Here is a 57671-nt window from a genome sequence, read left to right on the forward strand (position 1 = left end):
CGCGCTGATAAGGCCCGAAAGCTCGCTATCGGCGAATTCCAGCAGATCAGACCGCAGCCGATCAATATCGACCCGACAGGCCTTCAGCACAGCCAAGGCATCCTGATCCTCTGTCAGAGACAGCAGAAGATGTTCAAGAGTGGCATATTCATGCCTGCGCTCCGACGCATATGCGAGCGCACGGTGCAGGCTTTCCTCAAGATTGCGCGATAGCATATGTCACTCCTTCTCTAAGGTACACTGCAGCGGATGCTGATTCTGGCGGGCCAGGTCCATGACCTGATTAACTTTGGTTTCTGCGATTTCGTAGGTAAAGACACCACATACCCCAACACCCTTGCGGTGAACCTGAAGCATGATTTCGGTGGCTTCTTCACGTCCCTTTTCAAAAAACCGTTCCAGTACGTGAACGACGAACTCCATGGGTGTGTAGTCGTCATTCAGCAACAGCACCTTGTACATGGACGGCTTTTTCGTCTTGGGCCGTGTCTTTGTTACGATCCCCGTGTTCGGCAGATCAGTGCCGTCATTATCCTGTTCAGTCATCGTCTACTTACCGGAACCCTTATTTCCTGCATGAACTCCATGATAGGTCATTGCCAAACTCTTTCAAAGTCCGCTAGGCGGTGATCACTACGAATTTATTGTGCATCCGTGTTTCGGTTGTTGTCCATCTTCGATTCATTTAGGCCGCGAATAACGCACTGCAAGATCAGCCAGCAAACTTCCTTGTGATTTCGCCCCGGTCGCACAAAATTTGTGACAAGGCCGGAAAAGGAAACGAAAAAGCGGACATGACTGAATGCCATGCCCGCCCGGTATTCCAAACGCTATGGGTGATCCATATCACCCGCTGCATCATTTTGTGGTGACATTTGTCGCCTTGCTGATCGCATTCAATCCATCGGAAATAGCACTGAACATCAGTTCCTGCATTTTTTCGCCTTCGGCCATACTGTTGGCATAGCAACGATTGATGATCCGGGTATGCAGCTCCTGCAAGTCAGCAAGACTCTCGACCTTGGTCAATTCATCAAGATCATCCTGTGATGCCTCGAATTCCTTTTGCATCCAGCTTGAAAGCTCGGTTCCGATGCCGCCGGTCTTCTCAAACATTGCCATCGTCGACTGCCAGACTTCCTCGAAGCTTTTCTTCTGAGTATCAAGGAGTTCCTCATACTGAGCGGCAACACGCGATCCCGCGCCAGAGAACACATCTGCCTGACCAGTCATGGTCTCAAAGATTTTGCCAAAAGCTTCATTGGCAGCGGCGACGCTTTCTTCAAACGCCTCATTCCCGGCGGTTACCATTGCTTCGACCTCCGGGGTTTTCCAAAGCTCAAAATATGGTTCCATGGCCGTTCCATCCATAAACAATGCGCCAAAACCGAATACATCAGACTGCTTGGTCTCTGCTGCTGGTTTTGTCTCGGCCGTTTTCGCAGTAGCAGGTTTCGGCTGGGTCGGCGCAGAAGCGGATTTTTCTGGCGCTGCAGGCTGAGACGCTGCTGTTTTGGCTTCGGGTTTTGCCGGTGCCGGCGTAGCCGTAGTTGTTGGTGCCGCAGCAGATTTCGATGCCGCGCTTGCCGATACAGCAGCAGCCTTTTTCGGGGCAGCCTTCTTAGCAGGCGCCTTTGCGGCTGTGGTCTTTTTCAGGGCGGAAGATGCGGCCGACTTGCTGGTTGCCGCGGTTTTACTTTTCGTGCTCACGGTATTGGCCTTTTCGTTTTTGGTGGAGGTTGAGGGCGCTGTCGATTTGGTCGTTGCTGGCTTTGCAGCGGACGCCGGTCGCGCGGCCCCGGATTTTGCAACAGGAGACTTTTGGGTCGGATTTGCCGGACTGGTCTGGTTGGGTGCCGGTGATGACGCCTGTATTTTGGAAACCGACTCTGGGTTCGTGGCCGACGTCTGGCCTGTCTGATTGTCTGACTGACCATCATTTTTGGTCTCAGCCTGCACAACAGGCGCCTCAGTCGATGCCGTTTTAGACGTGCGCGCTTCGTCGGCAACCGTGGAAGGCGCACTACTTGTTTTACTCACGGTCGACTCAGTCTTGGTGACCGACTTTTCAGTTTCAGCCTGTGCGGTCTTTGAAAGCTCGGCCGTGACGTCTTCTGCAGACGCTTTCTGTGCGGCGGCCTCGATTTCCGAAGACGTCATGACCCTGCGCTTGGCGGGCGTTGATTCCGATACCGAAGGTGTAGGAGCAGATTTGGACGAAGACCTGGAAACCGGTTTCTTTGCCGATTTCCTTGACACTTTCTTCTTGGAAACAGCCATTGACTCGACCTCCTGATCGCCGGGACAAGGCCCGGATCAATGTTGCAATGCAACATAACCCTAGATGGAAATGCCCGGCCCCGTCAAGCACAGTTTAGTGACACTTCTGGTATGATTTCTCCATTTTCGGCGGCAGAAAACATAAGGTTTCCGCGATAGACAAACAAAAAACAATCTGATCAATGCATTAACAAGCAACTTTGTCGCATTGCAGCAAAATTTCCCGTGGGCGACAGCAATCAAGACCGACTGCTGTCGCCTTGTCAAAGGTCGGCGCGTTGGTTAGCGCAGCATGTTTCCGCGAACGGTACGATAGAAATCACGGGAGTCGTCATTCTGCACATAGTGCAACTTGGCGGCCCCTTGCGATCGTGCATTCTCAGCTGCTGGCGGTTCTGGCAACTCACGCTCGATCGAGGACAGGTTTGCCAGCACCTCGGGGAATTCAAGTGAACGCAGATCGTCGACGCCCGATGCCCATGCGCCGAGTGTCACACCACCAGATGAGCACCCAATCGCAACCCAGTAATAGTCATCAGAATAAAGACGAAGACCATCCCGGCTCTGCGTCCCGAAGCCTTCCGCTTGCAATGCGTCGGTAATCGCCAGATAAGACTCCCGGTCAATGCGATCAACCGCCTCTTCACCACCAAAAGCCCCGAGCGGCGCATTGAGCTCCACATTAATGTTTTTGACTTCGAGCGGTCCAAAGACACGGGATGTCAGATTGAACTCCTCGAAACCTGGATACGGGGTTAGCTCGAATACACGGACTTCCCTGTAGTATTCGGCATTATAGATGATGCGAATCTGACCTTCCGCATCCCCTGCGGCGCAGGACTGACGCAGGTCATCGGCATTCAGATACGAGAACCATGATGCCTTGCGCACCAGTGGATTGCTAACGTCGCTGGTCTGGGTAAAGGTACATCCCGCAAGACCAGCCACAAGGGCCACCACCCCTACTGCGCGCGCTAACCGGACATAGGTTTTACGTGTATCGGTGTGAACTGGAACCCTGCTTTCAGACATTCGATCCTCGATTTTTTCCTGATCTGACGGTATAAACAGTAGTTTGGCGCACAAAAATGGCCATCTCAAGGCCTTGCTGATAACTGCCGAAATTTGATCGCCTTAAACATTTGTTTAAGGCTCGGATGCGACATTGAGCTTATTTAGTTCTTGGGGAAACCTGAAAGCCGAGCCCGATATAATGCGTTTAATGACCCTTGCCGGGCCAAATGCAATGGCCAAAGCTCAGTCTGTGGCACGCATACTTTGCGTACGCAGTGTTGTTCCTTTGCTTTTGTGTTTGGCCGTTGCCATCACGTTTACCGTTTTGTCTCCGTCTGCTTCACAGGCGCGGACCTATACGGCAATGATCATCGATGGCGACACCGGTGAAACGCTCCACGAGTACCGGCCAGACCACAAGGTTTATCCAGCGTCTCTGACCAAAATAATGACCCTTTATATGGTGTTTGACGCACTGGAACGCGGGAAGGTTTCGCTTTCGACTCGCATGAAGGTTTCCAAACGCGCCTGGGGGCAGGCCCCGTCCAAGCTTGGGCTTCAACCCGGTGAAACCATTTCGGTCAAGGACGCGATTCTTGCGCTTGTTACCAAATCCGCCAACGACATCGCAGTAGTCGTTGCCGAACATCTTGGCGGTACGGAAATCAAGTTTGCCCAGATGATGACCTCAGAAGCGCGCCGCCTTGGCATGTCGCGCACGACATTCCGCAACGCATCTGGCCTGCCAAACCGCGGCCAGATGACCACCGCACGTGATATGATCAAACTGGCTGTGGCGCTGCGTAAAAACTACGGCAGCTACTATCATTATTTTGCCACCCAAAAATTCCGGTTTGGCAATCGGACATATGGCAACCACAACAATCTTCTGGCGTCCTATTACGGTACTGACGGGATCAAGACCGGCTATATCAACGCGTCTGGCTTTAACCTTGTTGCATCTGTTAATCGCAACGGAAAACGCCTGATCGGGGTGGTGTTTGGTGGTCGCACAGCGCGCACCCGTGACGCCCAGATGAAGAAGCTTCTTGACCAAGCCTATATCAAGCTGACCAAGAACGGCGAGATTGTTGTCCCGCGCCCGCGTATCAGCCCGGAAGACAAGATCCTGCCCGCGGATGCCCAGTTGCTGATTGCCAAGCGCAGCACGCTTCGCGAAGCAGAACAGCCGGGCCGCATTGACACACAAACCGTTGTAACCCGTCTGAAGCCGGAAACCGGTGCAGGATGGGGCATTCAGGTTGGCGCCTTTAGTGACCAGCGCCGCGCACAAGAAGCTGTTCTTGCTGCTGCCCGCACTGCCCCTGATGTCTTGCGCCTGACCCGTGCCGCGGTCGAACAGCAATCCAGCGGCACCGGCATTGTTTATCGCGCCCGTCTGCTTGGCTTTGACGGCGAGAACGAGGCGCGCGCCGCCTGCGCTGCCCTCAAGCGCGAGAACCTGGCCTGCATCCCGGTCAATGCCGGTGACGCTGGCTAAGACCAGCCAAAAAACAAAGCATACAAAAGCCCGTCAGAGCGATCTGACGGGCTTTTGAAGTTCTGGTAATTGTCTCACCGGTGGCTTAGTGCCCACCGCCTGGTGCAAAGAAATCATCCGAGGACAGGCCGCTTTTAACCAGCTGATCGGTCACCTGCCCCTTGAGCCGCTCTAGTCCGGCGTCATCGGCGGCCTCACAGCGTGCCACAATGGCGGGTTGGGTGTTTGATGCGCGAAGAAGCCACCAGCCGTCTGTGGTGCTGACACGCACGCCATCAATGCCGCTCACTTCCGCACCGGCCTCTGCCAATCGGGCGCGAACTTCCTCGATCAGCGCGAATTTCCGGTCATCCGGGCAGTCGATCCGGGTTTCTGGCGTATTGACAGCAACTGGCATGGCGTCGCGCCATTCGGCCAGGCTTTTGCCGCTTTGAACCAGAATGCGATAAAGGCGCACAGCAGCGTAGGTTGCATCGTCATAGCCGTAGTAACGTTCGGCAAAGAAGATATGGCCGCTCATTTCACCGGCTATCGGTGCCTTTTCCTCGATCATTTTGGTCTTGATCAGGGAATGACCCGTCTTCCACATGATGGCCTTGCCGCCGATCCGGTTGACCTCATCAAACAGGGTTTGGCTGGCTTTCACATCAGCAATGATCGCAGCACCCGGTTTGCGTTGCAGAACGTCCGCCGCATAGATCTGAAGCAGCTGATCGCCCCAAAGGACATTACCATTGCCATCAATCACGCCAATCCGGTCGCCGTCCCCGTCAAAGGCAACACCCCAATCGGCGTTGTGCTTGGCGACAGCAGCTTTAAGGTCGACAAGGTTGGCTTCGACCGTCGGATCAGGGTGGTGGTTCGGGAAGTTGCCATCAATGTCATCAAACAGCAGATGGTGCGTGCCGGGCAGTTTCACCGTCAGTTTGCGCACAACATCGCCGGCCGCCCCGTTTCCGCAGTCCCAGACAATCGTCATCGGCTTGGGCACATCGCAATCAAGCTCTGCCAAAAGGCGTTCAACAAAGCGATCTTCGATGTCGATATCACTTGCCGTGCCCTGCCCGGTTTCAAAATCGCCGGCAGCGGCAATTTTGCCCAGTTCCTGGATGGCATCGCCAAACACGGACTTGCCCGCATTGAGCATTTTAAAGCCGTTATAGTTCGACGGGTTGTGTGACCCTGTGACCATGATGCCTGCATCTGTCTTTTCATCATAGACCGTGAAATACAGCATCGGGGTCGGCCCGCGACCAATGCGCACCACGTCACAGCCCGTCGAAAGGATACCCTCGGCCAGTGCAGCAGCCAGATCTGGCGAACTAAGGCGACCATCACGGCCCAGCGCGACGCGTTTCCCACCGGATCTGCGCACCATGGTGCCAAATGCCTTGCCGAGCGCATTGGCATCAGTGGGGTGCAGGGTTTCACCAACAACACCGCGCACGTCATATTCGCGCAACACAGAGCTATCAAATTGATGTCCGGCAGAATTCGTCATGATTTGGATTAGCCTCCGATAGATGCACGCCCGACACATGAGTAGCTGAAACCGTGTTCAGCCATTTCGCTCGGGTCATAAACGTTACGCAGATCAACGACGATCGGGTGTTTGAGCGCATCCTTGATGCGATCCAGGTCCATACCGCGGAATTCGTTCCACTCGGTCAGGACAACCATCGCATCCGCACCCTCGATCGTATCATAGGCGTTCTCGCAATACGAAATGCCATCCAGAAGCTTCTTGGCTTCTCCCATGGCTTCGGGGTCATAGCCCTTTACACTTGCCCCAGCCGCGATCAGGGCAGGCACAATATCAAGGCTTGGTGCATCGCGCATGTCATCGGTGTTGGGCTTAAAGGCAAGCCCCAGAATACCGATAGTCTTGCCTGCGACAGAACCGCCACAGGCTGAAATCACGCGATCTGCCATCGCTTTTTTGCGCTTGGCGTTAACATCGACAACCGTCTCGATGATGCGCAGCGGGCTGTCATATTCCTGTGCGGTGCGCACAAGTGCCAAGGTATCTTTCGGGAAGCAGGACCCACCATAACCCGGGCCGGGATGCAGGAATTTCTTGCCAATGCGGCCGTCAAGGCCAATGCCGCGCGCAACGTCATGCACGTCCGCCCCGACCTTCTCACACAGATCGGCGATTTCGTTGATGAAGGTGATTTTGGCGGCAAGGAAAGTGTTGGCCGCATATTTGATCATTTCCGATGTTTCACGCGTGGTGAATACAATCGGCGTTTCGATCAGATAGAGCGGACGATACAGGTCCGACATCACCTCGCGGGCACGTTCGTCGCTGGTACCGATCACAACCCGGTCCGGGCGCATGAAATCGCCAATTGCCGACCCTTCGCGCAGGAATTCCGGGTTAGACACCACGGCAAATTCCGCATCCGGGCGTTTTTCGCGGATAATACGCTCTACCTCGCGCCCCGTACCGACTGGAACGGTCGATTTGGTCACAATAACGGTGAAGCCGTCCATGGCTTCGGCGATTTCCTCGGCCGCGGCGTAAACGTAACTTAGATCGGCATGGCCATCGCCGCGACGCGTTGGCGTGCCAACGGCAATAAAGACTGCATCGGCATCCTTAACCCCTTCCTTGAGGCTGGTGGTAAAGGTCAGACGACCTGCCTTGACATTATTTTCGACCAGAACATCCAGCCCAGGCTCGTAGATTGGCATGATACCGTCTTCAAGACGGGCGATTTTTTCTACATCCTTGTCGACACAAACAACGTCCGTCCCGAACTCGGAAAAGCAGGCACCGGAAACAAGCCCAACATATCCGGTCCCGATCATAGCTACGCGCATGGAGGTTCAATCCTGGTAAGTAAATTCCGACCGCAACAGATCATTGGCCATTCCGGTCGGTTATTGTTGACATAAGTGGTTATTGCGCTGCTTCGCCTTCGGCGAACTCGTGAATAAGCTTGCGGACATCGTCACGCATATCTTCACGGGCAAGTGCAAATGACATGGTGGCTTTCAGGAAGCCGATCTTGTTACCGCAATCAAAGCGACGTCCTTCGAAATTGTAACCATAGAACGGTACATGCCCGATCATTGCGGCCAGCGCATCCGTCAGCTGGATTTCATTACCTGCGCCGCGCGGAATGTTTTCAAGCACCTCGAAGATGCCCGGATCAAGGATGTAGCGACCAATGGCAGAGAGGGTCGACGGGGCTTCTTCGGGTTTGGGTTTTTCAACCATGCCGCAGGCGCTGACAAGGCGGCCATTAGTGCCTTCGATCTCAAGAACACCATAACGGTGAACTTCCTCGCGCGGGACATCCATCACGGCGACCATATTGCCACCCGTGCGGCCGTAACTATCAACCATCTGCTTCATGCAGGGGACTTTGGACTGGATAAGGTCATCAGCCAGCAGCACGACAAACGGCTCGTCACCAACCAGGGATTTAGCACAGAGAACCGCATGACCAAGGCCCAGCGGGTTACCCTGACGGGTATAGGTCACACGACCATGTTCCGGGATCATTTCAAGCGCCTTGGACAGCGCGTCTTCCTTGCCGCGCTCGGTCAGGATGGCTTCAAGTTCAGCGGAGCGGTCAAAATGGTCCTCAATCGCGGTTTTTCCGCGACCGGTGACAAAAATGAATTCTTCGATGCCTGCAGCAATGGCTTCTTCGACGGCGTATTGAATAAGCGGCTTATCAACGACCGGCAGCATTTCTTTTGGCATGGCCTTGGTGGCCGGCAAAAAGCGGGTTCCCATACCTGCGACCGGAAAAACTGCCTTCTTGATTCTTTTTGACATTCAATACTTTCCTTTTTCAACCGCAGCGTGCCATTCCGTATCAGAATTGCCTGCATATATGCTTCTGCCACATTTCCAGAACACGGATCAAGCAAGCGCACGTATTATTAACGCTAATCTTTACATAGCCGTAACAAAAGGCTTCGCGCGGCATTGATCTTTGACGCCAGATAGTCTGATCCACCGTGGTCCGGGTGAACTGCCTTGATCTGTTTTTTATAAGCCCGATTGATCTCTTCGCGGGTTGCTTCCTGTCCCACGCCAAGAATTTTGCGAGCTTCGTCGGCCGTCATGCCAGATGCGCTTGAACTCCTTTCGCCATTTCGGCTTTGCTCATTGTTATCGCGGTCGTTTCCTCCGTCATGCGCACCATTTTCGCCGTGATCTTTCTGGCGCCAGCCCTGCCATCCGGCACAATCCGGACGACGGTCAAGATAGGCTTCCAGAACAGCCCGGCTTTGATCGGTTGCACTGCAACAGTCAACATAAAGCGACTGCAGGTCGTCAAGTCCCAAGCTGTCGAGATCGGCCCCCGCATAGGGTCCACTGACAACACCACCCCGCATTTGTCCGGTTTCAAGATCAAGCACCATATGCAGAAATTCGGTTCGAATTTCCGAACTTGATCCCGCCCCGGCCGTATTGTTGCCAAAACTTCCCGGCTGGGCGTGCTTGCGCGATGATGCGAAAATCCTGCGCAAAATCGGCCACAGGAACCCAAGCTTCATCACCCGAACCAAAAATGGAACAGCGGCGGCCAAGGCGGCGCCCATCGCGGCAATCTTGCCGGTGAGCAACAACCAACCGGCAAGCAGGATCAACACCAAGATGATCAGAAATAAGACAATTTTGCGGATTTCTTTGGGCTCGGCCTCAGTCATCCAGCGGATGAAAAAGCCAACCCCGACAAACGCTGCGATGCCGATCAACAACCACTGCATCAACGCGGCTTTCGCAACTGGTGACCAAGTCTTAGAACGTCATCGGACTTGGTCTTTTGCTGATAAATCGAAAGCCCCGACTGCCCGCCGACAGCATAACTTGCCACCGCCCCCAGCAAGTCTCGAAGCTTGCCAGCCGCACTCGCGTCAAACTGCATAAACGCCCCGCCAGTTATGCGGGCAATTTCACCAAAGGCAAACGCAGCGTCCCTGTCATGGCCTTCCTGAAACATAAATGCCTTTACCCCCTTGAGCGCCAATTTCCCTGCGATCGGGGCCAAATGATCAGGATTTTCTTCGATGCAGTCGCCCACATAAATCAAGGCATCGATTTTTTTGCCACCCGCTTCACGTTCAACATGCGCCAGAACCCGTTCGATCTGCGTATGCCCGGCGCGACAGGTCACCTTGGTGATATAGTCACGAAATGATTTGGCGTTTCTGCACCAGCCGCTAGATTTGCATTCCGACAGCCCGCGAAAAAACACAAGCTGCACATCAAGGGCACCGACACCATCGACTGAGTCAAACATTTCAGCCTGGATTTCAGCAGCACGGTCCCAACTGGGCTGGCGGCTGGCGGTTGCATCCATTGCAAAGATCAATCGGCCTTGCGCAGGCCCGGATGACGGTGCACGAACGGAAAGTTCGCGCGCCTTGCCAATGAAGTCTGCAACTTCTTCGGCGCCGGATGTCTCTGGAATGATGTCTTTGCGTGTCAAAGTGACCTGCCTGCTTCCTGTTCCGGTTGGACAATTTCATGTCCCACAAGATATAGGCCGGATGACGCTAGATCGGCAACTCCTCGCCGTCTGCCGGTTTGAAACCGATCACTTCCAGAAGCGATCTGACTTCCTGACGCGCAGCCATATGCGACATGCTCATCGGGATACCCACGCCCTTTTCACGCAGATCAAGCAAGGTTAATCCTTTGAGGAACAACTCGCGGTAAATAACGCGTTCGCCAAAGCCCGGCGCCTGACGGAACCGGATACGCTCAGCCAGCTTTTCAACGATTTCCGCAATGTCGCGCTTGTTGCGTGCATCAAGATGCGAAAGACGGTTGCGCATGACAATCCAGTCAATCTTGCCGCCATCAATGGCTGCACGACGCTTGCGCGCATCCCAGACCATTTCGGCATAGATGCTTGGTCCCTTGATATCAAGACTATCCGGATCAATCCGGGCCAGCATATCTAGATCGATGAAGCTGTCATTGATCGGCGTGATCAACGTATCAGCACAGGCATGCGCCAACCGCGAAAGGTAATTGTCACTGCCGGGGCAATCCATCACGATGAAATTGCAACTAACCACCATTTCACCAAGAGCAGTCGTAAAGCGTTCGCGCTCGTCCAGCTTGGCTTCATTGCCATCGGACAATTCACTGCGATAGATCGGGCGATGTTCTGGGACCGGAAGCGAAAGACCCTTTTTTTCATTAAAGGCAGTCCGGTTTTCAACATAGCGGGTAAGTGTCCCCTGACGGGCATCGATATCAAGTGATCCGACCTTGAACCCCATCTTCATCAGGGAAACGATCAGATGCATCGCCGTTGTCGATTTGCCTGATCCACCCTTTTCATTGCCGATCACGATTACATGGGCGCGATTGGACGGCGGCTGTTTGTCTGTTGCCGTCTGCTGGCCCGCGCTGTCCCCGTTCGCGCCGGTCTGTTGCACCGTCATGGTTATTTGCTCCGTATCTTCAGGCTTATTGACTTTGTCCCCAAGGCCAACCTCCCCAATGAGCCCGTTTACACCCAAAAATCAAGGTAAAAGCGAACTGTCTCACATGGTACAGGTTACTGCCCCCTAGCCAATCTAAAGGCACAAAGGTAAACATAAGAGTAGCGCAACGCAAAAATGCGCCTGAAAACAACCTGAAAGGACGCAATGTGAAGTATCGGGCGGCTTTGATCGGCAGCATGTTTGCAAGCCTTCTGGTGGCAGCAGCCCCAGAGAAGAGCCTTGCACAGCAAACCGGCGGGTTTGAACAGATCCCGCAAGACCAGAGCCCGGTTCTGTTTGCCGCGAATACCGAGGGCCAGAACAGCTTCCTGCGTCAATATCGCGACAACAGCACAGTGTTTGTCGGACGCTGGTATGCGCCACGCTCGGTCTCGGAATCGCCTGCGACAGCGAGCGACCTTTATCTGGAAACCGTTTATACGACCTCCGCCCCCGGTTTTCGGTTCAGCACCGCCATGGCATCCGAACAGTTGCTGGACATGTTTGATGCACTTAAAGGGCGGAGCAGCCTCAATGGTGCGAACTTTGTGCAGGATACCCGATACGGCAATATCGCCCTGTCCCCTTTCACCCGTGATGGATCGCAATGCGTTTCATTTGTCGGGCAGTGGGATCCGCAAACACCGGCGCAACGCGGCAGTCGCCTGCTTGGCTATTACTGCACGCCCACACAGGTGCAAGCCGCAAATGGCAACAGTGCGCCGCTTAACGGCCTGCCGATGATTGATGCGCAGGAGTTTGCCGCCGGGTTCTTTGGCCGTCTGACAATTGAACTGCCTGAAAATTCCGCGATTTCTGCCGCTGTGGTCGGACCGGCCGAAGATACGACAGCGCTACAGCCCGAAGGCACTACCACCCCGGCACCGATTGACGGAATTGATATCGTTACCAATTGGCAATCGGTGCGCGGTACCGGCAAGATGCGCTTTGATCAGCCATCTGGCGAAGGCACCATGATCCTTGATGATGACCAGCGGCATTGCGAGGGCATCTGGCGTCATGAAGGCGGCGCGTATCAAAGTGATACGCTGCCGTTTGGCAGCTGGTATGTCTATTGTAATGACACAAGCTTCGCACGCGGCCACTACACCAGCGAATCACCAGCTGTTGTCACCGGCAATGGCAAAGATAATCAGGGACAGGCTGTCTATTTCCGTCAAGCCAACTAGCCCCTGATCAATATGCTCCCACATCCCAACCAAGACATTTAGTGATCATGACTGCAGACATTCAAACCATCGTCATCGGGGCCGGCGTCGTCGGACTGGCGTGCGCCCGATCTCTTGCACTTTCGGGCCGCGAAGTTCTGATCATTGAACAGCATGACGCGATTGGCACCGAGACCAGCGCGCGCAACAGCGAAGTCATTCATGCGGGAATCTATTATCCGAAAGGCAGCCTGAAGGCCGAGCTCTGTGTCGCCGGACGCGAGATGCTGTATCGCTATTGTGAAGAAAACGGCATCGAGCACAAACGCACCGGCAAGCTGATCGTTGCAACGGCAGAAGACCAAATGGCTGCGCTGGCCGGGATCAAGGACAAGGCATCCGAGAACGGCGTGACCGACCTTGTCTGGATGTCCCGCGATGAGGCACGGGAACGCGAACCGAACCTGCACTGCGTCGGCGTCCTTCAAAGCCCGTCGACCGGTATTGTCGACAGTCACCAACTGATGGTCACATTGCTGGGCGAAGCCGAAAACCATGGTGCAACACTGGCAATCAACACCAAGGTCACTGCTGTCAGCTTCGAGAATGGACTTTACACCGTCAGCACAACCGATGCGGAAGGCGAAGAAATGAGCCTGACCTGTGCGGAACTGATCGTTGCAGGCGGCCTGCACAGCCAGACACTGGGCAGAAACTTTACAGGCCTTCCGCCCGCAACCGTCCCGCCACAGCACTATGCGCGGGGGTGTTACTTCACGCTGTCAGGCAAGGCACCGTTTTCCACACTGATCTATCCCGCCCCGGAACAGGCGGGGCTTGGAATTCACCTGACCCTCGATATGGGTGGTCAGGCACGCTTTGGCCCCGATGTTACTTGGGTGGATTCACCGAACTACGACGTGCCCGAAGAACGCCGGACCGCCTTTGCCGAGGCCATCCGCAAATACTATCCCGATCTTGATGAAGCTGCCCTGCAAACCGGTTACGCCGGGGTGCGCCCGAAAATCCAGGCCCCGGGCGAAGCTGCGCGCGACTTCATGATTGCTGATGAAAAACAGCACGGCCTTAATGGTCTTGTAATGCTCTATGGTATTGAATCACCTGGCCTTACTGCATCACTTGCGATCGGCAAGCGGGTGACTGACCTGATCACGCAGCAAGGTGAGATGCAGGCGGCATCATAATATCGCCAATATAATCAGCGATGGACAAAGGCATGGCCAAGCAACGTCACAGCAAGTCACGGCAGATCCAACCGACACCGGTCGCGTCCGGCAATGGCGTTGCGCCCAAATCAATGTCGCGCCGACAGTTTCTTGGCAACAGCGCTGCCGGGCTTGGCGGTGCGCTGTTGGCAACGACGCCACTGGGCGCGTACGCGCAGGATCTTGAACCCTTCATCCCGGCCCCCAACAGCCTGAGCAACGGCAGATCCGGTGGCATAAACACCGGCAAACCCGAAAAAGACTTCATCGAGGAAATGCGCGACTACGTTATCGCGATCAGTCGATGGGCGAAAAGCTATCGAAGTGATTTCGCGGTGATCGCGATGAATGGCCTCGAGTTGACCGAGTTCCTTGAGAAAACCCTTTTTGACACACGCGGCGTTGCCGAACCGGCAAGAAACTATCTCCGCGCGCTTGACGCCATTCTCGTCGAAGCACCTTTCTATGGTTTCGAAAACTATGGCGAACCGACCAACGCCGAAGAAACCAAATATATTCTTGGCTATCTTGAACGCCTTAAACTTGAAGGCCTGCAATACCTTGCCGTCGATTACACCGAAAACCGGGCCGATATGAACAAGGCGCGCGCGCAGCTTAAAGGGCTCGATGCGCTTTATTATGCCGCTCCGCCACCGGGCATGCAGCTGTCATCACTGGCAAAGGTTCCCAGTACGCCGTTCGGGTCAAACCCGCATGTGATCGACAACATCCGCCAAGCCAACAATTTTGCCATGGTGCTTGATAGCTCGCCCTATGGCACCAAGGACGCCTATATCGAGGCACTGGCCGCGACCAATTACGATACGCTGATCATTGACCCGTTCCATCGCGGCACCATTCCACTGACCTATGATGATATGAAGCGGCTTCGCTACAAGAAGACCGGAACACCGCGGGTTCTGATTTCCTATCTCAATATCGCAACGGCTGAGACATATCGCTATTACTGGAAAAGTGGCTGGCGCGCCGGAAGCCCCGACTATGTCAGCGAAGGCAATCTCATGGCGCGTTGGGGACAGGAACATCATGTCCATTATTGGACCCGTGAATGGCAAAGCATCATCTTTGGCAACGAAAGCAGCTATCTTGGCAACATCATGAAGCTTGGCTTTGACGGCGTTCTGATGGCAGGCATTGAAGAGTATGCTTGGTGGCTGGATTACTGAGCCTTACGCATTCACCGCGCACAATTATCACAAACATATGAACTGATTTTGGCGGCCCCGACAAGACGGGTGTTTGACGAAGCATGTCTGCTTGGGCAGTGTGAATGTACTGAAAACAGCATCTGCATTGCAGACACAGGAGGCCGAGTTGTCCGAGCCAATTATTCACTATTTCTTTGTCCAGTCACCATGGTCCTTTTTCGGGTTTCGCCGCGCGGTCGAGATCGCGAAAAAGCATGGTGTGGACATCATCCACAAACCTTGTCGGGCTGCAGATGTCTGGGAACATGGCGGGGGAGTCCCCTTGGCGAAACGCCCTCTACCACGTCAGGAATACCGCCTTGTCGAGTTGAAACGCTGGTCTGATCATCTGGGCATTCCGATCAACCTGCACCCCAAATATTTCCCGGCTGACGAGACGCTTGCAGCGCGAACCATCATCGCAGTTCAGGATGATGGCAGGGATGTCAGCGACCTGACCGAGACCCTGATGGGTGATATCTGGTTGCGCGAACGTGATATCTCCCTGCCAGCCACCGTGCGCGAGGCTTTGGTCTCAAATGGTCTTTCGACAGAATATCTGGAAAATGCTGATCTGCCCGCGATCGCCAATATCTATGATGCCAACTGCCAGTCTGCGCGCAATCGCAACATTTTTGGTGTCCCAACCTATTTCGTTGGCAACGAGATGTTCTGGGGCCAGGATCGCCTTGATTTCGTTGAAAGAGCGGTTGCCCAGAACATCTAGCAAAGTGCATTAACCAACACGGGATCTGCCCGCATAAAATTTTATGCGGGCACTTTTCTGTCTCTGGCACGTTAAGCAGAGCAGCAGAAACAGTAAAAAGCCCGCATTTCAATGACACAAAGTGCATCTGACTTTCAAAAGGACTTTCTGAACTGGCTTGAAGACAAAACACCCAACGAGCCGGAATTTCACCAAGCTGTCGAGGAAGTGGTCGGCTCCGTTGCCGGTTGGTATCTTGATCAACGTGAAATGCGTAAAAACGCGGTCCTTGAACGATGCACCGAACCCGACCGCGTCCTGCAATTTCGCGTGGCGTGGGAAGACGATGACAATCAGATACAGGTCAATCGCGGCTGGCGCGTTCAGTTCAACCAATCGATGGGCCCCTACAAAGGCGGCCTTCGTTTTGCCCCCACGGTCAGCACCAGTGTCCTTAAGTTTCTGGGCTTTGAACAAACCCTGAAAAACAGTCTGACCGGCCTGCCCATGGGCGGGGCCAAAGGCGGTGCCGACTTCTCGCCAAAAGGCAAATCCCCGCAAGAAATCGGCCGGTTTTGCCAAGCCTTCATGCAGGAATTATATCGGCATATCGGGCCAGATACCGATGTGCCTGCCGGTGATATCGGCGTTGGCAGAAACGAGATCAGCATTCTGTTTGGTCACTACATCAAACTGACCCAAAAGTGGACCGGCGCGCTAACCGGCAAGGGATGCCACTTTGGCGGAAGTGCTGGCCGTGCAGAAGCGACCGGGTTTGGCTGCATCTATTTCCTTGGTCATATGCTTGATCAGGAAAACAAGGAACTGAATGGCAAACGCGTTGCGATCAGCGGAGCGGGCAATGTTGCGCTGCATGCCGCACGCAAGGCCATAGAGCTTGATTCCAAAGTCATTAGCCTGTCTGACAGCTCTGGAACCATGCACTTTGCCGATGGCACGAACCAGGAACTTCTCGATCAGATTGACGACTGGAAAAACAACCAGCGCAAATCGCTCTCGGAGTTTGACGGTGGAAAGGCCGGTTCGTTCCTGGAAGACCAAAAACCGTGGGGGCTTGAGTGCGACATCGCCCTGCCCTGCGCAACCCAGAACGAACTTGACGAGGACGACGCCCGGAACCTTGTCGATAACAAGGTGATGATGGTGTGTGACGGTGCAAACATGCCACTGACGGCACAGGCCCAGAAAATCCTGCATGAAGCGAATGTTCCGCATGCCCCCGGCAAGGCATCAAACGCGGGCGGTGTGGCGGTCAGCGGCCTTGAACAAAGCCAGAATGCGCAGCGCCTGCGCTGGGATACGGAAAACGTCGACAAACGCCTTCGCGAAATCATGGCCAAAATTCACAAGGACTGTATCGAAAACAGTCCGGATGGAAAAATTGTCAATTATCGCGATGGCGCCAACCTTGCTTCGTTCAAACGCGTGGCAGAAACCATGAATGCCTTTTGGCTTTCCTGATTAATCCTGGCCGTTGATGCGATTGTCGTTTGCGGCTTCTCACCATTGAAACCAAGGAGCTTCCTTATGAAAGTTGCCGATATCGCGATCAATCTTCTCAGCGACCTTGGTGTCAAACACGTGTTTGGCATTCCCGGCGACGCCATCAATGATATTACCTTTTCCCTTGAAAACAGGGATGACATTGATTTTGTCCTTGTCCGGCACGAAGAGGGTGGTGCCTTTGCTGCTTCGGCACAGGCAAAATTGACCGGCAATCTTTCTTGTTGTGTTGGCACCGCTGGCGGCGGCGCGATCCATCTTTTGAACGGCCTTTATGATGCCCGTCACGACCATGCACCGGTTCTGGCAATCACCGGGCAGGTTGAGTCAGAGTATATCGGGACCGACTATCATCAGGAAGTGGACCTGAAAAAACTGTTCGAGGACGTAACCGTCTATTCCGAAACAATCATGGACCCGGCACAGGCCGCGCGGATCCTGAAAGAAGCCTGCAAAAGCGCGATCGAAAATCGGGGACCCGCACATGTCTGCATCCCCAACAACATCGCCAGTGCCGATTGTTCAGATGGTGCGGTCAATATCGCAACATTGCTTGCAGCCCGCGAAGTGTCCCCGTCAAGTGAGAACCTTGACCATGCAGCCAAACTGATTGATCAGGCCTCGAAGCCGGTCATTCTTGCTGGCATTGGCGGTGCCGAGGCCGCGCAGGAAATCTTTGATCTGGCGCACAGGATTGATGCGCCAATCGTCAGAACCTTGCGCGCCAAAGACTGGCTTGATGACGAGGATCCCATTTGCATAGGCGGACTGGGACTTCTGGGTGGCAAACCGGGACAGGATGCCGTTGCAGACTGTGATTTGCTTTGCATCATCGGTGCGGATTTCCCCTATCAGGAATTCTTCCCCAAAGATGCCAAAACCATCCAGATTGACACCAAGCGCAGCCAGATCGGCAGAAGGCTTGATATTGATGCCCCCCTGATCGGAAGCGCCAAGTTGTCGGTACAGGGTCTTCTGGATCGCATTACGCCCAAGGACACTGAAACGCAGCGCAAACACTGGATCGAGAAAGTCAAAGACCAGCAGGAAGACTGGTCGAAGATCGAGACTTCCGACAAGACTCCGCTTCATCCGGCAAGCGTCATGTCAGCCATCGGGGAACACGCAGCCGATGATGCCATTTTCCTGGTTGATACCGGAACGACGACGGCCTGGGCCGCGCGACATCTGCGGGTAAAACGCAACCAACGCTTCACGCTGTCATCCGGCCTTGGCACCATGGCCTTTGCCCTGTCGGGGGCCAATGGTGCCCAGCTTGCCTACCCTGACCGTCAAGTGGTTGCGATTGCTGGCGACGGCGCGTTCAACATGCTGATGGGCGAACTTTTGACTGCTGCCGAATACGACCTGCCGATCACAGCCATTGTCTTTGACAACAGCAAGCTTGGCTTTATCGCCCTGGAGCAGGAAGCAAAGGGCCTGCCCGAACACGCCATCGGCTTCAAAAACCCCGATATGGCGGCCATTGCACAAGCTTGTGGCTGTCTTGGGCTGCGTGCTGAAAACTCAAAGGAGCTTTCCAGCGCACTTTCGCAAGCATTCGCAAGCAACAAGCCAACCGTCATTCAGGTTCCGGTGGACCCTGATGCCCTGATCATGCCGCCAAACCCAACCTTTGCACAGGCCCAGAAGTTCGCCGTTGCCAAGGGGCGGGAAATGCTTGGGAAACTGACGTCTTAGTAGGCTCAACCTTCAGCGCCTGCGTCATTTGGCGCTTGAGACAAAAAAAGCGTGGCAGCAAAACTGACCACGCTTTTTTTAGAGAATGTTTGGTGCGCTTTATCCCAGGCGTTTGACGTGATCGACAACGAAACCGTCTTCGGACGGATAGCTATTTTCGATCATGGCAAGGGCCTTGTTTTCGTCGCTTGCCGCAACTTCATGAGTCTGAACATCAGCCCAGCGATCATCAAAGAGTTCGTGGGATCGGTTCTCTTTGACGCATTCGCGCACAGCCTGATTGTGCAGTTCAACCTCGAATACGGTTTGGCGATGGTCTGTGAATGCAGACATTTCCGCCGCTCTCCTTACTTTTTGTTCGCTGGCGCCGCCCAGACGCCAACCTGTCCTGAACCGGGAATCTCAACCACAAGATACCCAACCATGAGTCTACGTTTCGCACCTTAACGAGCCGTAAATTGTCCGGTTAATTGATATTTCCAGATTAATTGCTCCGGTTTCAAGTGCGAATTTGACATGGCTGCATGATCATATCCCTGATTCAGGGCGTTTCACCGGAAGTGCACTGCAGCATAATGTCGTAAGTTGAAAACGTTTCGAAATTACCGCCGACGAAATCCGCAAAAATAGAATCCCAACCAAGCCAGATTTGGCGCTTATTTCTGCTAACCCGACATTTTGCAGCGCACACCTTGCGCAATAAAATTACAAAGCCACTCCGGCAAGCTCAGCATAATTCCACACCACAACAACAGCTCAACCGAAACGGTCTTTTTTCGATATCTGTGGAATTAGAAATTGATCATCCACCCAATGCATCAAACATAAAGGAATAAGCAGAAAACAATCTGCACCAGAACAATGATGCTGCCAGGAGGCTGCAAGAGGATGAACGTCTTTTCCGATATCGCATTTGATGACCACGAACAGGTTGTCTTTGCCAGCGACAAAACCACCGGCCTGAAAACCATCATCGCGGTTCATAACACCAATCTGGGCCCATCACTTGGCGGCTGTCGAATGTGGCCCTATGCCACTGAACAGGAAGCCATCCATGATGTTTTGCGCCTGTCACGGGGCATGACCTATAAGTCGGCCCTTGCCAATCTGCCACTTGGCGGCGGCAAGTCCGTCATCATCGGCGACCCGCGCAGCCAGAAGACACCGGAATTTTTCCGTGCAATGGGCCGCGCTGTCGAACAACTTGGCGGTCGCTATATCGTTGCCGAGGATGTCGGCACCAGCCCCGGGGACATGGGCCATATAGCAAGCCAGACAAAGCATGTCGGCGGCATCAATGATGGCAAGGACCCGGAACGCACCGGAGATCCATCACCATTTACTGCTTATGGCGTCTTCATCGGCATCAAGGAAGCGGTGCGCTTCAAGCATGGCACAGAAGACGTTAAAGGCATGCGCGTTGCTGTTCAGGGGCTGGGGCATGTCGGATATCATCTGTGCCGGATGCTTCATGCCAACGGTGCAAAACTGATTGTCGCTGACCTTCATGAAGCCAATGCCAAGGCAGCAGAAATCGAATTTGATGCAACCGTTGTTTCGGTCGATGAAATCCTGGCGGTCGACGCCGATATTCTGGCACCTTGCGCCCTTGGCAGCGTGATCACTGATCGCACCATTGAAAGCCTAAAGGTCAGCGTGATCGCCGGCGCAGCCAACAACCAGCTGGAACATGATCGACACGGTGAAATGCTGCATGAAGCAGGTATTCTGTATGCACCGGATTATGTGATCAACGCGGGCGGGGTTGTGGAAGTCTATTTCTGCCGTGAAGGTAAATCAGTCGCTGAAACCAACATGCACATCGAAGGCATCGGTGAAACCGTGCGCGAGATTTTCAAACGCGCCAAGGACCAGAACCTGTCGACCGGCTTTGTCGCAGACCGCCTGGCCGAGGAACGCTTTGGCCTGAAGAAATAACTGCGCCGATCAACAGCATCAGCATTAGGCACAAACAACAAAGGCGAGGCCGTATGGCTTCGCCTTTTTCGTATCGCTTGAATATCTGGAAGCGCCCTACTCGGCGGCAATCGGTTCGATATTGGCCGTTACAGCGGCTGCATCATCACAATCGCAATTGCCACAGGTCTTTGCCTGCAGCAGTTCTGCACGCATATGACAGGCACATTTGCCACATTGCGGCGCGCAGCCATGGAAGCGGAAGACTTCCGCCGGACGTGTCGCCCCGCCCTGCTCGGCGGCATGGCGGACGTCTTTTTCCTTGAGCGCATTACAAATGCAGACATACATGGTGCGATTGCAATCAGTTATTAATTACGTGCTCTGACCTCTATGACAAATGCGAATAGTTTTCAAACACTTTCGCATCCAATCCGAACAAAAAAAATCCCCGCAAGACCGGATGCCTGCAGGGAATTTCGAAACAATTTATATATTACAGGGAGTTAACCTGGATCAGGCGGTTGTGATGTGGCTCACTACCTTGGTCACACCCTTGATCCGGCGCACGATGGAAAGCACCTTTTCAAGCTCTGCATCGCTTTGCGCTTCGCCCATGATGTAGACAACATTCTTGACCGACTGCCAGCGATAGTTGACTGACGTCACACCTTTTTCGGCCAATAACAATGCTTTGATCTGACTTTCGATCCAGACATCGGACACTGACTGGGTGGCCGAATCCGTCGGAACGGCATTCTTGCCATATTCGTCCTCGGCCTGATGATAGGCATCAATCGTTTCCTGATCGGCGATCACCAGATGGTCATGGACGGTTTTGATCCGGTTATCCTGCTTGACCATCGACATGACGTCGTAATATTTGCCCTTGGAATCCACCATACCGGTGACCATGACATTCTGTTCCCAGATATCGATATTCACATCCATCAGATAGGTGTGATCGACCTTGGAGAACTCCCCAAGGATGCCGGACTTGATCTGGGTATCGAGCCACTGGTCATTGCCTGTGCGGTCTTCCAACGGCATTTGCAGCGGCCCACAAGCCGCAAGCGGCACTGCCAGCAGCGCACATACCGATACCGTTTTCAGGACACGGCCGAAACCGCGGGTCACCTTGATCATTCCTGTTCTCCTTGTTCATGCCTGCACGACATGGGTCGATTTTCTTGCGTCAGTTCCAACGCCGCAGGACGTCAACTGTTCCGGTAAATACCTATCGCAGCCAATTTTGACAAAAAAAAGCCCAACATCAAACCGGGCAAACGCATCCTATTTCAGAGATCATGAATGAAAGAAAAATGGACCGGGAATTTCTTCCCGGTCCAATTCGCAGATCAATCTTCTTCCATCGACATCAGGGATGCGTTGCCCCCGGCTGCCGTGGTGTTGATCGTGATTGTCTTTTCCGTCGCAAAGCGATGCAGGAAGGCCTCATCAGGCAATGCACCGTCATCCTCTGCTCCGCTATCGGAAATCAGCGACAGGATTGCGCCATCGCGCTTGGCCAGAAGCTGCTTGAACGACGTCACCCGATCAAGCGACGCCACGCACGATACGCCCGCGATGTCCCCATCATACATCGCACCAAGGCCGGTATTGGTCCCGACAGCCTTAACAAGCTTGGCCGGAAGGCCCGCCTGCTGTGCCAGTGCCGGAATATCAGCAGGCCATTTCTGATCGCCGGCAAGGATCACCGCATTACCGGCGGCAAGTGCCGCCCCCAAATGACGGATGACTTTTGCCGCATCGGCATCCTTGTCTGCCTGTACCAGATAAACACCACGCCCCTGACAATACAGATCGTTGGTTTCACCGGTCGGACCGGGCATGCGGGTCGGCGCGACAAAGCCGTTCTCCGAAAGGGCAGCAAAGTTCGCAACATGATCCGCCCCGGCGATCAGGGCATCGTTGCCAGATGCCTCCATCTTAGCTGACAGCTTTTCAAGAATGGTCACCCGTGCATTGCCATCGGTGGCCTGCCATTCTTCCTGGGCTGCCAACATCGCGGCATATTCGTTGCTTGCAATGACATCCTTGACGATGATCGGCGCGCGATCGTCTGATGCCTCGTCGTTGGAGATGGTATTTTCATGTGCGATCGGCTTGGCAAAGCGCTCGACATAGTGCGGACCACCCGCCTTTGGGCCGGTACCGGATTTACCCTGCCCGCCAAACGGCTGCACACCGACCACCGCACCGATCTGGTTGCGGTTTACGTAGCAGTTCCCGACGCGCAGCTTTTGGGAAATTTCCCGTACAGTCGTGTCAATACGCGAATGGATACCAAGGGTCAGGCCATAGCCCGATGCATTGATCTGATCGAGGATCTTGTCAATGTCACGTGCCTTGTAACGCACCACATGCACGACCGGGCCGAACACTTCGCGTTCCAGCACATTGATTGACGGAATTTCGAAGCAATGCGGCGCAAAGAAATTGCCGCCCTCGCACTCCGGAAGCGTGTCACAAGCATGCAAAAGCTTGGCTTCCTTCTTCATGCGTTCCGCATGGGCTTCAAGAACCTTGCGCGATTTTTCGTCAATCACCGGACCGACATCGATATCAAGGAACTTCGGATCACCGACGCGAAGTTCCTTCATCGCACCGACCAGCATGTCACACAGCTTGTCAGCAATGTCTTCCTGTACAAACAGGACACGAAGGGCCGAGCAACGCTGACCAGCCGACTGGAAACCGGAAATGATCGCGTCCTGCACGACCTGTTCGGGGAGTGCGGTCGAATCAACAATCATCGCATTCTGACCACCGGTTTCGGCAATCAGCGGCAACGGCACGCCCGGGCGCTTTGCAAGCGCCTGGTTGATGAGCTGCGCAGTCTCGGTTGACCCGGTAAAGGCCACCCCGGCAATGCGCGGATCATTGATCAATTGATTACCAATCACACGCCCAGGCCCCGGCACCAGATGGAATGCCGAGCCGGGCACACCGGATTCAAGGATCAGTTCTGCCGCACGGGCTGCAACCAGTGAAGTCTGCTCTGCCGGTTTGGCAATAACAGCATTTCCTGCTGCCAGCGCCGCGGTCACCTGCCCAAGGAAGATCGCCAGCGGGAAGTTCCATGGACTGATGCAAACAATAACGCCACGACCTTCAAGCGGGCTGCCTTCGCGGAAGGTTTCCTCTGCCCGGTTGGCGTAGTAGCGGCAAAAATCGACCGCTTCACGTACTTCGGCAACGCCATCAAGGTAAAGCTTACCTGCTTCGCGCTGACACAGGGCGATGAACTCGTCCATGTTTTCTTCAAGCAGATCGCCCAGACGGCGCAGTGCTGCCGCACGATCACTTGCCGGCGTCTTGTTCCAGGTCTCATAGCCCTTGACGGCCGCCACCACGGCGGCCTCGACGTCGGCCTCTGTCGCCTGAACAAGGTCACCAACCTTCTCGTTCAGTTTTGCCGGATTGATGACATCCACCGGTGTTCCGGAAACAAGTTTGCCGTCAATAAGCGGGGCTGCGTTCCAGGTCTTGTCCTTGATCCCTGCAAGCTTGGCACTCAGTGGCAAAAGCTTTTCGGTATCGGTCAGGTCAATCCCGCGCGAGTTCACACGCGTCGCACCGTAAAGATCAATCGGCGCCGGGATCTTTGGATGCCCCTTGCGCGGAAGGGCTGCCATCTTTTCAATCGGATCGGCGATCATTTCCTCGATTGGCAGTTGTTCGTCCTGAATACGGTTCACAAAGCTGGTGTTCGCACCGTTTTCCAGCAGACGACGCACCAGATAAGCCAGCAGGTCTTCATGGGTGCCAACCGGCGCATAAACGCGGCACGGAATGTTTTCGCCGTTTTTATCGACGATCTGCTCATAGAGGGCTTCGCCCATGCCATGCAGGCGCTGGAATTCAAAGGTGCGGTCATTGCCCGCCATTTCAAGAACTGATGCCACGGTATGAGCATTGTGGCTTGCGAACTGGCAATAAAACGCATCGCGGCGCGACAGCATGTATTTCGCGCACGCCAGATACGACACATCGGTCGATGCCTTGCGGGTAAAGACCGGATAGCCGTCAAAGCCGTTTTCCTGACTGAATTTGACTTCGGTATCCCAATAGGCGCCTTTGACAAGTCGGACCATCATCTTGCGCCCGACCTTGTCTGAAAGATCGGCCAACCATTCCAGAACATGATAGGCACGCTTCTGATAGGCCTGAACCGCCAGACCATAGCCCTCCCAACCATCAAGATCCGGGTCGGCAAAGACAGTACCGATGACATCAAGCGACAGGTCAAGCCGGTTGGCCTCTTCGGCATCGACGGTAAAGCCGATGTCGTATTTCTTGGCCAACAGGGCCAGCTCCTTAAGCCGCGGGGTCAGTTCGGTCATCACCCGTTCATAGTTGGCAAAGTCATAGCGCGGATGAATCGCTGACAGCTTGACCGATATACCCGGGCTATCAATCGGCCCACGACCATTGGCAACACGTCCGATATCGTGAATCGCAGTTTCATAGGCCTTGTAATAGCGATCAGCGTCTTCCATCGTGCGGGCGGCCTCGCCCAGCATGTCATAGGAATAGCGATAGCCTTTTTCTTCATTCGCCTTGGCGCGCTCGGATGCCTCATCGATGGTGCGGCCCATCACGAACTGGCGTCCCATGATTCGCATAGCGTGGTTAAATGCCTTGCGAATAACCGGCTCGCCAGACCGGCCGATCATGCGTTTGATCAGGCGGCCCGGATCGGCTTTTTCCGCCTTGCCGAACTTGATCACGCGCCCGGTCAGCATCAATCCCCAGGTCGAGGCATTGACAAAGAAACTGTCGGAATGGCCCAGATGGCTTTGCCAGTCGGCATCAAACAGCTTGTCCTGAATAAGTTTGTCTGCAGTCACCGCATCAGGCACGCGCAGCAAAGCTTCAGCCAAACACATGAGGATGACGCCTTCCTTGCTCGAAAGCTCGTATTCATGCAGCAGGGCATCAATGCCGCTTTTGCCGTTATCAGCGTCGCGGACACGCGCGACAAGCTGATAGGCGCGACCCTGAACACGCGCAGTTTGTTCCGGGGAAAGACGCGCGGTTTCGATCAGGCTTTCAACAACGGTCTCTTCATCGGCGCGATAGGAATCGCGAATTTTCTGACGGATTTCGTTTGGCTTGGGCAGTTCGGTACGGAACATCTTCTAAAGCCTCTCCCTGATGTTTGACTTTTGCCACCCCCGAAGAACGCACGTAATTCCAAGCGCTTCGGGGCCTGTTACACCTCTATGGTTACCGACAATATTATTTCACCCGAAAAATGTGCTGCCAATTTTCCAAGAAATACGATATATCATCCATTGTTTTCACATTAATGCAGTCACATACACTGGATGGGTGTCCTTAATGCAGAAGAACCACAAAAGCCTGGACAAGATCGACAAACAGATCCTCCGCGAACTGCAAAATGATGGTCGCATGTCCAATGTTGAGCTGTCGCGCCGGGTCCACCTCAGCCCGACCCCGTGCCTTGAGCGCGTTCGTCGCCTCGAACAGAACGGCTTCATAACCGGGTATATGGCAACTCTCGACCCGCGCAAACTCAACCAGGCGCTGGTGGTCTTCGTTGAAATCACCCTTGATCGCACCACACCCGACGTCTTTGACGTCTTTGCCGCGGCGATCAAAAAGCTCCCCGAGATCGAAGAATGCCACATGGTCGCGGGTGGCTTTGACTATCTTGCGAAACTGCGCGTCGAGGACATGTATGCTTACCGCGAGTTCCTTGAACGCCTGTCTTCTGTTCAGGGTGTCGGTCAGACTCATACATATGTTGTGATGGAAGAAGTAAAAGTCCGACCGGGTATCGTGATCCCGTGACCATGGCATAGGCCTATATTTTTTTGTTGATTCGCAACAACTTAATAGATCAAAATCGTCTCCACCCAAGCAGGCGTCAGATCTGTCGGAAAAGTTGTTGGTGAAAACAGAACGGAAAACAGGTGCAGGAACATGTCTGAAGTCAGCTTCTATTTTGATTTCTCGTCACCTTATGGCTACCTTGCCGCCGAACGGATGGAAGACTTCGAAAAGCGCAATGGCGTCACGGTCGTTTGGCGCCCTTTCATGATTGGCGCTGCATTTAAACAAACCGGCCAAAGCCCGCTTCTTGATCAACCGATCCGCGGCCCCTATTTCCGACACGACATGGAACGCTGTGCACGCCTGCAAAACGTGCCATTCCAAATTCCCGACAACTTCCCCTATGCGGCACTGGTTCCAACCCGTGCCTATTACTGGCTTGAATCACGATCTCCGACGCTGGCGCGCAAGTTTGCCAAGGATATCTATCGCGGCTATTTCGCCGACGGACTTGATATGTCCAACCCGGAAAATGTTTTTGCCGCTGCGACCCGCCATTCGATCAATGCCAGTGAAATGCGCGCAGCCGTCGAATCCCAGAAATGGAAAGATCATGTGCGCACTGTCACCGAAGAAGCCATTGCCATGGGTGCCTTTGGTTCGCCGTTCTTCTTCTATGAAGACGAGCCCTTCTTTGGGAATGACCGCATTGATCAGTTGGCGCAGTGGATTTCACTGCGCAAGAACGCAGCAGGCAGTTTGATCGACTGACATCACCCCACACCCACCAAGACCGGATCTGACCAGACCTTTTGCACCTGCGCATCGACGTGCGCGCCCCTTTCGCGGACGCAACAAACACGTCAATTCAATCCGTTACCAGAACGTCAAATCCTATATAGATAATTTCGGTACTAAAATACCGATTTAATATTGACGTTTACGTAAACTTCACCCATAACAACAGCCATAAACACCCTGTAAGCGGGCCGAATTGCCCACAACAATAAACGGTGAAAACGGACGATGACGGTACTGAAATCTGCGGTTAATGCCCGTTCAGAAGAATTCCGCAACAATGCCGACCATATGGAAAAGCTGGTTTCCGATCTGCGCGATCAGATCGCAGCGGTAAAACTGGGGGGCGGTGAACGCGCCCGCGACCGTCATACCGGACGCGGCAAGCTCCTGCCGCGTGAACGTATTCGCCAGCTTCTTGATGTCGGCTCCCCGTTTCTCGAACTCTCACAGCTTGCCGCACATGGCATGTATGGCGACGAAGACGTTCCGGCGGCGGGCATCATTACCGGCATCGGCCGTGTTTCAGGCGTCGAATGCGTGATTGTCGCCAATGATGCCACGGTCAAGGGTGGTTCCTACTATCCGATGACGGTGAAGAAGCATCTTCGCGCACAGGAAATCGCACTCGAAAACAACCTGCCTTGTATCTATCTGGTCGATAGTGGCGGTGCCAACCTGCCCCGTCAGGACGATGTATTTCCGGATCGCGACCATTTCGGGCGCATCTTCTTTAATCAGGCAACCATGTCGTCCAAAGGCATCCCGCAAATCGCGGTTGTCATGGGGTCCTGCACCGCGGGTGGTGCTTATGTTCCGGCGATGTCCGATGAAAGCATCATTGTCCGCAAACAAGGCACGATCTTTCTGGGTGGTCCGCCGCTGGTAAAGGCCGCGACGGGCGAAGTCGTTTCGGCCGAGGATCTTGGCGGGGCTGATGTTCATTGCAAAACGTCAGGTGTAACCGATCACTATGCACAGGATGACAGCCACGCGCTGTCGATTGCACGCGATGTTGTCAAAAACCTGAACTGGACGAAAAATCCGGGCCTGACATTGACCGAACCGCGCGCCCCGGCCTATGACCCGCGCGAGATTTATGGCGTGGTTCCAACCGACACCAAGAAGCCCTATGACGTGCGCGAAATCATCGCGCGCATCGTTGATGGGTCGGAGTTTGATGAGTTCAAGGCACAGTATGGCACGACCCTTGTGACCGGCTTTGCCCGCATCTTTGGCTATCCGGTCGGTATCATTGCCAATAACGGCATCCTGTTTTCCGAAAGCGCGCTTAAGGGTGCGCATTTCATCGAACTTTGCGCGCAGCGCGGTATTCCGCTGGTATTCCTGCAAAACATCACCGGCTTTATGATTGGCCGCAAATATGAAAGTGGTGGCATCGCCAAGGATGGCGCGAAACTGGTGACCGCTGTTGCCACCGCAAATGTCCCGAAATTCACCGTCCTGATCGGTGGTTCATTTGGCGCGGGCAACTATGGCATGTGTGGCCGTGCGTACAATCCACGCTTCCTGTGGATGTGGCCAAATGCCCGCATTTCCGTCATGGGCGGCGAACAGGCGGCCAATGTGCTGACGCAAATTCGCGCCGACGCCATGGAAAAACGCGGCGAAACCTGGCCAGAGGCCGAGCAGGAAGAGTTCAAGGGCCCGATCCGCGATCAATACGAAGAACAAGGCCATCCCTATTACGCATCCGCGCGGCTTTGGGATGATGGTGTGATTGACCCGGCCGATACCCGTATGGTTCTGGGTCTTGGCCTGTCAGCTGCGCTTAACAAACCGGTCGAGGAAACCCGGTTTGGCGTCTTTAGAATGTGAGGCCGCCATGAGCAATGTAAACACCGATAACATATCCGATGCGGCGATCTGTGAAATCACCGATGCCGGAATTGCGACCATCACGCTGAACCGCCCGGAAATTCACAATGCCTTTGATGATGCCCTGATCGCCGATCTGACGGCCAAGGTTGAGGCGCTTGAAGCCGATCCGGCGGTCCGCGTGATCATTCTGACCGGGGCTGGCAAAAGCTTTTCGGCCGGTGCGGATCTTAACTGGATGAAGCGCATGGCGGGCTATAGCCATGCTGAAAACCTTGCTGATTCCCGCGCACTTGCCAAACTGATGAAGGTTTTGAATTTTGCATCAAAACCGACCATCGCACTGGTCAACGGGGCTGCCTTTGGCGGCGGGGTTGGTCTGGCTGCGTGCTGTGACATCGTGATCGCGTCCGATCGTGCCAGTTTCTGTCTGTCGGAAGTCAAGCTTGGCCTGATCCCGGCGGTGATTTCGCCTTATGTTGTGGAGGCCATCGGGGTTAATCACGCACGGCGTTATTTCCTGACCGCCGAGCGATTTGATGCCAACACCGCCCAGCAGATTGGGCTGGTGCATGAAATCACCACAACCGATGAACTGACTGCCCGTGGACAGGAAATGGCAAATATCCTGCTGGCCAATGGGCCAGACGCCATGCATGCCGCCAAGAACCTGATTTATGCCGTCGCCAACAAACCGATTTCAGATGCCGTGATTGATGACACAGCACAGCGCATTGCCGATCAACGCGCAAGCGACGAGGGCCGCGAAGGTGTCGGTGCCTTTCTGGAAAAACGTCCCGCGAACTGGAGCAAGAAATAACATGCCGCGCAAACTTCTGATCGCCAACCGCGGTGAGATCGCCTGCCGCGTGATAAAGACCGCCCGTCGCATGGGAATTGCCACGGTTGCTGTTTATTCCGATGCCGACGCCAATGCCCTGCATGTCAAACACGCTGACGAGGCGTACTATATCGGCGCGCCCGCCCCCAAGGACAGCTATCTGCGGACCGACCGCCTGCTTGAAGTCATCGCACAATCGGGTGCCGATGCCGTCCATCCGGGCTATGGGTTCCTGTCGGAAAATGCCGGTTTTGCCGATGCGCTTGAAAAGGCAGGCTGTGTTTTTGTCGGCCCGCCGGCAAGTGCGATCCGCGCCATGGGGTCGAAGTCCGAAGCCAAGAAAATCATGGGCAAGGCCGGTGTCCCGCTGGTGCCGGGCTATCACGGCGAAGATCAGGACTCAGACCTTCTGGCGGCCGAGGCCGACAAGATCGGCTATCCGGTATTGATCAAGGCATCCGCCGGGGGTGGTGGCAAAGGCATGCGTGCGGTTGAAAAGGCATCCGATTTCAAGGACGCGCTGATCAGTTGCAAACGCGAAGCTGCCAGCAGCTTTGGCGATGATCATTGCCTGATTGAAAAACTGATTGTCAAACCGCGCCACGTTGAAATTCAGGTCTTTGCCGACAGCCATGGCAATGCGGTTTACTTGTTTGAACGGGACTGCTCCTTGCAGCGCCGCCATCAAAAGGTGATTGAAGAGGCCCCGGCACCCGGTATGAGCGAAGAGCTCCGCGCCCAGATGGGCAAGGCCGCGGTCGATGCCGCCAAGGCGATTGGCTATCAGGGCGCAGGAACAGTTGAATTTCTGCTGGACGCGTCGGGTGCGTTCTATTTCATGGAAATGAACACCCGCCTTCAGGTCGAACATCCGGTGACGGAAAAAATCACCGGCGAAGACCTTGTGGAATGGCAATTGCGGGTGGCCGATGGCGAAAAACTGCCAAAGGCGCAGGAAGACCTGTCGATCAACGGTCATGCCTTTGAAGTCCGGATCTATGCCGAAGACCCGCAGAACGACTTCCTGCCGGCAACCGGCAAACTTATTCATATGCGTATGCCACACGAAACCGATCATGTGCGCGTTGATACCGGCGTTTATGAGGGCGGCGAAGTATCGATCCATTATGACCCGATGATCGCCAAATTGATCACTTGGGATGTGGACCGCCCATCCGCGCTCCGTCGCATGGCGTCCGCCCTTAATGATGTGCAGATTGTTGGTGTCACCACAAATACCGGCTTCCTTGGCAATATCGCCCGTCATCCGGCCTTTGAACGCGGAGAGGTCGAAACCGGCTTTATTCCGAACTATCAGGATGACCTGATCCCGGCCCCCGGCACACCGGATAACGAAGCCCTGGCTTTCGCCGCACTTGATATCCTGTTGACCCGCGATACCGAGGCCGCCCGCTATGCCGCGCAAAGCAAAGATCCCTATTCGCCCTGGCACAGCACCGCAGGCTTCCGGCTGAATGACGATAACCACCATGACCTGATCCTGCGTCATGATGGATCGGACATGCTGGTAAAGGTGCATTACCGCGATCAGGGCTATGTCATCGATATGCCTGATGGTAGCGCTATCATGGCGAGTGCCGAATATGACGATAATGGTGCCATCGTTGCCCGGCTTGATAACGTGCGCAAACGCGCGTCAGTCCTGCGCGACGGCAATCGTCTGATGATTTTCCGCGATGGCCGTTCCGACCGGCTGGACATCTTTGATCAGTTGGCCGCAGCCGGTGGCAATGAGGGTACGGGTGGTGGTCTGACCGCTCCGATGCCGGGCAAGATCATCGCTGTGATGGCAGAGGCCGGTCAATCGGTCACGGCGGGTGACAAACTGGTCGTGATGGAAGCCATGAAAATGGAACACACCATTTCAGCCCCCGTCACCGGCACGGTCAAGGAAGTGTTCTTTGGTGTGGGGGATCAGGTTGATGATGGCGCAGAACTGATTGCGATCGAGGAGGCCGAATAATGGCCCTGATTTCCGATCTGCCAAGCCATGTCAAAATCGTTGAAGTCGGTCCGCGTGATGGCCTTCAGAACGAAAAGGCAATGGTCCCGACCCAAACAAAGGTCGAGTTGATCCATCGCCTGAATGATGCCGGATTATCGGTGATCGAAGCTACCGCCTTTGTCAGTCCAAAATGGGTACCGCAAATGGCCGATGCACCCGATGTCATGGCCCGGATCACCCGCAAACCCGGTGTGACATACCCTGTTCTGGCCCCGAACATGAAGGGTCTTGAGGCCGCGATTGCAGCAGGCGCAACCGAGGTTGCGGTTTTTGGCGCGGCATCGGAGAGTTTCTCGCAGAAGAACATCAATTGCTCAATCGCTGAAAGCCTTGATCGCTTCCGCCCGGTCGCGGATGCCGCACGCGAGGCCGGCCTTGCGGTACGCGGCTATGTGTCTTGCGTGCTGGGTTGCCCCTATGAAGGCGACATCGCACCTGAAAAGGTCGCAGAAGTCGCCAAGGCGCTATATGACATGGGCTGTTATGAAATCAGTCTGGGCGACACGATTGGTACCGGGACGCCGGCAAAGGCACAGGCGATGATTGCCGCTGTTGCCAAGCATGTCCCCACCGAAAAGCTCGCCGCGCACTTCCACGACACCTATGGTCAGGCGCTTGCCAACTTGCTGGCTGTGCTGCAAATGGGTGTGGCAACCATCGACAGTTCGGTTGCGGGTCTTGGCGGCTGCCCCTATGCCAAGGGGGCCAGTGGCAATGTCGCGACCGAGGATGTTGTCTATATGCTGAACGGCCTTGGCATCAAAACCAGTATCGATCTTGAAAAGCTTGCCGCGACAGGAAACTGGATTTGTGATTTGATAGGAAATTCAAGTGCATCGAAGGTCAATCTGGCCTTACGAGCAAAGCACTAACCAACATAAGGCGTTTCCGACAAAGTCACCTCAATCTTTGCCCCTTCTAGAGCGAATGAAACTGCATCATAGTTTTGCTGCTGCTGCCGACACGGCCCGACGATTACTCTTCGTATAGGCAAAGGATCGGGAATTTCTTCCAGTAACTTTATGTATGGGATTAGACCATCTTTGCCCTCGCGGACGTAGATTTTCTTAAATTTGCTGTAGCCTTCTCCTAGTTCACTGAACGGCCCGCCCTGCAGTATCGGCGCTATCACGACCCGAAACTCTTGCTCTTCTCGAAAACCAATATGTTTGGTTCTCGTTGCTGCAGTTACGAATGGACCATACGACTTTTCAAATGGGTTTTCGCGCCCCCTGATCAGAGCCTCTGCTGTATCAACGATGCACTCAATGTTCTCATTTAGGGATGGTAGAGAATTGTCAGTATCACAGTAAAAAACATCGCAGAAAAATGAGACCGCTCGCTCATAAGTAGCAACACTTTCTTGAATCTGCCGAGACAATTCCTTGACGTCAAATTCGATAGCAAATCCGCCGTCAGAACCGTATCCTCGCCATTGGCTCAACAAGCCATTCTTCTTTTCATAGCTGTCACTATGACTGCAGAAGGATACGAAGAACGGATGAACCAATTCCTTCCGACCGCCTTGCGGTTGAAAGGTGGTTTTATACAACACATCAATGAATTCATCCGCTTGCTGAGAAGCAAGATTGCTGTACCCATGCAATCTAAGAAGTGCGCTTTGCATCACATCTAGGTCACGCTTATTTCTCAGGTTTCTCTCGAAGAATGGCAGAAGGCTATTCCTCAGCACCTTCTTAAAAAACACGACCTCCTCTCGGTCGTTTAAAAACTTGTAGCTGGACGCCCACAGGTCATTGCTGTTCAGTATCCCTAACAAACCTGCTTGATTCGTATAGTGGAACAAGGTTTCATGCTTGTCCCACACGTGCTCTGTATCGCTCACTATCTTCCTCCAAGACCGAAACGTCTTTCTGAATGCAAACAAGGTAAATGAACTTAGTGAACGAGAGAATAGCCCCAATTAAATACAGCTTCCGACGGGCCACCCCAAACGATCTGCCAATGATTGGCCGCTGGCTGCATGTGCCTGAAGTTGTCCGCTGGTGGGGCGATCCGGATGAGCAGATTGAACTGATTTCCGAAGATGTCGAACTGGCCGAAATGGCGACACTGATTGTCTCGTACCGCAATCGACCCTTTGCCTTTGCCCAGCATTACGACGCCCACCAATGGCCACAGGCACATTTTGATCCGTTGCCTGAAAATACACGCTGTCTGGATGCATTTATCGGTGTGCCCGATATGATGGGTTGCGGGCATGGTCAGATGTTTCTGAAAATGCTGACCGACCAGCTGTTCGAGCGTGGCGCGCCCATGATCGGGATTGACCCCGATCCTGAAAACGAACGCGCCATTCGCTGCTATGAGGCGATTGGTTTTGTTGCCGGGCGGGAATATGAAACCGCCAAGGGCCCGTGCCTTTTGATGACACTTTCCCCGCCCGACAAAAGATCATCATGACGGCAATCAGACTGCCCGAACAGCGGCCAGGAAATCCTCGACCTTGTGACGCAGGCCTTCAGATTCCCGCGACAATTCTGATGCCGCACTCAGCACCTGCTCGGCAGCAGCCCCGGTGGAGCCCGCCGCTTCGTTCACGCTGACAATGTTTGACGTCACTTCTGTTGTACCAACCGAGGCTTCCTGCACATTGCGGGTGATTTCGAGGGTGGCTGCCCCCTGTTCCTCGACCGCACTTGCGATGGTTGCTGAAATCTCGCTGATCTCGGCAATCGTAGATGAAATGGTGCCAATGGCGGTTACCGCCCCATCGGTTTCATTCTGGATGCCGGTGATCTGATTGGTGATGTCTTCGGTCGCGCGCGAAGTTGCCGTTGCAAGATTTTTGACCTCTGCCGCGACAACGGCAAAGCCCTTGCCCGCATCGCCGGCACGCGCCGCCTCGATGGTGGCGTTCAAGGCCAAAAGGTTGGTTTGCTCGGCAATATCGCTGATCAGCCCTACCACATCACCGATCTTTTGGGCTGCTTCGGCAAGACCGCGGATCTGGGTGTTGGTTTTTTCGGCATCCTCGACCGCGCGATTGGCAACAGACGAGGACTGACTGACCTGCTGGGTGATCTCGGAGATCGAGGCACTGAGTTGTTCCGTTGCGCTGGCAACGGTTTGCACGTTGGTTGATGCCTGTTCGGCAGCGGCTGCGACGATACTGGACTGGCGACTGGTTTCTTCGGCGGTGCTGCTCATGCCCGTCGCGGTTGACTGCATCTCGGTCGCCGCAGAAGCAAGTGCCTTGAGGATAACCGACATGTCCTGATCAAAGTCCGCTGTCAGTTCATTGATTTTCTCTGCACGTCTTTCCCGGCGTTTGACGGCCTCTGCTTCCTGGGCGGCAAGCTCCTCGGCACGGATCATATTTTCCTTAAAGACCAGAACCGCCTTGGACATATCACCGATTTCATCGAAACGATCCTGTCCGGGAATGTCGGTCTGCTTGTTGCCGCCAGCCAGTTCCTTCATGGCGTCGGTAATTTGCTGGATCGGGCGGGAAATACCCGATCCAATCTTCCAGGCGGCAAAAATGCCAAGGATCAACGCCACACCGGCAACAATGGCCGTAATGATCACAGCCTGCGAAGCAGCCTTGGCCGCACGCGGACCGATTTCATCCTGTTCGTGTTTGACGGTCAGCTTCAGGTCTTCAAGGTTCTCAGCCACCATCGGACCGATTGTGTCGAGTGTATCGGTCACTATCTGATCACGGGCGGGATCCCCGGCAGACATTGTGGCAACCTTGGCAAAGGCCGCGCGATAGGCTTTCAGGCTTTCGCCAGCAACTTGGGCGACTTCGATCATTTCATCGGTATCAAGCAACTCAACGAGTTCGTCATTCAACGTTATCGCGCTTGCAAGCCGGTCATCGACATTTTTCGCTGCCGCACTTTCGCCGGTCAGCAGAAACTGCTTTACCGAAACACGCGCCTCCAACAGGTTGGCCTGCACACGTCCAGCCTGATTGGACTGCAAGGCGATATGACGATAGCGCACGAAGTCATCTCCGACACTGCTCACAGAAAGCTCCGACCAGATTGAAGCGATTACGAGCAAAACGAGGATGACGCCAAAGCCGCCATATACCTTTGTGGAAATCTTGAGACGATTGAACATCGACATAAATGAGGCCCCTAAGCAATTTATCTCTCCTCATTAGTCATATTATATTTTCACAATCATCGCGCGATATACTGGGGACTATCTCACTATTCTTTATTGACTGTAACCCTACCCTTACGGGGCGTCATATACGTGCAGGAAATTCATATATGCATACCATGACATATAGGTTTTAGTGACTATAGAAAAACCTCGAAGTAATTGTTTTGTAATATTTTTCGAAACCACGGCCACTGCTATATGTTCGCCAAAACACAAAAAAAGGGGCCCCCTTTGCAGGCGCCCCTTGGTCGAAATTCCACGGCCTGCTCGACCATGGTATTAAGTATGGTATTACGATTCTAAGACTGCAACGCGGCGCGACGACGTTCGCGCAGGGATTGTGCCGTTGCCCGACCATCACCGGTCGGCTGATAATAAACCGACATTTCCTTGAGCGCGGCGCGCACCTTGTTCAGGGCGATGTCACCTTCAACGTTAAGGTCATAGGAATCAAAGCCGCAACGGTGCATATAAAGGATTTGGTCGCGCAGGACGTCACCAACTGCCCGAAGCTCGCCCGTGAAGCCCATACGTTCGCGCAGCACCCGGGCATAGGAATATCCACGACCATCCGTGTAGGCCGGGAAATTGACCGTGATGATCGACAGACGATCAAGATCATCTGCCAGATCTTCCGGCGCATCCCCCGGGTTCAGCTGAACACCAAGACCTCCGTTACGCCCCAATAGGCTGTCACGTTCTTCCTTGAAACGTGCAAGCGGCACGATCAGGTTTTCATCGCTTGATGGCAGATCGCCTTCGGCGTCAACCGTGATCCACTCCTGTTCGATCAGGCTGTCATTTTTAACGATCGCCATAAAGAACCTCCTTGAACGGATCCATGCCAACACGCCGATAGGTGTCGATGAAGCGCTCACCGCTTTCGCGGATATCAATATACTTGGTCACGAGGCTTTCGATGGCATCGACCACCTCGGCCTCAGAGAAACCGGCACCGGCAATCTTGCCAATCGAGGCATCCTGGCTGGCATCGCCGCCAAGGGTGATCTGATAGAATTCCTTGCCGCGTTTATCGAGGCCAAGAATACCAATGTGGCCAACGTGGTGATGTCCGCAAGCATTGATACAGCCGGAAATCTTGATCTTGAGTTCGCCAATATCATGTTGGCGATCAAGATCACCAAAGCGTTCGGAAATCCGCTGTGAAAGCGGGATCGAACGCGCAGTGGCAAGTGCGCAATAATCAAGTCCCGGGCAGGAGATGATATCGGTCACATAACCAAGGTTTGCCGTGCCAAGTTCTGCGGCGTCCAGTTCGCTCCAAAGTGCGAACAGGTCGGCCTTTTTGACATGCGGCAGAACAAGGTTCTGTTCATGGGTCACGCGAACATCGGCAAAGCTGTATTTTTCCGAAAGATCGGCAACCAGTTCCATCTGTGTATCGGTCGCGTCCCCGGGAATGCCGCCAATCGGTTTCAGCGAGACGTTTGCAATCGCATAGCCCGGCTGTTTATGTTCGATCACATTCGAACGCACCCAGTTGGCGAAACGACGGTTTTCCGCTTTGTGGCGTTCGAAGTCGGTGTCGTCGTCAGACATGGCTTCAAACGCCGGCGGTGCGAACTGTTCGATGTAATGGGCGATTTCCGCATCATCAACGCGCAGCGACCCGTCCTTGATCTGGGTCCATTCCTCTTCGACAAGCTCGCGGATTTTATCAATGCCTTCCTCGTGAACGAGGATCTTGATACGTGCCTTGTACTTGTTATCGCGACGGCCAAAGCGGTTATAAACGCGCAGGATGGCTTCGAGATACGAGAACAGATCATTCTTGCCGATGAAGTCGCGAATGGTCTTGCCTACAAACGGCGTGCGACCAAGGCCACCGCCCACGATAACTTCAAAGCCGGTCTCGCCCGCATCATTCTGATGCATGCGAAGACCGATATCGTGCACTTTCACGGCCGCACGGTCATTTGGCGATCCGGTAACAGCGATCTTGAACTTACGCGGAAGGTAAGTGAATTCCGGATGGAAGGTCGACCACTGACGGATCAGTTCGCAATAAGGGCGTGGATCTTCGATTTCATCGGCCGCGGCACCGGCATACTGGTCAGTCGTCGTGTTACGAATGCAGTTGCCCGATGTCTGGATGGCGTGCATTTCGACCTTGGCAAGGTCCAGCAACGCGTCGGGAATTTCATCAAGTTTCGGCCAGTTATACTGGATGTTCTGGCGCGTGGTGAAATGGCCATAGCCCTTGTCATATTTACGCGCAATCATGCCAAGCTGGCGAAGCTGGTCGGCGCGCAGCGTGCCATAGGGAACGGCAACGCGCAGCATATAGGCATGAAGCTGCAGATACACACCGTTCATCAGGCGGAGCGGACGGAACTGTTCCTCGGTAATGTCACCGGCAAGGCGGCGTTTCACCTGTTCGCGGAACTGTTCAGTGCGTTCATGAACAAGCTGGCGGTCAAAATCGTCATAACGATACATGGGGTCTCTCCTTATACCGCCTGATAGCCAAGGTCCTCGCGGACACTCGGGCCTTTGGTGCGCAGAACTTCGCGGTATTTTGTCGGCACGAGATCCGCGCCCTGCTGTTCGACATCAATCAGATACGGCCCGACAATCACTGTGTCGAGTTCGGGCGCACTTGCCTCGGCCAGAAGCGCGTTTGCGGCTTCCTTGTCTTCGGCGGTGCGGGCATCGTTGATGTTTTCGCTCCAGCTACCATCGCTGGTCAGGAACACCACCAACCCGTCTTCCAGACGGTTTGCCGTGACAACTTGCAGGGACATTCGGTTCTCTCAGCCTGTAAATCTCTCGGGTTTGGTCCTGGCACGGACCTTTTCTGCACCAGAATTTGGCTGATTACCCCTTATTGGTCAAGTTTTTTTGTGAAATAACATATACTACACTTAATTAAGTGTTTTAATAATCCGCTATTGACCGTTTGACGTACGGGTTCTACCTCATCAGTCATCGAACACCAAAGCACAAGAAACCTTCCTGATATGCCTTTGAACATCATCAAACTGAGTGTCGGCACGGATAGCCCCGAAAGCCTGAAGGAATGGCAGACCTATTTTCAGGCCATGCATGGACGGATCTTTCACACCACACGCATGACACCCAAGCGCAAGACCGAGATTCTTGATGGTGGATCAATTTACTGGGTCATCAAGGGTGCTGTGCGCTGCCGCCAGCGGGTGATTGATCTTGAAGAATTCGTCAACGAGGAAGGCACGAAATATTGCCGCATCGTGCTGGATGACGAACTGATTGCCACGCGCCCCTACCCGCATCGTGCGTTTCAGGGATGGCGTTATTTCCCCGATGACAAATGCCCGCCCGATGAAAAACAGGGTGGCGGCACCGACGCCCTGCCCGATGATATGGCCGATGAATTGCGTGACCTTGGGTTAATCTGAGATCAGCCCTCCACAGGGGCGTCCGCCTCATCCGGATCAATTTCGCGCAAGGTCTCAGCCACTTCATTTTTAAGCCAGCTGACAAATGCCTTTACGCGCGGACGTCGAAGGTGCTCTTCCGGGTAAACCAGATAATATGCCCCGCTTGATGCAACACTTTGCGCAAAAGGCCGCACAAGATTGCCTGCCGCCAGATCAAGCGCAGCCAGGCTTGTGCGCGCCATGGCAATCCCCTGCCCCATAAGGGCAGCCTGAATGACCATGTCGCCGGAGTTAAATCGAAGACCGCGGCTGACATCGACACCTTCGGCACCGACGCCGTCGAGCCAGAATTCCCAATCGGCGGCATGTGGATGATCCATAAAGGTGGTGGCATCATGAAGCAATTGGTGCCCGGCGACATCGGCGGGGGTTTTCAGTTCCGGATTGGCGGCAAGATAGGCAGGGCTGCAAACCGGGAAGGACTCGTCACGCATCAGCATCTCGCAAACCAGTCCGGGATAATGACCACTGCCAAACCGAACAGCCAGATCAATGCCCTCAGTGCGCAGATCAACCAGCCGGTCATCTGCATGAATGCGCACATCAATATCAGGGTATGCATCACGGAAATGCCCCAGACGCGGCACCAGCCATTTCACGGCAAAACTTTGCAAGACACTGACGGTAACCACCCCGGTTTCCTCGACCCGGGTCAGGCGTTCGATCTCGTCAGCGATCCTTGAAAATCCTGCTGTGGTTGCCTGCGCCAGCTGTGCACCTTCTTCGGTCAGATGGATCTGACGTGGCAGCCGATGAAACAGCTTGAACCCCAGATACTCCTCAAGTTGCCGGACCTGCTGGCTGACCGCCCCCTGTGTGACAAACAGTTCTTCGGCTGCTTTTGTAAAGCTCAGATGGCGGGCGGCGGCATCAAAGGCGCGCACGGATTGCAAGGGCGGAAGCCGCATAAGATCCACTCCAAATCTATGGATTAGAAATTCTAATCCGTTTGATCAGAAATACTCGTTTGTTCTTCACAAGATATAGCCGCAATATCATCTCAACAGCAATCATTGCATTAGCAATATTAACTCATGGAGAGAATGATGGCTTACTCGCTTAGCCCTGCTCCTTCTGCCGTGGAGCGCCAGTCCAGAGCACATATCCGCTCGTTCTTCGCCACCGTTTTTGGCCGCCTGAATGATTTTAACAACCGGTTTGAACGGCTCCGTGCAGCGCGTAAAGAACGCTGCACTCTACTTAGTCTGAGTGATCATCTGCTTTCGGATATCGGTATTACTCGCGCCCAGGCTGAAGAAGAATACCGCAAGTCTTTAAGACTGCGCTAATCCCGCACAGGATCTGTCCTGAAGCACCTCGCCCCCACGGAACAGCACGCAAGACAGATCCACCCTTCGTGCCACCGCACACCCTGCCGACCGCCCGATCAATGCCCCACATTGATCGGGCTTTTTTATACGCAACACATCAGTGCCCGCATTTCCCGCTATTTGATCCATTGCATTGCGACAGGCCGATTTATCGCGCAGAGTTATGGCGATATCTCGTTACAAATGACGGAACGCGGCGCATGACAGCGGAAAAGAAAACGCCAAAAAAGATTGGCAAAACGACTCAGGATGACGCAACTGATGCGTTGGCCAATGCCACGCGGCGCACAGCCAAAAGCCGGTCCGCTGCCAATCGCACCGATGCCCTGTCCACCCTTGATAGCGAAGCAAAAGATCGGTTCTTGCTGGATTCCGAAAACATGACGATGGACCGGCTTGACGACTTGCCGTCTGCCGCAGGCAAAGCAAGCAGTCAGAACCTTGGCAACATCCCCGACGACAAGCTTCCGCCTGATATCGACCTTGATCCCAAGGCGCAGGCAAAGAAGATGCGTGGCAAGCAATATCTGGAACTGATTGCACCACTTCATATTGAACTTCTGAAACTTCAAAACTGGATCAAGGCCGAGAACCTCAAATCCCTGATCATATTTGAAGGCCGAGATGCCGCAGGCAAAGGTGGCACGATCAAACGGTTTACCGAACACCTCAATCCGCGCGGCGCCCGGATCGTTGCGCTTGGCAAGCCCAACGACCGCGAACTGACACAATGGTATTTCCAGCGCTATGTCGAACACCTTCCAAGTGGCGGGGAAATCGCGCTGTTTGACCGGTCCTGGTATAACCGGGCGATGGTCGAACGGGTTATGGGATTTTGCAGCATGTTTGATGTCAGTGAATTCCTGCAATCCGTGCCGGAACTTGAACGTATGCTGATCCGATCCGGTATTCACATGACAAAGTTCTATTTCTCGGTCAGCAAGAAGGAACAGGCGCGACGCTTCAAACAGCGTCAGACCGACCCGCTCAAACAATGGAAGCTGAGCCCGGTTGATCTGGCATCCCAAAACCTGTGGGACTCCTATACCGAAGCCAAACGCGACATGTTCTTCCATACCTCGACCACCGACAGCCCATGGGTCATTGTGAAATCTGATGACAAGAAACGTGCACGCATCAATGCCATTCGTTTCTATCTGTCACAGTTTGATTACCCCGGGAAACGACCGGAAATTCTGGTTTATGACCGCCGGATCATCCACAGCGTGGCCGAAGAACTTGACGAGGACTAGGGACATTCAAACTGTCTGGTCTTCCAGATCGTGAAAACATTGTCACGGTCACATTTGCGTTCATTGACATTGCCATCACTGCAACCTTTACTGGATGAACATAAACCTTCGGGAGGCAAACGATGGCAAAATGTGCATTTATCGGTCTGGGTGTCATGGGATATCCGATGGCCGGTCACCTGCAAAAAGCAGGTCACGACGTTACCGTGTATAACCGTACCGCCGCAAAGGCGGACAAGTGGGTTTCCGAATTTGGTGGATCGTCCGCCCCGACCCCGGCCGAGGCAGCAAAGGGCGCGGAGTTCGTCTTTTCCTGTGTTGGCAATGATGATGATCTGCGCAGCGTGATGCTGAGCGATGGTGGTATGTTTGCCGGCATGGACAAGGGTTCTGTCCTTATTGACAACACCACCGCGTCCGCAGATGTCGCGCGCGAACTGTATGCCGCGGCCAAGGATATGGGCATCTCATTCATCGACGCCCCGGTTTCCGGTGGTCAGGCGGGTGCGGAAAACGGTGTTTTGACCGTCATGTGTGGCGGCGACCAAGATGCATTTGATCGCGCTGCCCCGATCATTGATGCCTTTGCAAAATCCTGCAAACTGATGGGCGAAAGCGGTGCGGGACAGTTGACCAAGATGGTCAACCAGATCTGCATTGCCGGTCTGGTTCAGGGCCTTTCCGAAGGGGTCAATTTCGGCGTTAAGGCTGGCCTTGATATGGAGAAGGTTCTGGATGTGATTTCCAAGGGTGCCGCGGGAAGCTGGCAAATGGAAAACCGCGGCAGCACCATGGTTGAGAACAAGTTCGACTTCGGCTTTGCGGTTGACTGGATGCGCAAGGATCTGGGCATTTGCCTTGAGGAATCCAAACGCAACGGTGCCCGCCTGCCGGTCACAGCCCTTGTGGATCAGTTCTATGCTCAGGTGCAGGAACGCGGCGGCAATCGCTGGGATACCTCCAGCCTGATTGACCTGCTGTCACGCGGCTAAAACACCCGCACCTTAAAGATTGAGACAAAAGAAAAGCGCGGCCTGATGGGCTGCGCTTTTCGCATTGATATAGTGTTCGGCGGTTACAGACCGGCGCGCAATAGTGGCTCTACCTGATTGCGGTAATTGGCCAGCGGGCCGTTATCGAAATAGCCGACAGCACACTCAAGAACGGAATCCCGTGGCGGTTCCTCACCCTCTGCCAGGCTTTCCTCAAGGTTATCGCGGCTCGATTTGCCAAGACGTTCGATCTCGATATCCTGCTCGCAGGTTGTCGCTTCAAGCGTTGCAAGAGACTGACGTGGATCGCGACGGCGCGACGGCAAGGCGTGCTCAAGATCAATCTCACGCTCGAACTCTTCGGCATCAGCCAGTACGACCTCGATATCGGGGATCACACCATGGCCCTGCACGATGTGGTTTTCCGGCGTGGTGTAATATCCGGTGGTGATTTTAAGCCCACCGCCCGAGGTTAGCGGCATAATCCGCTGCATGGAGCCTTTGCCAAAGGATCGCTCGCCAATGATGATGCCGCGCCCGTTTTCACGAAGGGCGGCTGCCATCAATTCCGCACCTGATGCCGACCCGCGATCAAGCAAGATCGCCATTGGAACATCTTCAAAGAAATCGGAACGATCCGCTTCGTAACTGCGCAGTTTCCGCTCGCCGCGCCCTTCGGTCGCGACTATCAGTCCATCTTGCAGGAACTGGTCTGCAATGTCGGCGGCACTATCGAGCAACCCGCCCGGATTGCGGCGTAAATCAACGATGACCCCGCGCAGCGATGCAATCCGGTCTTCGAGTTCGCGCAGGTATTCCTGAGTCTGATCAAGTGTCGTGGCATCGAAACGAGACACACGGATATAGCCAATATCCTGATCAATGATGCTTGCTGTAACAGACGGCACTTCAATCCGTGCGCGCTTTACAGTGACATCAAAGCTGTCCTCAACACGTTTAATCGTCAGCGTCACCGGATCACCGACGCGACCGCGCATACGCCGGACGGCTTCCGAGATTGGCTCTCCGACCATGTGATAGCCATCAATATGCGTAATACGGTCGTCAGGGCGAAGGCCGGCACGGGCGGCGGGCGTGTCATCAATCGGCGAGACAATCCGGATGCGTTTTTCATCATCAAGCGCAATGACAATGCCGACACCAGCAAAGCTGCCTTCAGTACTTTCCTGCAGGCGGCGGAACATGTCATCCGTCATATAGGCGCTATGCGGGTCAAGATCATGTAACCCGTCATCAAGAACCGCACCTACGACACCAAGCGGTGATGTATCATCGGTCTCGAGTTCGCCAAGCACGGCGATGCTGTTATCAATAAACGCTATTCGGTCGATTTTTTCGACATATGTCTCGGACAGAACCTGAAGTGCTTCGACATACAGCTTGTCAGCATGAGCAAATTGTTCCGCACTCGCACCTGCGGTTACGCTGGCACGGTAGGCATCAAGAAATCTGCGTTCTTCATCGCTTGGCCATGCCGGTCCAGCACACGCCACCAGTCTTGTTCCGGCGAACGAAATCAGCACCGCAAACAAAATTGGCAATATTCCTTTACGCAGCAACAGCTTGCTCCTGTCCTTCGATACAATCGACCGGATTGTCATCCGTTTTCTTTTTGACGTGTTCAACAGTAAGTCTAGCCTGCCTTTTTTCGATTGGCGACCCCCGGATGCGCAATAGTTGACTAATCACGCAACTTTTACCTGTTGAACACATCAAACACCGGCCTTTGCAACATATCGGAAGCATTTCGTCGTTTCGCCAGTGGTCAAATGCGGAACAACTGGTTCAACCAATGTTGAATACATCCTTTGGCAATATCTGACGAAACTGACTCGATCTTAAATCCCCGGATCGTTATGCTACCACCCAACAAATAAAGTTGGCACAAAGCCGACTGTTCCGAGCGGGCGGCTCATAATTCAGGGAGACGTCTTTTTTCATGAGCGACTTTAGCCCACCCATCTCAGATATACGCTTTCTGATTCATGACGTGATTGGTCTTGATACCGTGTCCAGGCTGCCGCCATTTGGCGAAACAAGCCCGGATCTGGTTGACGCAATCCTTGAAGAAGCAGGAAAGTTTGCTGCCTCTGTTCTCTCACCGTTAAATCGGATCGGTGATCAGGAAGGCGCAAAACTTCTTGCAGACGGCACGGTTGGCACGCCCACGGGCTGGAAAGAGGCCTATGCCCAGTTTTGCGAAGGCGGCTGGCAAGGAATTTCTGCCCCCGAAAGCGAAGGCGGCATGGGGTTGCCGATCTTGCTTGGCGCGGCAGTTGCCGAAATGTGGCAGTCCGCCAACATGGCGTTTGCATTGTGCCCGATGCTTACATCCGGTGCGATTGAAGCCTTGACTGCGCATGGTTCGGAACAGCAACGTAAACTGTATCTGTCGCGTCTTGTCTCCGGTGAATGGACCGGCACCATGAACCTGACAGAACCGCAAGCCGGTTCCGATCTTTCAAAGGTTCGCAGCACGGCAATCCTGCAAGATGACGGGACCTACAAGGTTTCTGGCCAGAAAATTTTCATCACCTATGGCGATCACGAGATGACCGAGAATATCGTGCATCTCGTTTTGGCCCGCACACCCGATGCGCCCGCCGGGGTCAAGGGCATTTCGCTGTTTATCGTTCCGAAGTATCTGGTTTCGGATAACGGAGAAATCGGCGCGCGTAATGACGTGACCTGCGTGTCGCTTGAACACAAACTTGGCATTCACGCCAGCCCAACCGCGGTTTTGCAGTTCGGAGATAACGGAGGTGCTACCGGCTACCTGATTGGCGAAGAAGGCAAGGGATTGGCCTATATGTTCACGATGATGAACAATGCCCGCCTTGCAGTTGGCCAACAAGGTGTCGCCATTTCCGAGCGCGCCTTTCAACAGGCTCTTGAATATGCCAACACACGAAAACAGGGCCGAGACAGCAAAACGGGCGAAGAAGCGCCGATCGCAGTTCATGGAGATTTGCAGCGTATGCTGATGCGCATGCGCTCATCCACCGAGGCGGCACGCGCGCTTTCACTTTACACGGCGAGCCAGCTTGATCTTGCCCATCATTTGTCTGACGCAGATGAGCGTGCCGCTGCGCAGGCCCGCGCAGACCTTCTCATTCCGCTTGTGAAAGCGTGGTCGACCGACCTTGGGGTCGAGAATGCTTCGCTTGGGATACAAGTGCACGGTGGCATGGGCTTTATCGAGGAAACCGGTGCGGCGCAGCACCTTCGCGACGCCCGCATTGCGCCAATCTATGAGGGCACGAATGGCATTCAATCCCTTGATTTCATAGGACGCAAGGTTTTGCGCGACCAGGCAGGTGCGCTTACAGCATTGCTCACGGAAATCAAGAATACAATCAACGATGTTCGTGAGGACAATGAAGCCACTGAACTTGCCCACGCATGCGATGCGCTTGATCATGCTATTTCCGAACTTGAAGGATCGACAGACATCGTGCTTGAACGCGGCGCGAAAAATGCCGAGATGGCGCAGGTGCTTGCAACTCCTTATTTGCGCCAAGCAGCATTGTGTATTGCCGGCTGGTTGATGCTGCGCTCCCTGCAGATGGTGAAAAAAGCCAGTACACCGGAAGATATGAAATCAGAGAAAACGCAAAGCTGTTTGTTCTTCTTTGGTCAACTTCTACCAGAGGCCGATTTTATGGCCGCCCAGGTCCGCAATTGCACGGACCCGAAGATGCTCTAGGCACAGCCTTGTTTTCGCCGTGCTTCTTGACCAAGGATATGGTGCATCGCCGCTATCAACTGATCAAGGCGGTGCACCCATTCGGCCCCATCCATCAACCCTGCCGTTCTTTGCTGCACTTCTGGCCCAACATTCGGAAATTCCGCAAGATTTCGCCGGATTTGATGACAATTTCCTGTTTCGATTTTCAATTGCTTCTCTATAATCCGCCCAATGAATCGCTTAACCCGATATATGCTGAAACAGCTGTTGATCATGATGGTCTTCGTGACACTGGGTCTCCTCTGTGTCATCTGGCTGTCGCAAAGCTTGCGCTTTGTCGAAATGATCGTGAATCGGGGGCTGTCGATCACCGTATTTTTGCAGCTGACGTCCTTGCTGCTGCCCAGCTTCCTGACGATCATTATTCCGATCGCGTTGTTTTTCGTGATTGTTTTTACCTACAACAAACTCATTCAGGACCGCGAACTGATCATCATGCGCGCAGCCGGGCTTAGCCAGTGGGCTCTCGCAAAACCGGCATTGATGGTGGCGCTGCTTTCGACATCGGTTTGTTACTTTCTCACCCTTTTCTATCTTCCCTACAGTTACGAACAGTTCAAGGAACTGCAGTTTTCAATCAGGAATGATTTTTCGTCGGTTCTCCTGCAGGAAGGCAGCTTTACCGATCTTGACGGATTGACCGTTTATGTGCGTGAGGTTGGCCGGGACAATGAACTGCTTGGCATTCTGGTACATGACGCACGCGATCCCAATGCTCAAACCACAATGATGGCGAAACATGGCGCCCTGGTTAGAACCGACGATGGGCCGCGTATTGTTCTGCTCGATGGCAACCGCCAGGAAGTTGACCCCGAAGACGGCACCATGTCGATCCTGTATTTTGATCGCTATGCCGTGGATATCGCGCTAGGGGGAGCAGATGAAGGCATTCGCTATCAGGAAGCCCGCGAACGCAGCGTCTATAATCTGTTGACCGGAACCCCACCCGACATCGCTCGGCACGATCTCGGGGCGTTCCGAGCAGAAGGACACGATCGCCTGATTTCGCCGCTTAATGCTATCGCCTTTGCTAGCATTGCGTTGGCTGTACTTGTTTCAAGCAGCTTTTCCAGACGTGGCCAAACGGGCAGACTGCTGGCGGCGATTGGTGTGATGGTCTTGAGTCAGGCCTCCGGCATTGCGATGAAAAACCTTGCCGCCAAGAACCCGGCACTTGTTCCGCTGATGTATATGAACGTATTGCTCCCGATTGCTGTCGGACTTTATTGGACATTCCGTGGGCCTGTCGTCAAGGCACGGCGCGCACAAGATCAAGAGGCAGAAGCATGAGGATTTCAACGCTTCTGACCTGGTATTTCGGCAAGCATGTGCTTGTCTCTATTCTGTCAATTTTGGCCCTTTTGATCGGGCTAATCCTCATAGGAGATACGATTGAGCTTCTTCGTCGCGCTGGCAACAAACCAGATGCATCTGTTGGCATTGTAATCCAAATGGCGACTAGTCGTATTCCATTCATGACCGAGAAAGTTCTGCCCTTTGCCGTACTTTTCGGGTCTATGTTCTCGTTCTGGAAGTTGACTGGCAATCAGGAACTGATCGTTACGCGTGCGGCCGGCGTCTCCGCTTGGCAGTTCATGCTGCCACCTATCCTGTGTGCTCTACTGCTTGGTTTTATTCAGGTGGGTGCTCTAAATCCATTGTCCTCCATCCTGCTACAGAAGTACGAAACGCTCGAAGCACGCTATCTGCAAAATAACGCAAGCGTCATGAACCTTTCCTCAAGTGGGCTTTGGCTGCGACAAGGCACACAGGATGGCCAAGCTGTTATCTATGCACGTTCCGTCAACCGGCAGCACGGCGATCAACTCGATCTTCGAGACGTCACAATATTCCGGTTCGAAGATGCCGACAGTTTCACTACTAGGATTGATGCCGGACGTGCGGTACTGGAACCAGGCACTTGGCATTTCTATAATGCATGGACTTTTGTCCCGGGTCAGGCCAGCTCATTCTCAGATGAGTTGATGTTGCCAACCAATCTTACCACCCGGAAAATCCAGGATAGTTTCGCATCGCCAGAAACCATGTCATTCTGGGACCTGAAACCCTTCATCACTTTGCTTGAACGCGCTGGTTTTAACGCAACCCGCCATCGCATTCACTTTCACGGCCTGTTGTCGAGACCTTTACTTTTATGCGCAATGGTTCTGATTGCGGCGGCATTTTGCCTCAAATTTTCTCGACGTCGGCGCGCATCGCTTGTTATCGGTGGTGGTGTCGCAACAGGGTTCATACTCTATTTTTGCACAGACGTAATTTCGGCTTTGGGTGTTTCAGGGGGCATTCCGCCTATTTTATCGGCTTGGGCCCCTGCGGGGATTTCCTTGTTACTCGGGGTCTCCACTTTGCTGCATCTTGAGGATGGCTAGCCTATGGTCATGGCGGGGGGAATGATAAAAAGATTAGCAACAGGCACCATTCTGGGCTGTGGAATTTTCATTGGCGGGGGGCTTGCAAACATGTATCCCGCAATGGCTCAAACAACTGACCCAGAAGTTCGCCAACCAGCCCCGGCGATTCTGTTTAGCGCAGATGAGGTTGATTACAATCAGGATCTTCAAACAGTCACCGCACGCGGGAATGTCGAAATCTCACGCGAAGGCAGGATTTTACTTGCTGATACAGTAAGCTACGACCGTTCACAGGACGTGTTGACGGCTTCGGGAAATGTCAGCATTACCGAGCCAAGCGGCGAAGTGACCTTTGCAAGCCATGTCGAACTGAGTGGTGATTTCAAGGAGGGCATCGTCGAAGACATTTATGTCTTGCTTGACGAAAACACCCGTATCGCCGGATCTGGAGCCCGACGCAGCGGAGGAAACTTCACCGAGATAGCCAAGGCTGTCTACTCCCCTTGCAAGGTTTGCGAAGACAATGGCGGCAATTCAACCCCGCTTTGGCGTATTCGCGCAGCTCGCGTCTTACATGATGCCAATGCCAAAACAGTAGAATATAAAGACGCGCGCCTCGAAGTTGCCGGTGTGCCAATTCTGTACTCGCCCTATTTTCAACACCCCGACCCAACCGTCAAACGCCAATCAGGCCTTCTCGCTCCCTCCTTTGGCAGTACCAGTCATGTTGGTAGCTACTTCAGTCAGCCTTATTACTGGGCGATTGATAAAAGCAAGGACATGACGTTCACTCCCACCTACACAACGGATGAAGGCCCGTTGCTCGCGACAGAATACAGACAACGCTTTGACAGTGGCGAGTTGGAATTCGTCGGCAGTGTGACCAACGACAATGAAGACAAGTGGAAAGGACACATTGACGCAGAAGGTCGGTTCGATATTGATCGAACATGGCGTTGGGGCTTTGATGCCGAGCAAGCGACCGAAAAAACGTACCTGTCGCGCTACGGCTTCGCATCACCATCAGTTCTGACATCCAACATGTTTACCGAAGGTTTTCGTGGCGCAAGCTATACCCGCGCAGACGCGTATTACTTCCAGGGTTTAAAAAGCGATGACGATCGAGACACGACGCCTTTGGTACTGCCGCACATGCAGTTCCACGGACAGTCTTCTCCGGCAAAATACGGAAGTGTCACGACGCTTGACCTCGACGCTTTGTCCCTAACCCGAAAAGAGGGCGCAAATTCACATCGCGTTTCTGCCAAAGCAGGGTGGGAACTTCCGCATGTGGGCACAATGGGAGATGTCACCAAATTGAGCCTCTCTGTCCGCAGCGATAACTACATCGTTTCAGACGTAAGCCGTACCGGCAAGAGCGACTATGACGGCTACGCGGGCCGCATCCTTCCGCTCGCAGCGATCGACTGGCAGATGCCGTTTGTGAGCAACCAGGGTGCATACCATCAGGTTATTACCCCAATGGTGATGGCCGCATGGTCTCCGAACGGTGGCAACCATGATGAAATTCCCAATGAGGACTCCCAATCCTTCGAGTTCGATGACATCAATCTCTTTGCGCATGATCGCTTTGGCGGTCTGGACCGCGCAGAGGATGGTTTTCGGGCGAGTTATGGTCTTGAATGGGGCGTTTATGGGCCTGGTGGAGGCTACACCAGCGCCATGGTCGGCCAAAGCTATCGCGAAAATGCAAACGACACATTTGCGGTCGGCTCAGGTCTTGAGGAACACCTTTCTGATTATGTCGGCAGATTAACTGTTTCTCCAAACCGATATCTTGACCTGACCTATCGTTATCGGTTGGATAATGATGATTTGTCTGCACGCCGCAATCAGGTGATCTTGGACGCTGGCTCTGTTGACACCCTCAGAATCAACACCTCCTACGTACATTTTACGGATGACGCGGGCAGTGAAGAATTTGATGAGCGTGAAGAACTATATTTTCAGGCTGAGCGTCAATTCAATCAATTCTGGTCCGGTCGGGCCTATGGACGTTATGACATAGATCAGTCTGACCCCTTGGAATATGGCGTCGGTTTCGTTTATGAAGATGAGTGCTTCATCTTCGATGGTCGTATTCGCAGAACCTTCTATCAGGATCAGGACCTTGGCGAGTCAGACGAGTTCCTTTTCCGTTTGGTCTTCAAGACCCTTGGCGAGTTTGCATCTGCAGCCGGATTGTAAGTTAAAATGGTTTCCAAATTTTCGATTTCTGCATCCTTGAAAATCTGTGCTGTCATGATAGCCGTCACGCTTTCAATGTTGGCAGCACCAGTTCGCGCCCAGTCCCCTGTTGGCGTCGCGGCGGTGGTGAATGACGATCCGATTTCGATTATTGACCTTGTCGAGCGAATCAAGCTCGTGGCTGTCTCCTCAAATATCGAGATGACGCCCCAGCGCAGGAATGAAATGGCGCCGCAGATTTTGCAGCAGCTGATCAATGAAAAGCTGCAAATGCAGGAAGCAGAGCGTCGTGGTATTGAGGTGAGCGATGAAGAGATCGCACGTGGGAAATCGATAATCGAGCAAAATGCAGGCCTGCCGGATGGCATGCTTGATACCTATCTCGCAGAACGTCAGATCGCCCCGGGAACGCTTGAAAGCCAGATCCGGCCGCAGGTTGCGTGGCAGAAGGTTCTGGGCACCATGCGCAATGAAGTCCAGATTTCCGAATCAGAAATCGACGACAACCTTGAACGCATCATCAGCAATCAGAACAAGCCACGAAATCGGGTGCAGGAGATTTTCCTGCCGGTCGACAATCCCCAAGACAGCACACGTGTATATCAGACCGCACAGGAAATTCTGGATGCGGTGAACCAGGGTGCAGATTTCGGTGGTCTGGCCCGGCAATTCTCCGCAAGTGCCAGTGCCGCCAACGGCGGTGACCTTGGTTGGCTTTACGCCGGTGAAATGGCGAGTGACTTGCAACAGGCAGTCAATCAGCTTCAGCCCGGCGACGTCAGTGCCCCGATCCAGACCATTCGCGGTTACTACATCGTGAAACTGCTGGATCGTCGTGTAGGAGATACCAATGCAGTAACAGACACCCGCCTAGATCTTTATCAGCTGTTCGTACCGATCAATGGCGACATGCCGCAGGATCAAATTGATGCCAAAATCGCCGTTCTGCAAAACACGCGCGAAACTGCCAATAGCTGTGACGCCATGGCAAACGTTGCCGTGGGCCTTGGTTCCGATCTGAGCGGCAAGATGGAGGGCATTTCGCCCGAAGAACTCTCCGGTCCGATCCGGCAGGCCATCGGCAATCTTGAGCAAGGCACGCCATCCAATATTGTTCGCGTTGATGGCGGAGCTCTGATGGTCATGATTTGTAACATCACCGAAGAGAGCAACCTACCCAGCCGTCAAGACATCGAAAACCGTCTGCGGATGGAACGTCTTGATATTCTGGCACGTCGCAAACTTCGTGAACTGCGTCGCCAGGCATTTATTGATATCCGGATCTGATCCGGTCAACAGGACCCAGACAGGATGACAGAAATCGCCCCCATCGCGCTGACCATCGGCGAACCCGGCGGCATCGGGCCGGAGCTTGCGGTCAAGGCATGGCTTCGGCGCACGCAGGATCAAATCGCGCCATTCTGCCTGTTATCCCCTGTCAGCATTGTCAAACACGCAATCACGCAAAGCGGAAGTGACGTTCCGCTGAAGGTTATTGACACGATTGACGAGGCAGCATCAACATTCAAACACGCCTTGCCGGTTCTGGAGGTCGCGGATATTACCACCGATATCGTTTCCGGTATCGCATCGCCGGGAACAGCAAGTGTTGTGATTGAAAGCATCACAACGGCCGTCGAATTGGCAACCAACGGCGACGCGTGTGCAGTCGTTACCAACCCGATCCAGAAAAGCGCACTATATGAAGCGGGTTTCAGCCATCCCGGCCATACCGAGTTTCTGGCGGAACTTGCAGGTCCGGGAACAATTCCGGTCATGATGTTGGCCAACAGCAAGCTGCGTGTTGTTCCGCTGACCATTCACATCGCGCTCAAGGATGTCCCGACACAGTTGACAACTGAGCTGATTGTCGAGCGTTGCCGGATCACGCATCAATCTTTAAAGGATGCTTTCGGGGTCGTATCTCCGCGCCTTGCCATTGCTGGCCTGAACCCGCATGCGGGCGAGGATGGCGCGATGGGCATCGAAGAACAAACCATAATGCACCCCGCGATCGAACAGCTTCGTAGCGAAGGTATTGATGTGATCGGACCACTGCCAGCAGACACCATGTTCCATGAAGAAGCACGGGCGAACTACGATGTGGCACTTTGCCCTTATCACGATCAGGCACTGATACCCGTCAAGACACTCGATTTTCATGGTGGTGTGAATGTCACGCTGGGATTGCCATTTATAAGAACATCACCAGATCATGGCACCGCGCTTGATATCGCGGGCAAAGGCATCGCGCGCCCAGATAGCTTGATCGCAGCACTCAAGATGGCAGCAGAAATGGCAACAAAACGCCTTGCGACGGGAGCCTGACCGACGTGTCAGAAGACAACGACAATACTGGCAAACTTGCCAATGATGGCCTTCCGCCTCTGCGCGAAGTGATCGCAACCCATGATCTTTCGGCACAAAAGAAATTCGGCCAGAACTTCCTTTTTGATTTGAACCTGACCGGGCGCATTGCCCGCGCAGCAGCACCACTTGACGATGCCACCGTAATTGAAATCGGTCCGGGCCCTGGCGGCCTGACGCGTGCGTTGCTGTTTAACGGTGCAAAAAACCTGACCGTGATCGAGCGTGATCCGCGCTGCCAGCCGGTTTTGGAACAGATCAGCAATCATTACCCCGGTGCGCTGCATGTCATTGATGGCGATGCGCTGGACGTCGACGTTACAAAATTGGGCCCGGCCCCGCGCAAGATCGTCGCCAACCTGCCCTACAATGTTGGCACACAGCTATTGCTGGGCTGGTTGATGCAGATTGATCAATTTGCCAGCCTGACCCTGATGTTCCAGAAGGAAGTCGCGGAGCGCGTCGTGGCGGGGCCAAAAACCAAGGCCTATGGGCGTTTATCGGTCCTGTGCCAGTATCTGTGTGACTGTGACATCCTGTTTGATGTCCATCGCAGTGCCTTTACACCACCGCCCAAGGTAACCTCCGCTGTCGTGCAACTCCGGCCCAAGGCAGACCGTGGCACGGACATCAATCTGGATAGCCTGGCCAAAATCACCCAGGCTGCCTTTGGTCAACGGCGTAAAATGCTGCGTGCCAGCTTGAAGACATTAAACGTCAATGTCGGAGAATTGCTTGCAAAGGCTGGCATTACCGAAACGGTGCGAGCAGAGGAACTGAGTGTCGCGGACTTCGTTCGCCTCACACTGGTCCATGATGAAATGGCCGCTTCTTAAAGCGGCCATTCTCGTATCCGATATCAATCGGTCAGAAGCTTTTTGACAAAGTCCGGCAGGCCCGTTTGACGTTCGCGTTTGATGCGTTCGGCGCCAATGATGTGCCGAACATCATCAATGCAACGATCAAGATCGTCATTGATCAGCACATAGTCAAATTCTTCCCAATGGCTGATCTCCGCCCCGGCCTTGGCCATACGTTTCATAATCACGTCATCGGCATCCTGCCCGCGATCACGCAGGCGGCGCTCCAGTTCACCCGATGAAGGCGGCAGGATAAAGACCGACACAACATCGTCTCCGCCCTTGTCGCGCAGTTGGCGGGCACCCTGCCAGTCGATGTCAAACAGCACGTCACGGCCTTCCGAAAGCGCCTTTTCAACCGGTCCAATGGGCGTCCCATAGTAATTGCCAAACACTTCTGCCCATTCAAGCAGTTCGTCATCGGCGATCATATGTTTGAATTCATCAACCGATTTGAAAAAGTAGTGGGTGCCTTCTTGTTCACCGGGGCGGGCCGCACGCGTTGTTGCCGACACAGACAAGGAGATCTTATCGTCGTTTTCTAGCAACTGACGGGTGATTGTCGTTTTACCGGCACCCGACGGGGCACAGAAAACCAGCATCACGCCACGGCGGTTATGCGGATCAGTCATCAAGGTTCCTTCCCTACCCGCTTATTCGACGTTCTGGACCTGCTCGCGGAGCTGATCGATGATCACTTTAAGCTCCATCCCGCAATTGGTCAGTTCAATATCGTTGGCTTTCGAGCACAAGGTATTGGCTTCGCGATTGAATTCCTGACACAGAAAATCAAGCTTGCGCCCGATAGATCCACCCTTTGAAAGCATATCACGGGCAGCCGTGATATGGGCTTTAAGACGATCAATCTCTTCGCGGATATCGGCCTTGGTGGCGAGGACTGCAGCTTCCTGATGCAGGCGTTCTGGATCGAACTTGCCCGCATCCATCAATTCTTCGACCTGACGTTTCAGACGATCCTTGATCGCCTCGGCACGGGCTGCCTCGCAATTCTGGGCGCGGGTCACGGTTGCTTCGATGTTATCGATATGTCCGCGCAGCATCGCATCCAGCTTTTCGCCTTCTTCGGCCCGGTGGGCGGCCATCTGATCAATTGCGTCATTCAGGCTTGCCAGCACGGCGGCGTCATTGGCCTCCCGGGTTGCTTCATCTTCCTGTGGCTCATAGGCCTCAAGCACACCGCGTACATTCATCAGATCCGCGATGGTGCCGCTCGACAAGCTGCTGGTATTGTCAAACTCCTCTGCAATCTGAACCAATTCGGAAAGCAGTTCCCGGTTCACCGAATAGGCATTCGTATCACCAGACCGCGACACGTTTAGCGTGACGCCCACATTTCCACGTTTAAAGCGTTTGGAAAACGCGTCGCGTACCTTGGCTTCAAGGCGTTCAAACCCGCCATTCAGGCGCAGGCGAACATCAAGCCCTTTGCCGTTGACGCTGCGCAACTCCCAGGTCCAGCCAAAACCATCTGCAGCGCCATCAACGCGCGCAAAGCCGGTCATGCTTGAAACGGTCATACTTTCATCCAATCTGCTTTTGTGTTTCGGCGTTTATAACGATTGCCCCCTGTTCCGCCAAGGGTGAACACCGATCGTCCACGCGATATCGACAATATGGTATTGATTGCTGCTATTTCATAATGCTGCCCTATTGCTGCAGCATGTTCCGCAAAAATCGATACTGATAATTCAAAACGTCGTAAGAGCAAAAATGTCCTTTCAGTACAATGCCATTCTGATCACTGGTGCCAGTTCAGGCATAGGAGCGGCGCTTGCCCGCCATTTTGCGCGTACCGGCGTGACGCTTTTTATCAGCGGGCGCAACCAAACGCGTCTGCAACTCGTGGAAAATGACTGCCGGGCAGCCGGGGCAAATGTGTATGCCGATATTCTGGATGTGACATCGCGCGAAACCATGGAGGCTTACGTCACCCATTGTGACGAAATCGCCCCGCTTAGCCTTGTCATCGCCAATGCCGGTATTTCAGCGGGCACTGGCGGTCTTGGCGAAAGCCCCGAACAGGTCCGCGATATCTTTGCCACCAATGTTGCCGGGGTCCTGAACACCATTGATCCCGCGATCAAGGTCATGCGCGCGCGCAAACGTGGGCAGATCGCCCTTGTTGCATCGCAGGCATCCTGGCGTGGCTTGCCTTCTGCCCCGGCATATTGTGCCTGCAAGGCAACTGTAAGGGTTTACGGTGAGGGATTACGCGGCGCATTGGCTCCTGACGGTGTGAAGGTAAATGTCATCTGCCCGGGCTTTGTAAAAAGTCGCATCACCGATGCCAACGATTTCCCGATGCCATTCTTCATGCAGGCCGACAAGGCCGCAAAGAAGATCGTGCGCGGGCTTGAGCGCAACAAGGGCATGATCGCCTTCCCGTGGCAAATGAACCTGATCATCGGGATGCTTAAAATGACACCGCAGTGGTTGATGGATCTTGCAGCATCCCGGATCCCGAAGAAAACGTCATCTTCCGATACCCACTCCGATACCCACGACGGCCACTAAAAGGAAAGGCGGCATCAGATTGATGCCGCCTTCGTCAATTTTGTTCCAAAGCGTTGTCGTACTCACTGCCCGTCACGGATGCGCCGCCACTTGGCGACGTTGCGATTATGCTCATCAAGCGTGCGGGCAAAGGCATGTCCGCCCGTGCCATCGGCAACAAAGTACAAATCCTCCGTCGCGGCCGGATGCAGCACGGCATAGAATGCCTCGCGACCCGGATTGGTAATCGGCCCTGGTGGCAGGCCTGCATTCACATAGGTGTTATACGGGCTTTCAAAGCGCCAGTCCTTGCGCGTCAAAGGACGTTCAAGACGCTTGTCCGGGCTGAGTGCATAAGCAACTGTCGGATCAGATTGCAGGCGCATA

General features: G+C 54.0%; 53 protein-coding genes (2 of these 53 cut by a window edge). 28 read left to right on the forward strand and 25 right to left on the reverse strand.

Translation table 11 applies throughout. From position 1 onward, the window contains the following. The 3 genes from clpA to AUQ43_RS20365 form a co-directional block, all read right to left on the reverse strand. Window positions 1-216: the start of an ATP-dependent Clp protease ATP-binding subunit ClpA gene (clpA, locus tag AUQ43_RS16580; protein ID WP_062957433.1), read on the reverse strand. Its footprint begins 2103 nt before the window's first position; only the first 216 of its 2319 coding nucleotides appear in the window; its start codon is at window positions 214-216; its stop codon lies beyond the left edge, outside the window. 3 nt (window positions 217-219) lie between these two features. After that, window positions 220-546 (reverse strand): ATP-dependent Clp protease adapter ClpS, encoded by a 327-nt coding sequence (clpS, locus tag AUQ43_RS16585; protein WP_008890601.1) that lies wholly within the window; start codon window positions 544-546, stop codon window positions 220-222. A gap of 312 nt (window positions 547-858) precedes the next feature. After that, on the reverse strand, window positions 859-1710 hold the full coding sequence (locus tag AUQ43_RS20365; protein ID WP_147250472.1) for a phasin family protein: 852 nt from the start codon (window positions 1708-1710) through the stop codon (window positions 859-861). A 346-nt stretch (window positions 1711-2056) separates the two neighbouring features. Between AUQ43_RS20365 and AUQ43_RS20370 the strand changes: the two genes are divergently transcribed. Further along, a complete protein-coding gene (locus tag AUQ43_RS20370; protein WP_147250471.1) occupies window positions 2057-2296 on the forward strand; it encodes a hypothetical protein in 240 nt (79 codons plus the stop codon). Between the two features lie 266 nt (window positions 2297-2562). Here AUQ43_RS20370 and AUQ43_RS16605 read toward each other — a convergent pair whose 3' ends face one another. Beyond that, window positions 2563-3312 (reverse strand): hypothetical protein, encoded by a 750-nt coding sequence (locus tag AUQ43_RS16605; protein ID WP_062957437.1) that lies wholly within the window; start codon window positions 3310-3312, stop codon window positions 2563-2565. 181 nt (window positions 3313-3493) lie between these two features. On the opposite strand from AUQ43_RS16605, the gene AUQ43_RS16610 reads away from it, so the two are divergent. Beyond that, window positions 3494-4795 carry a D-alanyl-D-alanine carboxypeptidase gene (locus AUQ43_RS16610; RefSeq protein ID WP_232310719.1) on the forward strand — a complete coding sequence of 434 codons (1302 nt, stop codon included), beginning with the start codon at window positions 3494-3496 and terminating at the stop codon, window positions 4793-4795. Window positions 4796-4880: 85 nt separating this feature from the next. Here the strand turns inward: AUQ43_RS16610 and pgmG are convergent, their stop codons facing one another. From pgmG to AUQ43_RS16640, 6 genes are all read right to left on the reverse strand, one after another. After that, a complete protein-coding gene (gene pgmG, locus AUQ43_RS16615; RefSeq protein ID WP_062957438.1) occupies window positions 4881-6296 on the reverse strand; it encodes a phosphoglucomutase/phosphomannomutase PgmG in 1416 nt (471 codons plus the stop codon). A gap of 8 nt (window positions 6297-6304) precedes the next feature. After that, window positions 6305-7621 (reverse strand): UDP-glucose/GDP-mannose dehydrogenase family protein, encoded by a 1317-nt coding sequence (locus AUQ43_RS16620; protein WP_062957439.1) that lies wholly within the window; start codon window positions 7619-7621, stop codon window positions 6305-6307. A 79-nt stretch (window positions 7622-7700) separates the two neighbouring features. Beyond that, the gene (galU, locus tag AUQ43_RS16625; RefSeq protein WP_062957440.1) at window positions 7701-8588 is read right to left on the reverse strand and encodes a UTP--glucose-1-phosphate uridylyltransferase GalU; all 888 of its coding nucleotides are present in this window, start codon (window positions 8586-8588) and stop codon (window positions 7701-7703) included. A gap of 113 nt (window positions 8589-8701) precedes the next feature. Then, window positions 8702-9529, reverse strand: a complete 828-nt coding sequence (locus AUQ43_RS16630) for a DnaJ domain-containing protein (protein WP_062957441.1) — start codon at window positions 9527-9529, stop codon at window positions 8702-8704. Further along, window positions 9529-10251, reverse strand: coding sequence for a hypothetical protein (locus AUQ43_RS16635; protein ID WP_062957442.1), 723 nt, complete (start codon window positions 10249-10251; stop codon window positions 9529-9531). Before AUQ43_RS16635 ends, AUQ43_RS16630 begins: the two co-directional genes overlap by 1 nt. Window positions 10252-10318: 67 nt before the next feature. Then, window positions 10319-11218 (reverse strand): division plane positioning ATPase MipZ, encoded by a 900-nt coding sequence (locus AUQ43_RS16640; protein ID WP_062957591.1) that lies wholly within the window; start codon window positions 11216-11218, stop codon window positions 10319-10321. Between the two features lie 239 nt (window positions 11219-11457). Between AUQ43_RS16640 and AUQ43_RS16645 the strand changes: the two genes are divergently transcribed. The 6 genes from AUQ43_RS16645 (at window position 11458) to AUQ43_RS16670 (ending at window position 18794) form a co-directional block, all read left to right on the forward strand. Next, window positions 11458-12450, forward strand: a complete 993-nt coding sequence (locus tag AUQ43_RS16645; RefSeq protein WP_232310720.1) for a hypothetical protein — start codon at window positions 11458-11460, stop codon at window positions 12448-12450. Window positions 12451-12497: 47 nt separating this feature from the next. Beyond that, a complete protein-coding gene (locus AUQ43_RS16650; protein WP_062957444.1) occupies window positions 12498-13634 on the forward strand; it encodes an NAD(P)/FAD-dependent oxidoreductase in 1137 nt (378 codons plus the stop codon). 32 nt (window positions 13635-13666) lie between these two features. Beyond that, window positions 13667-14842: a hypothetical protein gene (locus AUQ43_RS16655; protein WP_062957592.1), complete on the forward strand. Its 1176-nt coding sequence runs from the start codon at window positions 13667-13669 to the stop codon at window positions 14840-14842. 148 nt (window positions 14843-14990) lie between these two features. Beyond that, on the forward strand, window positions 14991-15590 hold the full coding sequence (locus AUQ43_RS16660; RefSeq protein WP_062957593.1) for a 2-hydroxychromene-2-carboxylate isomerase: 600 nt from the start codon (window positions 14991-14993) through the stop codon (window positions 15588-15590). 111 nt (window positions 15591-15701) lie between these two features. Then, window positions 15702-17051, forward strand: coding sequence for an NADP-specific glutamate dehydrogenase (gene gdhA, locus AUQ43_RS16665; protein ID WP_062957445.1), 1350 nt, complete (start codon window positions 15702-15704; stop codon window positions 17049-17051). Window positions 17052-17117: 66 nt separating this feature from the next. Next, window positions 17118-18794 carry a thiamine pyrophosphate-dependent enzyme gene (locus AUQ43_RS16670; RefSeq protein WP_062957446.1) on the forward strand — a complete coding sequence of 559 codons (1677 nt, stop codon included), beginning with the start codon at window positions 17118-17120 and terminating at the stop codon, window positions 18792-18794. Window positions 18795-18893: 99 nt separating this feature from the next. Here AUQ43_RS16670 and AUQ43_RS16675 read toward each other — a convergent pair whose 3' ends face one another. Next, window positions 18894-19127: a hypothetical protein gene (locus AUQ43_RS16675; RefSeq protein ID WP_062957447.1), complete on the reverse strand. Its 234-nt coding sequence runs from the start codon at window positions 19125-19127 to the stop codon at window positions 18894-18896. A gap of 555 nt (window positions 19128-19682) precedes the next feature. Here AUQ43_RS16675 and AUQ43_RS16680 point away from each other — a divergent pair. Next, window positions 19683-20732: a Glu/Leu/Phe/Val dehydrogenase dimerization domain-containing protein gene (locus tag AUQ43_RS16680; RefSeq protein ID WP_062957448.1), complete on the forward strand. Its 1050-nt coding sequence runs from the start codon at window positions 19683-19685 to the stop codon at window positions 20730-20732. A 96-nt stretch (window positions 20733-20828) separates the two neighbouring features. On the opposite strand, the gene AUQ43_RS16685 is transcribed toward AUQ43_RS16680, so the two are convergent. The 3 genes from AUQ43_RS16685 to putA form a co-directional block, all read right to left on the reverse strand. After that, window positions 20829-21062, reverse strand: a complete 234-nt coding sequence (locus AUQ43_RS16685) for a bacterioferritin-associated ferredoxin (RefSeq protein WP_062957449.1) — start codon at window positions 21060-21062, stop codon at window positions 20829-20831. A gap of 165 nt (window positions 21063-21227) precedes the next feature. Beyond that, the gene (locus tag AUQ43_RS16690) at window positions 21228-21857 is read right to left on the reverse strand and encodes a BON domain-containing protein (RefSeq protein ID WP_062957450.1); all 630 of its coding nucleotides are present in this window, start codon (window positions 21855-21857) and stop codon (window positions 21228-21230) included. 212 nt (window positions 21858-22069) lie between these two features. Next, window positions 22070-25873 carry a bifunctional proline dehydrogenase/L-glutamate gamma-semialdehyde dehydrogenase PutA gene (putA, locus tag AUQ43_RS16695; RefSeq protein WP_062957451.1) on the reverse strand — a complete coding sequence of 1268 codons (3804 nt, stop codon included), beginning with the start codon at window positions 25871-25873 and terminating at the stop codon, window positions 22070-22072. A 205-nt stretch (window positions 25874-26078) separates the two neighbouring features. Here putA and AUQ43_RS16700 point away from each other — a divergent pair, with 205 nt between their 5' ends. The 6 genes from AUQ43_RS16700 to AUQ43_RS16725 all read left to right on the forward strand — a co-directional run bounded on the left by AUQ43_RS16700 (window position 26079) and on the right by AUQ43_RS16725 (window position 32910). Beyond that, window positions 26079-26552: an Lrp/AsnC ligand binding domain-containing protein gene (locus AUQ43_RS16700; RefSeq protein ID WP_062957452.1), complete on the forward strand. Its 474-nt coding sequence runs from the start codon at window positions 26079-26081 to the stop codon at window positions 26550-26552. Between the two features lie 132 nt (window positions 26553-26684). Beyond that, on the forward strand, window positions 26685-27305 hold the full coding sequence (locus AUQ43_RS16705) for a 2-hydroxychromene-2-carboxylate isomerase (protein ID WP_062957453.1): 621 nt from the start codon (window positions 26685-26687) through the stop codon (window positions 27303-27305). Between the two features lie 255 nt (window positions 27306-27560). Continuing rightward, entirely contained in the window at window positions 27561-29171 is a 1611-nt protein-coding gene (locus tag AUQ43_RS16710) for a carboxyl transferase domain-containing protein (RefSeq protein WP_062957454.1), read from the forward strand. A 7-nt stretch (window positions 29172-29178) separates the two neighbouring features. Beyond that, the gene (locus AUQ43_RS16715) at window positions 29179-29991 is read left to right on the forward strand and encodes an enoyl-CoA hydratase/isomerase family protein (RefSeq protein WP_062957455.1); all 813 of its coding nucleotides are present in this window, start codon (window positions 29179-29181) and stop codon (window positions 29989-29991) included. 1 nt (window position 29992) lies between these two features. After that, a complete protein-coding gene (locus tag AUQ43_RS16720; RefSeq protein WP_062957456.1) occupies window positions 29993-31996 on the forward strand; it encodes an acetyl/propionyl/methylcrotonyl-CoA carboxylase subunit alpha in 2004 nt (667 codons plus the stop codon). Further along, the gene (locus tag AUQ43_RS16725) at window positions 31996-32910 is read left to right on the forward strand and encodes a hydroxymethylglutaryl-CoA lyase (RefSeq protein ID WP_062957457.1); all 915 of its coding nucleotides are present in this window, start codon (window positions 31996-31998) and stop codon (window positions 32908-32910) included. Before AUQ43_RS16720 ends, AUQ43_RS16725 begins: the two co-directional genes overlap by 1 nt. Here the strand turns inward: AUQ43_RS16725 and AUQ43_RS16730 are convergent. Continuing rightward, window positions 32907-33884, reverse strand: a complete 978-nt coding sequence (locus tag AUQ43_RS16730) for a DUF2971 domain-containing protein (protein WP_114129889.1) — start codon at window positions 33882-33884, stop codon at window positions 32907-32909. The two genes, AUQ43_RS16725 and AUQ43_RS16730, sit on opposite strands and share 4 nt — an antisense overlap. Before the next feature lie 47 nt (window positions 33885-33931). Here AUQ43_RS16730 and AUQ43_RS16735 point away from each other — a divergent pair, with 47 nt between their 5' ends. Further along, entirely contained in the window at window positions 33932-34462 is a 531-nt protein-coding gene (locus AUQ43_RS16735; protein ID WP_255356129.1) for a GNAT family N-acetyltransferase, read from the forward strand. 6 nt (window positions 34463-34468) lie between these two features. Here AUQ43_RS16735 and AUQ43_RS16740 read toward each other — a convergent pair whose 3' ends face one another. From AUQ43_RS16740 to AUQ43_RS16755, 4 genes are all read right to left on the reverse strand, one after another. Then, the gene (locus AUQ43_RS16740) at window positions 34469-36136 is read right to left on the reverse strand and encodes a methyl-accepting chemotaxis protein (RefSeq protein ID WP_062957459.1); all 1668 of its coding nucleotides are present in this window, start codon (window positions 36134-36136) and stop codon (window positions 34469-34471) included. Window positions 36137-36477: 341 nt separating this feature from the next. Continuing rightward, a complete protein-coding gene (locus AUQ43_RS16745) occupies window positions 36478-36996 on the reverse strand; it encodes a DUF934 domain-containing protein (protein ID WP_062957460.1) in 519 nt (172 codons plus the stop codon). Next, window positions 36983-38638, reverse strand: a complete 1656-nt coding sequence (locus AUQ43_RS16750) for a nitrite/sulfite reductase (protein WP_062957461.1) — start codon at window positions 38636-38638, stop codon at window positions 36983-36985. The genes AUQ43_RS16745 and AUQ43_RS16750 overlap by 14 nt, the downstream gene beginning before the upstream one ends. An 11-nt stretch (window positions 38639-38649) precedes the next feature. Then, window positions 38650-38943: a DUF2849 domain-containing protein gene (locus tag AUQ43_RS16755; protein ID WP_062957462.1), complete on the reverse strand. Its 294-nt coding sequence runs from the start codon at window positions 38941-38943 to the stop codon at window positions 38650-38652. 216 nt (window positions 38944-39159) lie between these two features. Here AUQ43_RS16755 and AUQ43_RS16760 point away from each other — a divergent pair, with 216 nt between their 5' ends. After that, window positions 39160-39576 carry a DUF1489 family protein gene (locus AUQ43_RS16760; RefSeq protein ID WP_062957463.1) on the forward strand — a complete coding sequence of 139 codons (417 nt, stop codon included), beginning with the start codon at window positions 39160-39162 and terminating at the stop codon, window positions 39574-39576. 2 nt (window positions 39577-39578) lie between these two features. Here AUQ43_RS16760 and AUQ43_RS16765 read toward each other — a convergent pair whose 3' ends face one another. Next, on the reverse strand, window positions 39579-40526 hold the full coding sequence (locus AUQ43_RS16765; protein ID WP_062957464.1) for a transcriptional regulator GcvA: 948 nt from the start codon (window positions 40524-40526) through the stop codon (window positions 39579-39581). A 138-nt stretch (window positions 40527-40664) separates the two neighbouring features. On the opposite strand from AUQ43_RS16765, the gene AUQ43_RS20155 reads away from it, so the two are divergent. The 3 genes from AUQ43_RS20155 to AUQ43_RS16775 all read left to right on the forward strand — a co-directional run bounded on the left by AUQ43_RS20155 (window position 40665) and on the right by AUQ43_RS16775 (window position 43194). Further along, window positions 40665-40907, forward strand: a complete 243-nt coding sequence (locus tag AUQ43_RS20155; protein ID WP_114129888.1) for a DUF1127 domain-containing protein — start codon at window positions 40665-40667, stop codon at window positions 40905-40907. Between the two features lie 242 nt (window positions 40908-41149). After that, window positions 41150-42202: a polyphosphate kinase 2 gene (gene ppk2, locus AUQ43_RS16770; RefSeq protein WP_062957465.1), complete on the forward strand. Its 1053-nt coding sequence runs from the start codon at window positions 41150-41152 to the stop codon at window positions 42200-42202. A 122-nt stretch (window positions 42203-42324) separates the two neighbouring features. Further along, window positions 42325-43194 carry an NAD(P)-dependent oxidoreductase gene (locus tag AUQ43_RS16775; RefSeq protein ID WP_062957466.1) on the forward strand — a complete coding sequence of 290 codons (870 nt, stop codon included), beginning with the start codon at window positions 42325-42327 and terminating at the stop codon, window positions 43192-43194. Between the two features lie 83 nt (window positions 43195-43277). Here the strand turns inward: AUQ43_RS16775 and AUQ43_RS16780 are convergent, their stop codons facing one another. Then, the gene (locus AUQ43_RS16780; RefSeq protein WP_232310722.1) at window positions 43278-44774 is read right to left on the reverse strand and encodes a S41 family peptidase; all 1497 of its coding nucleotides are present in this window, start codon (window positions 44772-44774) and stop codon (window positions 43278-43280) included. A gap of 380 nt (window positions 44775-45154) precedes the next feature. Between AUQ43_RS16780 and AUQ43_RS16785 the strand changes: the two genes are divergently transcribed. Further along, window positions 45155-46921 (forward strand): acyl-CoA dehydrogenase, encoded by a 1767-nt coding sequence (locus AUQ43_RS16785; RefSeq protein ID WP_062957467.1) that lies wholly within the window; start codon window positions 45155-45157, stop codon window positions 46919-46921. On the opposite strand, the gene AUQ43_RS20465 is transcribed toward AUQ43_RS16785, so the two are convergent. Beyond that, complete coding sequence (locus AUQ43_RS20465; RefSeq protein ID WP_181838572.1) at window positions 46918-47178, reverse strand: hypothetical protein; 261 nt, start codon at window positions 47176-47178, stop codon at window positions 46918-46920. The two genes, AUQ43_RS16785 and AUQ43_RS20465, sit on opposite strands and share 4 nt — an antisense overlap. A gap of 1 nt (window position 47179) precedes the next feature. On the opposite strand from AUQ43_RS20465, the gene lptF reads away from it, so the two are divergent. The 6 genes from lptF to rsmA are packed head-to-tail and all read left to right on the forward strand — an operon-like array spanning window position 47180 to window position 54746. Then, window positions 47180-48253 carry an LPS export ABC transporter permease LptF gene (lptF, locus tag AUQ43_RS16795; protein ID WP_232310732.1) on the forward strand — a complete coding sequence of 358 codons (1074 nt, stop codon included), beginning with the start codon at window positions 47180-47182 and terminating at the stop codon, window positions 48251-48253. Further along, entirely contained in the window at window positions 48250-49353 is a 1104-nt protein-coding gene (gene lptG, locus AUQ43_RS16800; protein ID WP_062957470.1) for an LPS export ABC transporter permease LptG, read from the forward strand. Before lptF ends, lptG begins: the two co-directional genes overlap by 4 nt. A 3-nt stretch (window positions 49354-49356) precedes the next feature. Continuing rightward, window positions 49357-51543, forward strand: coding sequence for an LPS-assembly protein LptD (locus tag AUQ43_RS16805; protein ID WP_062957471.1), 2187 nt, complete (start codon window positions 49357-49359; stop codon window positions 51541-51543). Window positions 51544-51549: 6 nt separating this feature from the next. Beyond that, on the forward strand, window positions 51550-52830 hold the full coding sequence (locus tag AUQ43_RS16810; RefSeq protein WP_062957472.1) for a peptidylprolyl isomerase: 1281 nt from the start codon (window positions 51550-51552) through the stop codon (window positions 52828-52830). Window positions 52831-52854: 24 nt separating this feature from the next. Then, window positions 52855-53871, forward strand: a complete 1017-nt coding sequence (gene pdxA, locus AUQ43_RS16815; protein WP_062957473.1) for a 4-hydroxythreonine-4-phosphate dehydrogenase PdxA — start codon at window positions 52855-52857, stop codon at window positions 53869-53871. A gap of 5 nt (window positions 53872-53876) precedes the next feature. Continuing rightward, entirely contained in the window at window positions 53877-54746 is an 870-nt protein-coding gene (rsmA, locus tag AUQ43_RS16820; RefSeq protein ID WP_062957474.1) for a 16S rRNA (adenine(1518)-N(6)/adenine(1519)-N(6))-dimethyltransferase RsmA, read from the forward strand. Window positions 54747-54769: 23 nt separating this feature from the next. On the opposite strand, the gene gmk is transcribed toward rsmA, so the two are convergent. Together gmk and AUQ43_RS16830 are read right to left on the reverse strand one after the other, a co-directional pair. Continuing rightward, window positions 54770-55402, reverse strand: coding sequence for a guanylate kinase (gene gmk / locus AUQ43_RS16825; protein WP_062957475.1), 633 nt, complete (start codon window positions 55400-55402; stop codon window positions 54770-54772). Window positions 55403-55423: 21 nt separating this feature from the next. Beyond that, window positions 55424-56308 carry a YicC/YloC family endoribonuclease gene (locus AUQ43_RS16830; RefSeq protein ID WP_062957476.1) on the reverse strand — a complete coding sequence of 295 codons (885 nt, stop codon included), beginning with the start codon at window positions 56306-56308 and terminating at the stop codon, window positions 55424-55426. A gap of 193 nt (window positions 56309-56501) precedes the next feature. On the opposite strand from AUQ43_RS16830, the gene AUQ43_RS16835 reads away from it, so the two are divergent. Continuing rightward, a complete protein-coding gene (locus AUQ43_RS16835) occupies window positions 56502-57305 on the forward strand; it encodes an SDR family NAD(P)-dependent oxidoreductase (RefSeq protein WP_062957477.1) in 804 nt (267 codons plus the stop codon). A 62-nt stretch (window positions 57306-57367) separates the two neighbouring features. Here the strand turns inward: AUQ43_RS16835 and mltG are convergent, their stop codons facing one another. Continuing rightward, a protein-coding gene (gene mltG / locus AUQ43_RS16840) for an endolytic transglycosylase MltG (protein ID WP_062957478.1) crosses the window boundary here: on the reverse strand, window positions 57368-57671 show its final stretch. The gene runs 671 nt beyond the window's last position; 304 of the gene's 975 nt are visible here — the last part of the coding sequence; its start codon lies off the right edge, out of view; it ends in the stop codon at window positions 57368-57370.

It is taken from the genome of Thalassospira sp. MCCC 1A01148 (assembly GCF_001613795.1).
Classification (GTDB): Bacteria; Pseudomonadota; Alphaproteobacteria; order Rhodospirillales; family Thalassospiraceae; genus Thalassospira.

Bases quoted from the DNA above. Each gene is read 5' to 3' on its own strand.
- lptF (WP_232310732.1), top strand. From the start codon at position 47,180: ATGGTCTTCGTGACACTGGGTCTCCTCTGTGTCATCTGGCTGTCGCAA.
- AUQ43_RS16640 (WP_062957591.1), bottom strand. From the start codon at position 11,218: ATGACGGTGCAACAGACCGGCGCGAACGGGGACAGCGCGGGCCAGCAG.
- AUQ43_RS16720 (WP_062957456.1), top strand. From the start codon at position 29,993: ATGCCGCGCAAACTTCTGATCGCCAACCGCGGTGAGATCGCCTGCCGC.
- AUQ43_RS16715 (WP_062957455.1), top strand. From the start codon at position 29,179: ATGAGCAATGTAAACACCGATAACATATCCGATGCGGCGATCTGTGAA.
- AUQ43_RS16690 (WP_062957450.1), bottom strand. From the start codon at position 21,857: ATGATCAAGGTGACCCGCGGTTTCGGCCGTGTCCTGAAAACGGTATCG.
- AUQ43_RS16750 (WP_062957461.1), bottom strand. From the start codon at position 38,638: ATGTATCGTTATGACGATTTTGACCGCCAGCTTGTTCATGAACGCACT.
- AUQ43_RS16835 (WP_062957477.1), top strand. From the start codon at position 56,502: ATGTCCTTTCAGTACAATGCCATTCTGATCACTGGTGCCAGTTCAGGC.
- AUQ43_RS16785 (WP_062957467.1), top strand. From the start codon at position 45,155: ATGAGCGACTTTAGCCCACCCATCTCAGATATACGCTTTCTGATTCAT.
- AUQ43_RS16620 (WP_062957439.1), bottom strand. From the start codon at position 7,621: ATGCGCGTAGCTATGATCGGGACCGGATATGTTGGGCTTGTTTCCGGT.
- AUQ43_RS16765 (WP_062957464.1), bottom strand. From the start codon at position 40,526: ATGCGGCTTCCGCCCTTGCAATCCGTGCGCGCCTTTGATGCCGCCGCC.
- AUQ43_RS16700 (WP_062957452.1), top strand. From the start codon at position 26,079: ATGCAGAAGAACCACAAAAGCCTGGACAAGATCGACAAACAGATCCTC.
- AUQ43_RS16645 (WP_232310720.1), top strand. From the start codon at position 11,458: ATGTTTGCAAGCCTTCTGGTGGCAGCAGCCCCAGAGAAGAGCCTTGCA.
- AUQ43_RS16740 (WP_062957459.1), bottom strand. From the start codon at position 36,136: ATGTCGATGTTCAATCGTCTCAAGATTTCCACAAAGGTATATGGCGGC.
- AUQ43_RS20465 (WP_181838572.1), bottom strand. From the start codon at position 47,178: ATGATCAACAGCTGTTTCAGCATATATCGGGTTAAGCGATTCATTGGG.
- galU (WP_062957440.1), bottom strand. From the start codon at position 8,588: ATGTCAAAAAGAATCAAGAAGGCAGTTTTTCCGGTCGCAGGTATGGGA.
- AUQ43_RS16810 (WP_062957472.1), top strand. From the start codon at position 51,550: ATGGTTTCCAAATTTTCGATTTCTGCATCCTTGAAAATCTGTGCTGTC.
- AUQ43_RS16680 (WP_062957448.1), top strand. From the start codon at position 19,683: ATGAACGTCTTTTCCGATATCGCATTTGATGACCACGAACAGGTTGTC.
- AUQ43_RS16650 (WP_062957444.1), top strand. From the start codon at position 12,498: ATGACTGCAGACATTCAAACCATCGTCATCGGGGCCGGCGTCGTCGGA.
- ppk2 (WP_062957465.1), top strand. From the start codon at position 41,150: ATGACAGCGGAAAAGAAAACGCCAAAAAAGATTGGCAAAACGACTCAG.
- AUQ43_RS16775 (WP_062957466.1), top strand. From the start codon at position 42,325: ATGGCAAAATGTGCATTTATCGGTCTGGGTGTCATGGGATATCCGATG.
- AUQ43_RS16725 (WP_062957457.1), top strand. From the start codon at position 31,996: ATGGCCCTGATTTCCGATCTGCCAAGCCATGTCAAAATCGTTGAAGTC.
- gmk (WP_062957475.1), bottom strand. From the start codon at position 55,402: ATGACTGATCCGCATAACCGCCGTGGCGTGATGCTGGTTTTCTGTGCC.
- AUQ43_RS16805 (WP_062957471.1), top strand. From the start codon at position 49,357: ATGGTCATGGCGGGGGGAATGATAAAAAGATTAGCAACAGGCACCATT.
- AUQ43_RS16605 (WP_062957437.1), bottom strand. From the start codon at position 3,312: ATGTCTGAAAGCAGGGTTCCAGTTCACACCGATACACGTAAAACCTAT.
- clpS (WP_008890601.1), bottom strand. From the start codon at position 546: ATGACTGAACAGGATAATGACGGCACTGATCTGCCGAACACGGGGATC.
- AUQ43_RS20155 (WP_114129888.1), top strand. From the start codon at position 40,665: ATGGCTTACTCGCTTAGCCCTGCTCCTTCTGCCGTGGAGCGCCAGTCC.
- AUQ43_RS16710 (WP_062957454.1), top strand. From the start codon at position 27,561: ATGACGGTACTGAAATCTGCGGTTAATGCCCGTTCAGAAGAATTCCGC.
- pgmG (WP_062957438.1), bottom strand. From the start codon at position 6,296: ATGACGAATTCTGCCGGACATCAATTTGATAGCTCTGTGTTGCGCGAA.
- pdxA (WP_062957473.1), top strand. From the start codon at position 52,855: ATGACAGAAATCGCCCCCATCGCGCTGACCATCGGCGAACCCGGCGGC.
- AUQ43_RS16705 (WP_062957453.1), top strand. From the start codon at position 26,685: ATGTCTGAAGTCAGCTTCTATTTTGATTTCTCGTCACCTTATGGCTAC.
- AUQ43_RS16735 (WP_255356129.1), top strand. From the start codon at position 33,932: ATGAACTTAGTGAACGAGAGAATAGCCCCAATTAAATACAGCTTCCGA.
- AUQ43_RS16655 (WP_062957592.1), top strand. From the start codon at position 13,667: ATGGCCAAGCAACGTCACAGCAAGTCACGGCAGATCCAACCGACACCG.
- AUQ43_RS16685 (WP_062957449.1), bottom strand. From the start codon at position 21,062: ATGTATGTCTGCATTTGTAATGCGCTCAAGGAAAAAGACGTCCGCCAT.
- putA (WP_062957451.1), bottom strand. From the start codon at position 25,873: ATGTTCCGTACCGAACTGCCCAAGCCAAACGAAATCCGTCAGAAAATT.
- AUQ43_RS16630 (WP_062957441.1), bottom strand. From the start codon at position 9,529: ATGCAGTGGTTGTTGATCGGCATCGCAGCGTTTGTCGGGGTTGGCTTT.
- lptG (WP_062957470.1), top strand. From the start codon at position 48,250: ATGAGGATTTCAACGCTTCTGACCTGGTATTTCGGCAAGCATGTGCTT.
- AUQ43_RS16745 (WP_062957460.1), bottom strand. From the start codon at position 36,996: ATGGCGATCGTTAAAAATGACAGCCTGATCGAACAGGAGTGGATCACG.
- AUQ43_RS16830 (WP_062957476.1), bottom strand. From the start codon at position 56,308: ATGACCGTTTCAAGCATGACCGGCTTTGCGCGCGTTGATGGCGCTGCA.
- gdhA (WP_062957445.1), top strand. From the start codon at position 15,702: ATGACACAAAGTGCATCTGACTTTCAAAAGGACTTTCTGAACTGGCTT.
- AUQ43_RS16675 (WP_062957447.1), bottom strand. From the start codon at position 19,127: ATGTCTGCATTCACAGACCATCGCCAAACCGTATTCGAGGTTGAACTG.
- AUQ43_RS16670 (WP_062957446.1), top strand. From the start codon at position 17,118: ATGAAAGTTGCCGATATCGCGATCAATCTTCTCAGCGACCTTGGTGTC.
- AUQ43_RS16610 (WP_232310719.1), top strand. From the start codon at position 3,494: ATGCGTTTAATGACCCTTGCCGGGCCAAATGCAATGGCCAAAGCTCAG.
- AUQ43_RS16760 (WP_062957463.1), top strand. From the start codon at position 39,160: ATGCCTTTGAACATCATCAAACTGAGTGTCGGCACGGATAGCCCCGAA.
- AUQ43_RS16755 (WP_062957462.1), bottom strand. From the start codon at position 38,943: ATGTCCCTGCAAGTTGTCACGGCAAACCGTCTGGAAGACGGGTTGGTG.